General features: G+C 72.0%; 49 protein-coding genes (1 of these 49 running past the window's edge). 34 read left to right on the top strand and 15 right to left on the bottom strand.

Going from position 1 to position 57,095, the window contains the following annotated elements:
• From ACFT2C_RS17320 to rplI, 3 genes are all read left to right on the top strand, one after another.
• Positions 1-126, top strand: the end of a protein-coding gene (locus ACFT2C_RS17320; protein ID WP_377208307.1) for a single-stranded DNA-binding protein. The gene continues 426 nt to the left of window position 1, outside the view; the window shows 126 of its 552 coding nt (coding positions 427-552); the start codon falls outside the window, past its left edge; its stop codon occupies positions 124-126.
• Between the two features lie 79 nt (positions 127-205).
• Positions 206-442 carry a 30S ribosomal protein S18 gene (gene rpsR / locus ACFT2C_RS17315; RefSeq protein ID WP_108492916.1) on the top strand — a complete coding sequence of 79 codons (237 nt, stop codon included), beginning with the start codon at positions 206-208 and terminating at the stop codon, positions 440-442.
• 17 nt (positions 443-459) lie between these two features.
• Positions 460-909 carry a 50S ribosomal protein L9 gene (gene rplI, locus ACFT2C_RS17310; RefSeq protein WP_377208306.1) on the top strand — a complete coding sequence of 150 codons (450 nt, stop codon included), beginning with the start codon at positions 460-462 and terminating at the stop codon, positions 907-909.
• A gap of 231 nt (positions 910-1,140) precedes the next feature.
• Here rplI and ACFT2C_RS17305 read toward each other — a convergent pair whose 3' ends face one another.
• The gene (locus ACFT2C_RS17305; protein WP_377208305.1) at positions 1,141-2,424 is read right to left on the bottom strand and encodes a hypothetical protein; all 1,284 of its coding nucleotides are present in this window, start codon (positions 2,422-2,424) and stop codon (positions 1,141-1,143) included.
• Positions 2,425-2,483: 59 nt separating this feature from the next.
• Here ACFT2C_RS17305 and ACFT2C_RS17300 point away from each other — a divergent pair, with 59 nt between their 5' ends.
• The 5 genes from ACFT2C_RS17300 to ACFT2C_RS17280 all read left to right on the top strand — a co-directional run bounded on the left by ACFT2C_RS17300 (position 2,484) and on the right by ACFT2C_RS17280 (position 9,210).
• Positions 2,484-3,887, top strand: coding sequence for an ABC transporter substrate-binding protein (locus tag ACFT2C_RS17300; protein ID WP_377208304.1), 1,404 nt, complete (start codon positions 2,484-2,486; stop codon positions 3,885-3,887).
• A gap of 91 nt (positions 3,888-3,978) precedes the next feature.
• Entirely contained in the window at positions 3,979-4,872 is an 894-nt protein-coding gene (locus tag ACFT2C_RS17295; RefSeq protein ID WP_377208303.1) for a carbohydrate ABC transporter permease, read from the top strand.
• A complete protein-coding gene (locus tag ACFT2C_RS17290) occupies positions 4,872-5,738 on the top strand; it encodes a carbohydrate ABC transporter permease (protein ID WP_377208302.1) in 867 nt (288 codons plus the stop codon). The genes ACFT2C_RS17295 and ACFT2C_RS17290 overlap by 1 nt, the downstream gene beginning before the upstream one ends.
• A 27-nt stretch (positions 5,739-5,765) precedes the next feature.
• Positions 5,766-6,965, top strand: a complete 1,200-nt coding sequence (locus tag ACFT2C_RS17285) for an ROK family protein (protein ID WP_377208301.1) — start codon at positions 5,766-5,768, stop codon at positions 6,963-6,965.
• A 232-nt stretch (positions 6,966-7,197) separates the two neighbouring features.
• Positions 7,198-9,210 (top strand): hypothetical protein, encoded by a 2,013-nt coding sequence (locus ACFT2C_RS17280; protein ID WP_377208300.1) that lies wholly within the window; start codon positions 7,198-7,200, stop codon positions 9,208-9,210.
• A 67-nt stretch (positions 9,211-9,277) separates the two neighbouring features.
• Here ACFT2C_RS17280 and ACFT2C_RS17275 read toward each other — a convergent pair whose 3' ends face one another.
• Positions 9,278-9,988, bottom strand: a complete 711-nt coding sequence (locus ACFT2C_RS17275) for a DUF305 domain-containing protein (RefSeq protein ID WP_377208312.1) — start codon at positions 9,986-9,988, stop codon at positions 9,278-9,280.
• Positions 9,989-10,206: 218 nt separating this feature from the next.
• Between ACFT2C_RS17275 and ACFT2C_RS17270 the strand changes: the two genes are divergently transcribed.
• The 3 genes from ACFT2C_RS17270 to ACFT2C_RS17260 all read left to right on the top strand — a co-directional run bounded on the left by ACFT2C_RS17270 (position 10,207) and on the right by ACFT2C_RS17260 (position 13,323).
• Complete coding sequence (locus tag ACFT2C_RS17270; protein WP_377208299.1) at positions 10,207-11,613, top strand: LVIVD repeat-containing protein; 1,407 nt, start codon at positions 10,207-10,209, stop codon at positions 11,611-11,613.
• A gap of 191 nt (positions 11,614-11,804) precedes the next feature.
• Entirely contained in the window at positions 11,805-12,584 is a 780-nt protein-coding gene (locus ACFT2C_RS17265; protein ID WP_377208298.1) for a DUF305 domain-containing protein, read from the top strand.
• A gap of 280 nt (positions 12,585-12,864) precedes the next feature.
• Positions 12,865-13,323, top strand: a complete 459-nt coding sequence (locus tag ACFT2C_RS17260; protein ID WP_377208297.1) for a VapA/VapB family virulence-associated protein — start codon at positions 12,865-12,867, stop codon at positions 13,321-13,323.
• Between the two features lie 115 nt (positions 13,324-13,438).
• Here the strand turns inward: ACFT2C_RS17260 and ACFT2C_RS17255 are convergent, their stop codons facing one another.
• On the bottom strand, positions 13,439-14,257 hold the full coding sequence (locus tag ACFT2C_RS17255) for a type II CAAX prenyl endopeptidase Rce1 family protein (protein WP_377208296.1): 819 nt from the start codon (positions 14,255-14,257) through the stop codon (positions 13,439-13,441).
• A 192-nt stretch (positions 14,258-14,449) separates the two neighbouring features.
• Between ACFT2C_RS17255 and ACFT2C_RS17250 the strand changes: the two genes are divergently transcribed.
• Positions 14,450-16,711, top strand: coding sequence for a carbon starvation CstA family protein (locus tag ACFT2C_RS17250; protein ID WP_377208295.1), 2,262 nt, complete (start codon positions 14,450-14,452; stop codon positions 16,709-16,711).
• The gene (locus ACFT2C_RS17245; protein WP_377208294.1) at positions 16,708-16,953 is read left to right on the top strand and encodes a YbdD/YjiX family protein; all 246 of its coding nucleotides are present in this window, start codon (positions 16,708-16,710) and stop codon (positions 16,951-16,953) included. The genes ACFT2C_RS17250 and ACFT2C_RS17245 overlap by 4 nt, the downstream gene beginning before the upstream one ends.
• 73 nt (positions 16,954-17,026) lie before the next feature.
• Here the strand turns inward: ACFT2C_RS17245 and ACFT2C_RS17240 are convergent, their stop codons facing one another.
• Positions 17,027-17,842, bottom strand: a complete 816-nt coding sequence (locus ACFT2C_RS17240) for a hydrolase (RefSeq protein WP_377208293.1) — start codon at positions 17,840-17,842, stop codon at positions 17,027-17,029.
• 164 nt (positions 17,843-18,006) lie between these two features.
• Between ACFT2C_RS17240 and ACFT2C_RS17235 the strand changes: the two genes are divergently transcribed.
• Both ACFT2C_RS17235 and ACFT2C_RS17230 read left to right on the top strand, forming a co-directional pair.
• The gene (locus tag ACFT2C_RS17235) at positions 18,007-19,656 is read left to right on the top strand and encodes a sensor histidine kinase (RefSeq protein ID WP_377208292.1); all 1,650 of its coding nucleotides are present in this window, start codon (positions 18,007-18,009) and stop codon (positions 19,654-19,656) included.
• Positions 19,653-20,363, top strand: coding sequence for a response regulator (locus ACFT2C_RS17230; protein ID WP_377208291.1), 711 nt, complete (start codon positions 19,653-19,655; stop codon positions 20,361-20,363). The genes ACFT2C_RS17235 and ACFT2C_RS17230 overlap by 4 nt, the downstream gene beginning before the upstream one ends.
• Before the next feature lie 275 nt (positions 20,364-20,638).
• Here the strand turns inward: ACFT2C_RS17230 and ACFT2C_RS17225 are convergent, their stop codons facing one another.
• A complete protein-coding gene (locus ACFT2C_RS17225; protein WP_377208290.1) occupies positions 20,639-21,352 on the bottom strand; it encodes a hypothetical protein in 714 nt (237 codons plus the stop codon).
• Positions 21,353-21,728: 376 nt separating this feature from the next.
• On the opposite strand from ACFT2C_RS17225, the gene ACFT2C_RS17220 reads away from it, so the two are divergent.
• The 9 genes from ACFT2C_RS17220 to ACFT2C_RS17180 all read left to right on the top strand — a co-directional run bounded on the left by ACFT2C_RS17220 (position 21,729) and on the right by ACFT2C_RS17180 (position 34,321).
• Positions 21,729-22,628, top strand: a complete 900-nt coding sequence (locus tag ACFT2C_RS17220; RefSeq protein WP_377208289.1) for an ABC transporter ATP-binding protein — start codon at positions 21,729-21,731, stop codon at positions 22,626-22,628.
• A gap of 41 nt (positions 22,629-22,669) precedes the next feature.
• The gene (locus tag ACFT2C_RS17215; protein WP_377208288.1) at positions 22,670-23,911 is read left to right on the top strand and encodes an ABC transporter permease; all 1,242 of its coding nucleotides are present in this window, start codon (positions 22,670-22,672) and stop codon (positions 23,909-23,911) included.
• Positions 23,908-25,659 (top strand): PQQ-binding-like beta-propeller repeat protein, encoded by a 1,752-nt coding sequence (locus ACFT2C_RS17210; protein WP_377208287.1) that lies wholly within the window; start codon positions 23,908-23,910, stop codon positions 25,657-25,659. The genes ACFT2C_RS17215 and ACFT2C_RS17210 overlap by 4 nt, the downstream gene beginning before the upstream one ends.
• Positions 25,660-25,731: 72 nt before the next feature.
• A complete protein-coding gene (locus tag ACFT2C_RS17205) occupies positions 25,732-27,336 on the top strand; it encodes a PQQ-binding-like beta-propeller repeat protein (protein WP_377208286.1) in 1,605 nt (534 codons plus the stop codon).
• 65 nt (positions 27,337-27,401) lie between these two features.
• On the top strand, positions 27,402-29,045 hold the full coding sequence (locus tag ACFT2C_RS17200) for a PQQ-binding-like beta-propeller repeat protein (RefSeq protein WP_377208285.1): 1,644 nt from the start codon (positions 27,402-27,404) through the stop codon (positions 29,043-29,045).
• A gap of 52 nt (positions 29,046-29,097) precedes the next feature.
• Complete coding sequence (locus ACFT2C_RS17195) at positions 29,098-30,771, top strand: PQQ-binding-like beta-propeller repeat protein (RefSeq protein WP_377208284.1); 1,674 nt, start codon at positions 29,098-29,100, stop codon at positions 30,769-30,771.
• 66 nt (positions 30,772-30,837) lie between these two features.
• Complete coding sequence (locus tag ACFT2C_RS17190) at positions 30,838-32,514, top strand: hypothetical protein (RefSeq protein WP_377208283.1); 1,677 nt, start codon at positions 30,838-30,840, stop codon at positions 32,512-32,514.
• A gap of 51 nt (positions 32,515-32,565) precedes the next feature.
• Positions 32,566-33,351 carry a deoxyribonuclease IV gene (locus ACFT2C_RS17185; RefSeq protein ID WP_377208282.1) on the top strand — a complete coding sequence of 262 codons (786 nt, stop codon included), beginning with the start codon at positions 32,566-32,568 and terminating at the stop codon, positions 33,349-33,351.
• A 106-nt stretch (positions 33,352-33,457) separates the two neighbouring features.
• Positions 33,458-34,321, top strand: a complete 864-nt coding sequence (locus tag ACFT2C_RS17180) for an NAD-dependent epimerase/dehydratase family protein (RefSeq protein ID WP_377208281.1) — start codon at positions 33,458-33,460, stop codon at positions 34,319-34,321.
• A gap of 75 nt (positions 34,322-34,396) precedes the next feature.
• Here the strand turns inward: ACFT2C_RS17180 and ACFT2C_RS17175 are convergent, their stop codons facing one another.
• Entirely contained in the window at positions 34,397-34,975 is a 579-nt protein-coding gene (locus tag ACFT2C_RS17175) for a TetR/AcrR family transcriptional regulator (RefSeq protein ID WP_377208280.1), read from the bottom strand.
• Between the two features lie 150 nt (positions 34,976-35,125).
• Here ACFT2C_RS17175 and ACFT2C_RS17170 point away from each other — a divergent pair, with 150 nt between their 5' ends.
• On the top strand, positions 35,126-35,689 hold the full coding sequence (locus ACFT2C_RS17170) for a hypothetical protein (protein ID WP_377208279.1): 564 nt from the start codon (positions 35,126-35,128) through the stop codon (positions 35,687-35,689).
• A gap of 1 nt (position 35,690) precedes the next feature.
• Positions 35,691-37,136: a dihydrolipoyl dehydrogenase family protein gene (locus ACFT2C_RS17165; protein ID WP_377208278.1), complete on the top strand. Its 1,446-nt coding sequence runs from the start codon at positions 35,691-35,693 to the stop codon at positions 37,134-37,136.
• Between the two features lie 78 nt (positions 37,137-37,214).
• On the opposite strand, the gene ACFT2C_RS17160 is transcribed toward ACFT2C_RS17165, so the two are convergent.
• Positions 37,215-38,081: a DNA/RNA non-specific endonuclease gene (locus tag ACFT2C_RS17160; protein WP_377208277.1), complete on the bottom strand. Its 867-nt coding sequence runs from the start codon at positions 38,079-38,081 to the stop codon at positions 37,215-37,217.
• A 95-nt stretch (positions 38,082-38,176) separates the two neighbouring features.
• Between ACFT2C_RS17160 and ACFT2C_RS17155 the strand changes: the two genes are divergently transcribed.
• Both ACFT2C_RS17155 and ACFT2C_RS17150 read left to right on the top strand, forming a co-directional pair.
• A complete protein-coding gene (locus tag ACFT2C_RS17155; RefSeq protein ID WP_377208276.1) occupies positions 38,177-40,864 on the top strand; it encodes a phosphoenolpyruvate carboxylase in 2,688 nt (895 codons plus the stop codon).
• Between the two features lie 237 nt (positions 40,865-41,101).
• Positions 41,102-41,965: a sirohydrochlorin chelatase gene (locus ACFT2C_RS17150; RefSeq protein WP_377208275.1), complete on the top strand. Its 864-nt coding sequence runs from the start codon at positions 41,102-41,104 to the stop codon at positions 41,963-41,965.
• Positions 41,966-42,010: 45 nt separating this feature from the next.
• Here ACFT2C_RS17150 and ACFT2C_RS17145 read toward each other — a convergent pair whose 3' ends face one another.
• Entirely contained in the window at positions 42,011-42,943 is a 933-nt protein-coding gene (locus tag ACFT2C_RS17145) for a 5'-3' exonuclease H3TH domain-containing protein (RefSeq protein WP_377208274.1), read from the bottom strand.
• 161 nt (positions 42,944-43,104) lie between these two features.
• Here ACFT2C_RS17145 and ACFT2C_RS17140 point away from each other — a divergent pair, with 161 nt between their 5' ends.
• The gene (locus ACFT2C_RS17140; protein WP_377208273.1) at positions 43,105-43,482 is read left to right on the top strand and encodes a hypothetical protein; all 378 of its coding nucleotides are present in this window, start codon (positions 43,105-43,107) and stop codon (positions 43,480-43,482) included.
• Between the two features lie 57 nt (positions 43,483-43,539).
• Here the strand turns inward: ACFT2C_RS17140 and ACFT2C_RS17135 are convergent, their stop codons facing one another.
• The 7 genes from ACFT2C_RS17135 to ACFT2C_RS17105 all read right to left on the bottom strand — a co-directional run bounded on the left by ACFT2C_RS17135 (position 43,540) and on the right by ACFT2C_RS17105 (position 51,704).
• A complete protein-coding gene (locus tag ACFT2C_RS17135) occupies positions 43,540-43,947 on the bottom strand; it encodes a fluoride efflux transporter FluC (RefSeq protein WP_377208272.1) in 408 nt (135 codons plus the stop codon).
• A 5-nt stretch (positions 43,948-43,952) separates the two neighbouring features.
• Entirely contained in the window at positions 43,953-44,420 is a 468-nt protein-coding gene (locus ACFT2C_RS17130) for a fluoride efflux transporter FluC (protein ID WP_377208271.1), read from the bottom strand.
• Between the two features lie 50 nt (positions 44,421-44,470).
• Entirely contained in the window at positions 44,471-44,932 is a 462-nt protein-coding gene (locus ACFT2C_RS17125) for a universal stress protein (protein WP_377208270.1), read from the bottom strand.
• A 24-nt stretch (positions 44,933-44,956) separates the two neighbouring features.
• Entirely contained in the window at positions 44,957-45,979 is a 1,023-nt protein-coding gene (locus ACFT2C_RS17120) for a sigma-70 family RNA polymerase sigma factor (RefSeq protein WP_377208269.1), read from the bottom strand.
• A gap of 100 nt (positions 45,980-46,079) precedes the next feature.
• Positions 46,080-48,275 carry a SpoIIE family protein phosphatase gene (locus ACFT2C_RS17115; protein ID WP_377208268.1) on the bottom strand — a complete coding sequence of 732 codons (2,196 nt, stop codon included), beginning with the start codon at positions 48,273-48,275 and terminating at the stop codon, positions 46,080-46,082.
• 91 nt (positions 48,276-48,366) lie between these two features.
• A complete protein-coding gene (locus ACFT2C_RS17110) occupies positions 48,367-51,396 on the bottom strand; it encodes an AAA family ATPase (protein ID WP_377208267.1) in 3,030 nt (1,009 codons plus the stop codon).
• 65 nt (positions 51,397-51,461) lie between these two features.
• Entirely contained in the window at positions 51,462-51,704 is a 243-nt protein-coding gene (locus ACFT2C_RS17105; RefSeq protein WP_377208266.1) for a hypothetical protein, read from the bottom strand.
• 391 nt (positions 51,705-52,095) lie between these two features.
• Between ACFT2C_RS17105 and ACFT2C_RS17100 the strand changes: the two genes are divergently transcribed.
• The 5 genes from ACFT2C_RS17100 to ACFT2C_RS17080 all read left to right on the top strand — a co-directional run bounded on the left by ACFT2C_RS17100 (position 52,096) and on the right by ACFT2C_RS17080 (position 57,025).
• Positions 52,096-52,713 carry a hypothetical protein gene (locus ACFT2C_RS17100; protein WP_377208265.1) on the top strand — a complete coding sequence of 206 codons (618 nt, stop codon included), beginning with the start codon at positions 52,096-52,098 and terminating at the stop codon, positions 52,711-52,713.
• 151 nt (positions 52,714-52,864) lie between these two features.
• Entirely contained in the window at positions 52,865-53,236 is a 372-nt protein-coding gene (locus tag ACFT2C_RS17095; protein WP_377208264.1) for a YciI family protein, read from the top strand.
• Positions 53,224-54,480 (top strand): RNA polymerase sigma factor, encoded by a 1,257-nt coding sequence (locus tag ACFT2C_RS17090; RefSeq protein WP_377208263.1) that lies wholly within the window; start codon positions 53,224-53,226, stop codon positions 54,478-54,480. Before ACFT2C_RS17095 ends, ACFT2C_RS17090 begins: the two co-directional genes overlap by 13 nt.
• Before the next feature lie 134 nt (positions 54,481-54,614).
• Positions 54,615-54,800: a hypothetical protein gene (locus ACFT2C_RS17085; RefSeq protein ID WP_377208262.1), complete on the top strand. Its 186-nt coding sequence runs from the start codon at positions 54,615-54,617 to the stop codon at positions 54,798-54,800.
• A 314-nt stretch (positions 54,801-55,114) separates the two neighbouring features.
• Complete coding sequence (locus tag ACFT2C_RS17080; RefSeq protein WP_377208261.1) at positions 55,115-57,025, top strand: penicillin-binding transpeptidase domain-containing protein; 1,911 nt, start codon at positions 55,115-55,117, stop codon at positions 57,023-57,025.
• Positions 57,026-57,095: the final 70 nt, after the last annotated feature.

Genomic DNA, 57,095 nt, shown 5'->3' with positions numbered 1-57,095 from the left:
CAGCAGGGCGGCGGCTCCGGTGGAGGATTCAGTTCTTCCGGTGGCGGTCAGAGCAACGACGACCCGTGGGCCACGGCAGGCCCGGCGTCGTCCGGTGGTTCGTTCTCGGACGACCCGCCGTTCTGATCGGCACCCCCCAGTTCACCTTTTTTGCTCGCCCGGCCTGCCAGGCCGAGCGGGCAGCACCTGACGAAGGAGCAACACCATGGCGAAGCCTGTGGTGCGCAAGCCCAAGAAGAAGATCAACCCGCTGAAGTCGGCGAAGATCAACAACATCGACTACAAGGACACGGCGCTCCTGCGCAAGTTCATCTCCGACCGCGGAAAGATCCGCGCGCGGCGTGTCACCGGCGTCTCCGTGCAGGAGCAGCGTCAGATCGCGAAGGCCGTGAAGAACGCCCGCGAGATGGCCCTGCTGCCGTACACGTCGACGGCTCGCTGAGGAAGGGATCGAGAACAATGGCAAAGCTGATCCTGACCCACGAGGTGACCGGCCTGGGTGAGCCCGGCGACGTGGTTGAGGTGAAGGACGGGTACGCCCGTAACTTCCTCATCCCGCGTTCGCTGGCGACGCCCTGGACCAAGGGCGCCGAGTCCGACATCAACGCGATCCGCAAGGCTCGCAAGAGCCGCGAGATCGCATCGCTGGACGACGCGAAGGCCCTGGCCGACTCGCTGTCCGCGAAGCCGGTGACCGTCACGGCGAACGCCGGCCCCGGTGGCCGCCTGTTCGGTGCGGTGACCACGGCAGACATCGCCGGTGCGGTTGCCGCTGCCGGTGGCCCGTCCGTCGACAAGCGCAAGATCGAGATCGGTCAGTCCATCAAGACGACCGGCGAGTACACCGTGGCGATCCGCCTGCACCCTGAGGTGTCGGCCAAGATCGGCGTGAAGGTCATCGCCGGCTGAGCTCACGCTTGGTTGCTCGTTTGACTGCGTGCTCGTTTGACTGCGTGACCGCGTGATCGTCTGATCGCGAGAAGGCCCCGGTTCCCCTGTGGGGAGCCGGGGCCTTCTGCTGCGCGGAGGCGCAGCCGGGTGCGTGGTCAATGCCCGCTTCGAGCACACGGTTGCGCATGGATCCGGGTCGATCGGCAGGCATAGCCGTGTGATCGAAGCGGACTGTCGTTCGGGTCGACGCTATTGCTCCGGCAGCACGTCCGACTCGTCCGAGAGCAGTGCGTCCAGTGTCAGGGCGGCTGTCCAGGAGAACTGGCGCGTCCCCCGGCCGGCTCCGGTGCTGGGATCCACGTACTCGGGAAAATCCGGTGCGGCGATGTCGAAGTGCTCGAGCAGGCGCGCCGCGACGTCGACGTGGCCCAGCGCCCGGACGGCACGCACCAGCAGCCACGACGTGTTGAACCACGCGGGTCCCCGCCAGTACAGGGCGGGGTCGAACGCCGGATCGTCCCGGGCGGTGCTCGGTAGGTACGGCCCACCACCCAGAAATCCCGGGCCCGTGAGCGCCTCCAGCAGGCGTTCGGCGCGGCCTTTCCGCAGTCCGTCGGCCAGGAGCAACGGGACCAGGCCGTTCACCGTCGCGCTACGGACGCGCTCGCCGGTGGTGTCGTCCAGTGCCACGTACAGTCCGAGCTCGTCGTCCCAGAGATGCTCGTCGATCGTGGTGATCACGCGGGCGGCGGCCGCCTCGTGCGCGGCGCCCCCGCCGTCCGACAACGCGGCCGCCATCCTGGCCAGGGCGAGCTCCGAGACAGCCAGTACCGAGGTGAACAGGGGGCAGACCATGGCGAAGCCGATCGGGACGTCGTCGGCGCAGCCGGCGTCGCGGTAGGCCTCGGCGAGGTGGTAGTAACGCCGGTAGTCGCGGCTGCCGGGTCGCTCGCCAGTCCCGGCGTGCCGCAGGTCCGGCCGTCGGATGGCCGTGCGCGCTTCCGGGGGCACGCGTTCGAGCGCGGCGTCCCACAGCGGCGAGTTGTCCGTGCCGGTCTCCCACGGATGCTTCGTCACCGGCAGCCCGACGGCGCCCGCGCGCGGGCCGTGCAGGTAGTCGTGCCAGCGCGCGAGCAGGGGATACACCCGCGCGAGGAACCCTTCCCGCACCGAACCGGCAGGGTCCGCGCAGTGCACGAGCCACGCGGTCCAGGCGTGCACGGGCGGCTGCACCAGTCCTGAGGTGGCCGACCGCCAGAATTCCGCGCCCGGCGCGTAGTCGTCGTCGCGGCCGACGTCGTAGACGATCTGCGGCACCCGCCCGTCGGACCACTGGGCGTCGAGGAGCGTGACCAGCTCCGCCCGCGCGCGTCCCGGCGCGCGGTGCCGGTTGCCGATCGCGACGAACGCCGAGTCCCAGCTCCACTGGTGCGGGTACAGCCCCGTGGCCGGGACCGTGTAGCGGCCGGTCCAGTTGGTGTCGAGGACGCGCGCGGCGGCGTCGGCGGCATCTTCCTCAAAGTCCTTGTGCATCTTTCGACAATAGGTTAGACATAAGTGCAGATCCACTCGCTCGATGACGAGGAGATGTCATGTTCCGGCAGAACCGGGCGGCTGCGGCCCGCCTGACGATCGCAGCCTCCGCGGCCGCCGCCGCGGCCCTCACGCTCACCGCCTGTGGCAGCGGCGGCCCCGAGTCCGACGGGACGATCACCGTCTGGACCGTCGAGACCCAGCCCGAGCGGCTCGCGATCCAGCAGGCGGCGATGGACGCCTGGGCCGAGGACTCCGGTGTCGAGACCGAGCTGGTGCCGGTCGAGGAGGACCAGGTCTCCCAGCTCCTGTCCGCAGCGGCGCTCTCCGGCGACGACATGCCGGACGTCGTGAACGCGATCAGCCCCGGGCTGGTCCGGTCCTTCGACCGGGACGGCTACCTCGACCGTGACGCCGCGGCGGAGGTGGTCGACGCGCTCGGCGAGGACACGTTCACGCCGCTGGCCCTCGAGCTGACGAGCGACGGCGACGAGCTGCTCGCCGTGCCGTCGGACGCGTGGCCGATGATGGTCTTCTACCGCACCGACCTCTTCGAGGAGGCCGGCCTGGAGCCGCCCACCACCTACGACGACCTGCGCGCGGCCGCCGAGGAGCTCACCACCGGCGGCCGGTACGGGATCACCCTGGCCACGGACGCGGCCGACCCGTTCACGCAGCAGACGCTCGAGTTCCTGGCGCAGGGCAACGGCTGCGAGCTGGTGGACGACGCGGGCGAGGCGACCCTCGACAGCCCCGCGTGTACCGAGACGATCGAGCTCTACGCCGACCTGGCCAGCGAGTTCTCGCCCGAGGGCACGCAGGGCGTCGAGTCGACGCGGTCGTCCTACTTCGCGGGGCAGGCGGCGATGACCGTCTGGTCGTCGTTCCTGCTGGACGAGATGGCGGGCCTGCGCGAGGAGTTCACGCCGTCGTGCGACGAGTGCGCCGACGACCCGGGCTGGCTCGCCGAGAACACTGCCGTCGTCCCCGTGGTGGAAGGGCCGTCCTCGGGCGGGGACGCCGCCGGGTACGTCGAGTTCGTGTCCTGGGGGATCACCGACGGCGCGGACCCTGAGACCACGGACTTCGTGGAGTACATGATGTCCGACGCCTACGTGGACTGGCTGTCCATGGCGCCCGAGGGCAAGGTCCCCGTGCGCACCGGGACGGCGGAGAACCCGACCGAGTACACAGACGCGTGGTCCGACCTGGAGATCGGCGTCGACTCCAAGAAGACGTTCTCCGACGTGTGGCCCGCGGAGGTGACCGACACCCTCGCCGCGGCCCCCGAGTCGGCGGACCGCTGGGCGCTGCCGCAGGACCAGGGCGCGATCCTCGGCCCGATCACGAGCGAGCTGCCGCTCGCGAAGGCCGCCGCCGACCTCGGCTCCGGCAGCGTCGACGCCGCCCAGGCCCAGACGACCATGCAGGAGGCAGTGGCCGACATCGCCGGCCGCGACTGAACCCGCTGGTTGTGGGCGTGATCGTTGCGTCTACGCGCCCGTTGTGGGCGCAACGATCACGCCCACAACAAAGGAGGAAGGGAGGGTTGGCATGGCGTCGAAGTTGCGGGGGTCCGAGAGCCGCGACGGGATCACGCTCATCGCGCCGGTGACACTCGTGGTGGCCGCGATCATCGTGGTCCCCATCGTGTGGACCGTGGTGCTGTCGTTCCAGGACGCGCGGTACGTGGACGTGGCCCGGAACGGGCTGTTCAACGAGGTCACGCTCGAGAACTACGCCGACGTGCTCGCCGCGCCCGCGTTCTGGCAGTCGCTGCTCACCACCGTCGAGTACTCGGTGGCGACCACCGTCGGCTCGATCACGGTGGGCCTCGTGGCCGCGCTGGCGTTCCGGGACCGGTTCCGGTTCCGGGCGCCCCTGCGCGCGGTGATGCTGCTCCCGTACGTGGCGCCGGTCGTCGCCACGACGTTCGTGTGGCAGGTCGCGCTGAACCCGCAGTACGGCGTCGTGAACGCGTTCGGCACGCAGGTGCTCGGGTGGGAGCACCCGGTCAGCTTCCTCAGCTCCGCGCCCACGGCCCTCCTGACCGTCATCGTCTACGACATCTGGCGGTACTTCCCCTTCGCGTTCCTGTTCCTCGGGGCGGCCCTGACGGGCCTGAGCCGCGAGATCGAGGAGGCCGCCGTCGTCGACGGCGCCACGCCCCTGCAGAAGTTCTGGTTCGTGGTGCTGCCGCAGCTGCTGCCCACCGTGGCGCTGCTGGTGCTGTTCCGCATGGTGATGGCCTTCAACGAGTTCGAGGACGTCTACCTGCTTACCGGCGGCGCCGCCGGCACACAGGTGGCCTCCGTGCGGGTGTTCGAGCAGCTCACCGGGTCGAGCGACATCGGCGGCGCGAGCGCGACCGCCGCGGTGATGGCCGTGTTCCTGGGCGTCGCGCTGGCGCTCTACCTGCGCCTGACGGCCCGGCAGAGGGAGGCGTGATGAGTACGGTGACCGTCCAGAGCGGCGTGCTGCGAGTGCTGCGCGTCGTCGTGATCGTGGCGTTCGTCCTGGCCACCGTGCTGCCGTTCGCCTACATGCTGTCGCTGAGCTTCGTGCGCATCGACGACCTGCTCCGCGAGCCGTTGCGCGTGCTGCCCGCCCTCGACCGGATCACCACCGAGACCTACCGCGACGTGCTGGCCTCGGAGGCGGACGGCGGGTACGGGTTCGCGCGGTTCATGCGCAACTCGGCGATCGTCGCCGTCGCGGCGTCGGCGCTGACGATCGCCCTGGTGGTCCCGGCGTCGTACGCGCTGACGCGTCTGCGGTTCGCGGGGCGCTCGCAGGTCTCGTGGCTGTTCCTGGCCGTGTACCTGTTCCCGACGATCATCATCGCGGTGCCGGTGTTCGTCGGTTTCCAGGTGCTGGGGCTCGGGTCGTCCCTGGTGGGGCTCGTGATCGCGTACGTGGCGCTGACCGTGCCCGTCTCGGTGCACATGCTGCGCAACTACCTGGCGGGCATCCCGGAGTCGATCGACGAGGCGGCGGTGATCGACGGCGCGTCCCGCTTCCAGATCCTGACCCGCATCACCATGCCCCTCGCGATGCCGACCATCATGTCGACCGCGCTGTACTCGTTCATGATCGCGTGGAACGAGTTCCTGTTCGCGCTCCTGTTCCTCTCCGCCAAGCAGGACCTGTGGACCGTCTCGCTCGGGCTTACCCGCCTGGCCGACGGCCAGGAGGTGTCGAAGACGGTCCTCATGGCGGGCAGCGTGCTCCTCACCGTGCCGATCGTGATTCTGTACGGAGTGGCCGAGCGTGCCCTCACCGAGGGGCTGACGGCCGGCGCCGACAAGGGATAATGGGGCCGGGGAGAACTGAGGCAGAACGTGGCAGCAGGCGCGGGCGAGATCCTGCAGCTCATCAGGAGCGGGCGGGCGACCACGCGTACCCAGGTCCTTGAGCTGACGGGGCTGTCGCGCGTCACCGTGGCACAGCGGATGGACGCGCTCGTGGCGGCGGGCATCGTCCGCGCGGCGGGGGACGCGGGGGCGACGGGCGGACGGCGTTCCGAGCGGTTCGTCTTCGACCCGGCCGACTCGCTGGTGCTCGTGGCAGCGCTCGAGCTCGGGACCGTGCCCGACGGCGCGGCCTTGCAGGGCGCGCAGACCTCGGCCGCGGTGGCGCTCGCCGTCGTCGACCCGCACGGAGCCCTGCTGGCCCGGGCGCCCCTGGCCGTGGACCTCGCGGCCGGCCCGGGCGTCGTCGTACCGCAGGTGCTGGACGGGTTCGACACGCTCCTGGCCGACGCCGGGATCAAGCCGGCCGAGGTCGGCGGCGTCGCGCTGTCCGTGCCGGGGCCGGTCGACCCGGACAGCCACCGCCTGTCCGATCCGCCGGTCATGCCGGGCTGGGGCGCGTGGCCCGTCGTGGAGACCGTGCGCGAGCGGTTCGACGTGCCGGTCCACCTCGAGAACGACGCCGACGCGATGGCGTACGGCGAGTTCACCGAGCTCGGCGTGCGGCGCGAGGGCCGGCCGCAGCCGTTCGTGCTGGTCAAGGTGTCTGGATTCCTCGGGGCGGGGCTCGTCATCGACGGTCGCACGTACCGCGGGACCGACGGCGGCGCCGGCGACATCGGGCACATCGACGTGGGCGGCGACGCCGTCTGCCGGTGCGGCCGCCGAGGGTGCCTCGCCGCGGAGGCGGGCGGCGCGGCGCTGCTGCGCCGGCTCGGGGAGGCGGGGGCCGACGTCGGCTCGCTCGCCGAGCTGCGCGAGCTCGCCGAACGTGGCGACCCGCTGGTGACCGCGGAGCTGGACCGGGCCGCCGGGCTGATCGGGCGGGTGCTGGCCGTGGTGGTCGGGGTGCTCAACCCGGCCGACCTGGTGGTCGCCGGGGAGCTGGCGGTGCCGGCGATGATCGCCGGCATCCGGGCCGGCATCTACGCGGGGGCGCAGCCCCGGGCGACCGCGCGCCTGCGGATCCGGCCGGCCGTGCTCGGGCCGGACGCCGTCCTGATCGGGCTCGCGCGGGTCGCCGTCGACGACCGATTCTCGGCGGAGGCGGTCGACGCGCGGCTGGGCTGATGCCTCGATTGCCGGGTTGAACTGCGCGGACGTCGGTGCGGGTGATCTTCTGTCCTTTACTGAGATGTGATCAGTAGAAGCGTTCCGCGCGGCCGTCCTGGCCGGTACCTTCGGCGCAGACGCCCGAGATGACGGGCTTCGTGCCCGCCAACGGCGGCGGGCCCGGCGAACAGGGGCGCCGGTCGGACAACTTTTCGCGCGGCAGGGACGCCCGCGAACGAGAGGCGAACCGATGACGCAGTTGCATGCCACCCGATCACAACGACCCGGACCAGCACCCACGATCCTGATGGCGGTGGGCGTCGCCTTCCTGCTCATCGGCGCGATAGTGGCCACGGCCTTCATGCTCGTGTTCCAGGGCCAGGTCGCGGACGGCGCGGATCAGCTGGCCGACGGCGCAGGCGAGCTGAATGACGGCGTCCAGGCCGAGCTGGTCTCCGGCGTGGGCGACCTCGATGCCGGGGCGACCGACCTCAACATCGCTGTGCAGAACGACGTAGTGCCGGGCGTCGAGAAGCTTGCGGACGGCGCCGGGCAGCTCGACTCCGGAGCCGCTGAGCTGCGTGCGGGCGTGATCAAGCTGCACGACGGATCGAAGAAGATCGCGGACGGAACCGCCGAGACGGCGCAAGACGTCTCTGACCTGGCGGATGCGTCGCTGCGGCTGACCGACGGTTCGCGGAAGCTGAATGACGGGCTCGGCACGCTGGACACCAAGGCGCCCGAGCTTGCGGACGGCGCCGAGCAACTCGCCGACGGGTCTCTGAAGCTGCAGGACGGCGTAGAGAGAATCAACGACGAGGGCGTGACTCCGCTCGCGGACGGAACCAAGGACGTCGCGGGCGGGACGGCCCTGGTCTACGCAGGCAACTCGGCACTCAACGGTGGGCTGTCGCTCCTCGCGGCAAACAACGGAGCAATCCTGAACGGGACCAGCGATCTCCAGTCCGGCGCGGGGACCTTGGCCGCTGGCGCCTTTGCTCTGGACGCGGGCGTCGACCAGCTCAACGCCGGTATGCAGCAGCTCGACGCAGCTACGCCGACGCTCGTGCAGGGCGCGGCAGGCACAGCCGCAGGGGCGCAGCAGGTGGCGGAAGGCGCCGCACCGGTGGCGGACGGCGCTGCCGCGGCGAAGGCCGGCGCGGATGTGCTCGCCACGAAGCTCGGCGGCCTCGTCTCGGGTGCGCAGCAGGTCCAGGGTGGCAACCAGGCTCTCCAGGCGAAGCTGACCGAACTCGCTGGAACCACCGATGACCCTGCCCTGAAGCAGCAGCTCGAAGGGCTCGCGGCATCCGCCGGCGGCCTGGCTGCCGGGGCCGGACAGGTTGTGGCGGGAGCCGATCAGGCCAAGGAAGGTGCTGCCGGTCTCGGCGGTTCGCTCGGCAAGCTGTCGGCCGGAGCTTCTGCCGTTGCGAGCGGTTCGGCGGCCGTGGCCGGAGGCACTGTGCAGGTGTCTGGCGGTGTTCAGCAGGTTGCCGCAGGCGTCGGGACCCTGGCGGACGGCACGGACGCCGTCGCAGTCGGCTCGGAGAAGGTCAAGGCTGGTGGCGCCGCGTTGCAGGGTGGCATCGGGAGGCTCGCGCCAGGCATCCAGGAGTACGTCGCCGGCGTCGGCTCAGCGTATGAAGGTAGCTCGACTCTTGTCGCAGGGGCCAAGAAGGTGGCTGGCGGCAGTGCCTTGGTCGCAGGTGGGGCCGATGCGCTCAGGAAGAAGATGCCCGAGGTGCTCTCCGGCGCGACACGGGTGGCTGACGGCAACGCCACGCTGTTCTCCAAGACGCCGGCGCTCGTCTCCGGCGTTGCCGAGCTGCACACCGGCTCCGGCCAGCTCGTCGACGGCATCATCAAGGTGCGCGACCGCGTGGTCCCGAAGGTCGCGAAGTCGCAGCGGCTGGCCGACGGGTCGGTCAAGGTCCGCGACGGCCTCAGGGACGCACGGAAGGGCACCCGCACCCTCGTCGACGGCACAGGCGCACTCGACGCGGGCACTCAGGCGCTGGCAGCCGGCGCCGTCACCCTCGCCGACGGCACCAGCCAGCTCGCCGACGGTTCCAGCAGGCTCGCGTCCGGCACCACCGAGGTGGCTTCGGGGACGACGCAGCTGTCCGACGGCACGGGCATGCTCCGCACCAAGGTCGACGGCTCGGGGGCCGGCGCCGTCGGCATCAGCGTCATCCTCTTCGCGGCACTCGGCCTGCTGGCGGCGCTCGCGGGCCTGATCCTGCTGAACCGGCGTCGGGCCTGACCAACGAAGATCGCCGGGACAGAGCGAACAGCTCTGCCCCGGCGATCGTCATGTCACGGCCGGCGCGTCACAGCTCGGCGCGCATGTTCGCCAACCGGTCGATCTCCGCCATCTGGTCGGCGGCGATGTTGGTCGCGAGCTCGAGGACGCGCTCCTTGCTCCCGGATGCCGCGATCTCCTCGCACATCGTGAGTGCGCCCTCGTGGTGCTTGATCATGCCCTCGAGATACAGCCGGTCGAACTCCGTCCCGGACGCCTTCTCGAGCGCTGCCATCTCGGCGTCGGTCAGCATGCCGGGCATGTCGGCGGCGTCGTGCCCGTGCTCCGGAGCTCGCGGCCCGGAGCCGTCCCCGCCCTCGGCGGTCATGGGCACGGGGTACTCGTTGTCCTCCAGCAAGCCGGACATCAGGTCGATCTCGCTGCCCTGCACCACATCGATGCGGGCCGCGAACTTCTTTATCTGCTCAGATGCGCTGCGCTCCGGGACCAGGACCGACATCTCGATGGCCTGCCCGTGGTGCAGGATCATGTCGCTCAGGAAGCCGGCGTCGGCCTCCGTGAAGGGTGCCTGGGCGGGCGGTCCCTCGTAGTCCTCGGGTGCGATCGTCTCGTTCTTCTCGCCCGGCTTCCCCGGTTGCAGGACGACGGAGCCCGGCGTCGAGACGGCCGCCGGCTCCTCGTCCGGGCCGCAGGCGGACAGCACGAGGGCCGGCGCGAGCACGGCAACGCCGAGCGCGAGGGCTCGGATCCGCGCACGTCGTGCGGTACCTGTCAGCATCTCCACGGGTGATCCTCTCGCGTGCTCTGCCACGACTACGTCATCGGTCCGCCGGAATCTACCAAGGTGGTATGACCTGCGTGAGTCGCCCCCGGCTGCCCCCTCTGCGCCGTTACGGGGTGAATTGTCACCACCATGTAAAAAATCACCAATATTCCTGGTGCTGGGAGGTTCCTGTGCGTGACACTGCCTCAACCGACCTAGGAGGTGTGACGCCCGTGCGTCGTAAAACCTTTACTCGATCTCGTGCGCGGGGCGCCGCTGGTGTCGCCCTGACGGCGTTCTTCGCCGCCGCGGCCGTGGCGCTCGCGGGGCCCGTGGCCGCTGCTGTCGCGGATCCGGACGTACCGCCGGGTGAGACGGCGTCATCGAACATGACCCATCTGAGCAATCAGCCCAAGAACGGAGCGCTGCAGGGCACGGGCTCGGACATCGCGTTCCAGGGCAAGTATGCGTTCGCGGGAAACTACGACGGGTTCACCGTCTATGACCTGACGGACAAGGAGAATCCGGAGCAGGTAGTCCAGGTGTACTGCCCGGGCTCGCAGAACGACGTCTCGGTCTACAAGGACATCCTGGTGCTGTCCACGGACTCGTCGCGCAGCGACGACTCTTGCAGCTCGACCACGCTCCCGGCCACCGAGAAGGCGGCGTGGGAGGGCATCAAGATCTGGGACATCTCCAACCCGCTCGCTCCCGAATACATCAAGTCGGTCGAGACCGACTGCGGTTCGCACACGAACTCGCTGGCTCCGTCCAAGGACGGCCGGAACCTGTACGCCTACGTGTCGTCGTACTCGCCGAACACGACGTACCCGGACTGCCAGCCGCCGCACGACTTCGTCTCGATCGTGAAGATCCCGGTGCGGAGCCCGACGTCGGCCGCGCTGGTCGCGACGCCGAACCTGTTCCCGGACGGCGGCTACGAGGGTGACCCCGACCGCCGCGCCTCCACCACGAGCGGCTGCCACGACATCACCACCTACGCCAAGTACGACCTGGCCGCCGGTGCGTGCATGGGCGACGGCATCCTCATGGACATCTCGAACCGGGAAAGCCCGAAGGTGATCAGCCGAGTTCGGGACACGGAGAACTTCGCGTTCTGGCACTCGGCGACCTTCAACAACGACGCCACCAAGGTGGTCTTCACCGACGAGCTCGGCGGCGGCGGTCTCGCGACCTGCACCGGCGAGTACGCGCCGGAGCTGGGCGCCAACGGCATCTACGACATCGAGCGCGGCCGATACGGCAAGAAGCTCGAGCTGGCGTCCTACTACAAGATCCCGCGGATCAACACCGCCAACGAGAACTGCGTGGCGCACAACGGGTCGCTGATCCCGGTCGAGGGCAAGGACCTGATGGTCCAGTCCTGGTACCAGGGTGGCGTCTCGGTGTTCGACTTCACCGACTCGGCGAACCCGCGTGAGGTCGCGTGGTTCGACCGCGGCGAGGGTGTCAGCAGCGGCGGTACCTGGTCGACGTACTACTACAACGGGTACGCGTACTCGAACGACCTCGGCATCGGGTTCGACACGTTCGACATCGACAACTCGATCGACGGTCCGGCCGAGCGAGTCCGGCAGACCAGCCTGAACCCGCAGATGCAGACATCGTTCAGCCGCTGACCCCACCCCCGCCGAGTTAGAACTCTGGCGAGGTCATGCGGCGAGGTAGTCACTCAGCGCGACCTGGGTGACTACCTCGCCGCATGACTACCTCGCCAGCCGACTACTTCGCCCTACCTCGGCGGACGGACCGTTGGAGTGCTCGCGGGCGGCCTGGCGCGGGCGGGGGGTTATATGGGAGCCTCCCGGACATGACGCCCCAGGACTCGACGACCGAGGAGACCACCCCGCCGTCGGGCGATGTGCCTGATCAGGGGCCGACGGCGACGCCGTCGGCGTACGGGCTGGGGCGGCGGCTCCGGATCATGGGGGCCGTGCTCGCCGGAGGTCTCGCCGTCGTGCTTGCGCTGCTGCTGTGGCTGGGGGTGCTGGTCCCGGCCAAGCAGGAAGCCGCCGGGTACTCCGACGCGGACGCCGGCTATGTCGCCGTCGCGATCGAGCACAACGCGCAGGCCGTGCAGCTCGCGGCGCTCGCCCCCGGGCGGTCCACCGACGACGACGTGCTCGCCCTGGCGGTCGACGTCGGCGAGGCGTCGGCGGGCCGGGTCCGCGAGCTCGCCGACTGGCTGGAGGCACGTGACATCCCGGTTCCGGCGGCGGGCCAGGAGGCCCTCGCGCTCGCCGAGGACGGCTTCGACACCGAGCTGCCCGACGACGGCAGCGGGCCCCGGGTGGGTGCCACCGCGCACTCGCACGAGGGCGGGAACCACGGCATGCTCACCGACGCGCAGGTGAACGGGATCGCGTCGCTCCATGCGACGGATTTCGACATCGCGCTGCTGGCCGCGCTCGTCGAGCATCACTACGGCGGGCTGCAGCCGGCCGACCAGGAGATCGAGGGCGGCAAGGACGCCGAGGCGAAGGCGCTGGCGCAGTCCGATGCCGACGCGATCCGGATCGAGGTCGAGGACGTCCGCGACCTGCTGGCCGCCGTCGGCGGTCCGGGTTCCAACGACGGTTCCGACTCCTAGCGTCCTGACCTGGCCAGCCACAGCCGTCCACAGCCCAGCGGGTGAATTTAGTGCGGATCGTCGAACGGGGTGAGACAAACTCGTGCGATCCGCCGTAATTCACCCGGGAAAACCCCGTTGAGAAACCCATTTCTGAGGCGGCAACAAGCGCCCCCGGTGGACAGCAGGATGCTTCCTTCCTAGGTTCCGATTGTGGTTCTTCGCGCTCCGCGAAGTGCCTCAGAGGGCAAAGGCGCTCGAAGGCGGGTGCGTGAGCCCGACCTACTAGGGAGGCCAGCATATGGTCGAGCAAGTGACTGGTGAGGAAAGTCCGGCCGTGGACCGTCAGGCAGTTGCGGACGGGTTCGTGCGGCACGCGCACGGCAAGTTGGCGCAGGACAAGGTCGATGCCGCTGCCGCGGCGCTCCTTGAGGCAGATACCTCATATCCGGCCAACGGCAGCGTCGCGAGCTTCATGTTCTACCTGCAGTTCCAGGTGACCATCAAGAACGGCGGCAAGACGTTCAACGGCAAGGCCGGCGGCCTTACCACGCCAGGCGGCGGTGCCCTCTATGGTGATGTCTACACCGACGACCTCAACCGGCTCTATTCCGCTACGCAAAGCTTCGAGTTCCAGGCGACCTCGGTCTACACGAGCCTCCTGTTCTTCGACGGCAGCTCCAACCTCCTCGGCCACTTCCAGGCCGGGTCCGTCTCCACCGTCAACGGTTTCGGCGGCGGATCGGGTAGCTGGTCGTAACCGAGAAGACACCCCCAGCAAGCCGGCGGACCGCCGAGCGTCATGCTCGGCGGCCCGCCTTTGTCGTTGCCCGCGCCGCGCGGTCGGTCGACACCCCGGCCGTCTGACCCAGCGATCAGGGCGCGGTCACGAAGATGTCGAACAGCTCCGGGTGGTGCCCGTGCACCAGGACGGCGAACACCACGGCGTCGAACAGCAGGTGCACCGCCACGACGTAGCTCAGCGACTTGAACTTCGCGAAGATCCAGCCCTGGACCAGCGCGAACGGCACCGTCAGCAGCGGGCCCCACTCGCGGTAGCCGAGCTCCCACAGGAACGACACGAAGATCATCGACTGCAGCACGTTGGCCTGCCACATCGGGAAGTGCTGGCAGAGCAGGGCGAACACCACGCAGATGAAGAACAGCTCGTCCCAGATGCCGACGGCGTTCACGCCGACGAACAGCCGCCAGATGTCCTGGGTCCCGTTGAGGTCGGGCCAGTTCAGGTACGCGCCCGAGCCCAGGAAGTAGAAGGGCAGGAGCACGTACCCCAGCACCACCACGGCGGCGAGGTAGATCCACTGCCCGCGCCCCCAGCGGCGTCCGGTGAGCACGGGGAACTGGATGGTGTCCTGCTTCAGCACGAACCGGGACAGCGCCCACGGCACCAGCACCGACCCGCCGAGCGCGAGCGTGAAGCGCAGCATCCCGGCGTTCGACAGGTCGGCCTTGAGCGAGATCGTCGAGATGATCCCCATCCCGAGGCCGATCAGGGCGAGGTCGCGACCCAGCGCGCGGTCGGCCCACAGGCCCAGCGCGATGCCCAGCACCAGCGGGACATAGGCGATCGGCCGCACGTGGACGGCGAACAGCAGGATCGCTGACGCGCACACGAGAAACGCGGCGATCAGACGCGCTGAGCTGACGCGCGAGGTCAGCAGAGTGGAGGTCATGGGCACGAGGCTCCCACACCTGGACGTGTCAGACGTACAGATCACTCCCCTGACCTGTACATCTGACAGTTCCGTCAGTGGCTCCGGGCCTGGTTCTTCGCGTTCCGGGGCAACTAGAGTCTGTCGGCAGTAAGGATTTCATCCAGGTTCCGGCCCCCTCGCTGGGCCGGCCACCCCGGCAAGGAGGCCGCCGTGCGCTCACCCGAGCACGTTGAGCTGGTCCGGACCAATCCGGACCTCCCCCCGGTCGCGATCATCGACCGCAGACCCATGACCACCGGCAAGAAGCTGATCTTCGCGGCGATCGCAGTCGTCGCGGCGGTCGCCTGGGCCCTCGTCGCGTTCGTGCGCGGCGAGGCCGTCAACGGCGCGTACTTCGTGGTCGCCGCCGTCGGCACGTATGTCATCGCGTATCGCTTCTATGCCCGGCTGATCGAGTACAAGGTGGTGCGGCCGCGGGACGACCGCGCCACGCCCGGCGAGGAGCACGAGAACGGCCGGGACTTCGCGCCCACGGACCGCCGCGTGCTGTTCGGGCACCACTTCGCCGCCATCGCGGGCGCGGGCCCGCTGGTCGGCCCGGTCCTCGCCGCCCAGATGGGCTACCTGCCCGGCACCCTGTGGATCATCATCGGCGCCGTCCTGGCCGGCTGCGTCCAGGACTACCTGGTCCTGTGGCTGTCCACCCGGCGCCGGGGCCGGTCGCTCGGCCAGATGATCCGCGACGAGATGGGCTCCATCGGCGGCGCCGCCGGCCTGATCGGCGTCTTCGTCATCATGATCATCATCCTGGCCGTGCTCGCGCTCGTGGTGGTCAACGCCCTGGCGGAGTCGCCATGGGGCGTGTTCTCCGTGGGCATGACGATCCCGATCGCGCTGTTCATGGGCGTCTACCTGCGGTACCTCCGCCCGGGCCGGGTCTCCGAGGTGTCGGTGATCGGCGTCGTGCTGCTGGTCCTGGCGATCGTCGCGGGCGGCTGGGTCGCCGACACCCCGTGGGGCGCCGAGACGTTCACCCTCGAGCCGGTGACCGTCGCCTGGCTCATCGTGGGCTACGGGTTCCTCGCGTCCGTGCTGCCGGTGTGGCTGCTGCTCGCCCCGCGCGACTACCTGTCCACGTTCATGAAGGTGGGCACCATCGTGCTGCTCGCCGTCGGCGTGCTCATCGCGCAGCCCGCGGTGCAGGCCCCCGCCGTCTCCAGCTTCGCGATCGAGGGCAACGGCCCCGCCTTCGCGGGCACGCTGTTCCCGTTCCTGTTCATCACCATCGCGTGCGGGGCGCTGTCCGGGTTCCACTCCCTGATCTCGTCGGGGACGAGCCCCAAGCTGGTGGAGAAGGAGAGCCAGCTCCGGCTCATCGGCTACGGCGGCATGCTCACCGAGTCCTTCGTGGCGATCATGGCGCTGGTCACCGCCATCTCGATCGACCAGCACCTGTACTTCACGATGAACGCCCCCGCCACGCTCACCGGCGGCGAGCCGGGCGCCGCCGCGGACTACGTGAACAGCCTCGGCCTGGCGGGTCCGCCCGCCACCGGGGCGGAGATCCAGGGCGCCGCCGACTCGGTGGGCGAGGAATCGATCATCTCCCGGACGGGCGGCGCCCCGACCCTCGCGTTCGGCATGTCGCAGATCCTCGGCTCGTTCCTGGGCGGGTCCGCGATGACGGCGTTCTGGTACCACTTCGCGATCATGTTCGAGGCCCTGTTCATCCTCACCACGGTCGACGCCGGCACGCGCGTCGCCCGCTTCATGCTGTCCGACACGCTCGGCAACCTCGGCGGTCCGCTGCGCAAGTTCCGCGACCCCTCCTGGCGGGTGGGCGCGTGGATCTGCTCGATAGTGGTGTGCGGCCTGTGGGGCGCGATCCTGCTCATGGGCGTGACCGACCCGTTGGGCGGCATCAACACGCTGTTCCCGCTGTTCGGCATCGCGAACCAGCTCCTGGCCGCGATGGCGCTCGCGCTGGTCACGGTCGTCGTGGTGAAGAAGGGCTACCTCAAGTGGGCGTGGATCCCCGCCGTCCCGCTCGTGTGGGACCTCGCGGTGACCATGACGGCGTCGTTCCAGAAGATCTTCTCGCCCGAGCCGACCCTCGGGTACTGGGCGCAGCACAACGCGTTCCGCGAGGCGCGGGCGGCGGGCGAGACGTCGTTCGGGACGGCTGCGGACACGACGGCGATGGACGCCGTCATCCGCAACACGTCCCTGCAGGGCACGCTGTCCATAGTGTTCGCGCTGCTGGTGCTGATCGTCGCCCTGGTGGCGCTGTGGGTGTGCGTCAAGGCGATCCGGGCCGGCGGCCTGCCGACCACCGAGGAGCCGGACGCGAAGTCGGCGCTGTTCGCGCCGTCCGGCCTCGTGTCCACCGACGCCGAACGGGAGGTGGCCGCCCAGTGGACCGCCTACTACGACGAGAACCCGGACAAGCTCCGGGCGGGGACGCACGCGTGAGCTCGCTCCCCGTTCCGGTTCCGGCCCCGATGGCGGACGGCGGCGGCGCGCTCGCCGTCGTCCGCCGGGGCTGGCGCGCTCTCGCCTGGTACGTCGCCGGCGTGCTGGGCGAGAGCGACTACGCGCGGTACGTGGCGCACCTGCGCCGCGTCCACCCGGACGCCGAGGTGCCGACCGTCCGGGACTACTGGCGGGAGCGCCACGCGGCCGAGGACGCGACCCCAGGAGCCCGCTGCTGCTGAGTCGGGGTTGTGGGCGGGATCGTTGCGGCTAAAAGGGACGCGTAGTCGCAACGATCCCGCCCACAACTGGGTCTTACGTGAGGTGGTCGTAGGCGCCGCTCGTCCAGGCCGCGTGGCGCTCCGCGGAGCGCAGCACGACCTCCCGCGCGTCGGTCGGGATGATGCCCCGGAAGTTGTTGTAGAGCCGGTCGAACTCGAACCTCGCGACGTGGCGCGCGACCCGCTGGACCACGGCCCCTGACAGCGGGATCCGGTTGGGGTAGCTGCGCATGAAGGACACCGACGTGCGGTCCGGGTTCGCGAAGATCGTGTCGCCGCTCAGCAGCACGCCCTTCCCCGCCGCGCCGGACGCCCAGTACGCCACCGAGGAGCCCGGGAAGTGCCCGCCGGGCTGGCTCAGCGTCACGCCGGGCAGGACCTCGCGGTCGCCCTTCCACAGCTCGACGGCGTCGTCGGACCGGGCCAGCCAGCCGGCGTCCGGCTCGCTGACCAGGATCGGGACGCCGCCCAGCCGGCGGCTCCACTCGACCTGCACCCCGTACATGTGCGGGTGGCTCGCCACGATGAACGCGAGCCCGCCGAGGTCCCGGACGGCGGCGACGGCGTCGTCGTCGACGTACCCTAGGACGTCGAACATGAGGTTCCCCTGCACCGTCCGGACGATCTTCGCGGTAGGCCCGATGCCGACGTCGGGCACGGTGTCGAGGGCGAACAGGTCGGGCTCCAGCTCCTCGACCGAGATGCGCTCCCCCTCGGCGGCGAGCTCCTCCAGCGTGGTCCAGTGCTGCCCGTCGTCGGGCACCCACTGACGCTCGTCGGCGCAGATGGCGCAGACGTCGGGCCGGGACTCGTGCTCCACGCCGCACGTGCGGCAGATCCAGAACGTCATGCGACAGCTTCCCTTCGTCGGGCTGGTGCTTTCGTCACCATGCGACAGCGGGCCGGTGGTGTCCAGCAATCTCCGCGGCCCGCGAAAAGTTTCCGGCGATCCGGAGTGGCAGTCTCCATCTTCAGGCGGAAGCGGTCTCGGCCGCGGGTTCCTAGGGTGGGGGCATGGTCGATGCTCCATCCCCGCCCGACGTCCGGCAGCCCGAGGTCCGGCAGCCCGAGGTCCGGCAGCCCGACGTCGGGCAGCCCGACGTCGGGCAGCCCGACGTCGGGCAGTCCGACGTCGGGCAGTCCGACGTCCGGCAGCCCGACGGCGCGCCGGCCGCGGCGCCCCGGTCCGCCGAGGGCGTCGTCGGCCGCGTGCTCGACTGGTTCGGCGTCGACTCCGACTGGGAACGGGTGCCCGCGGGCCGTGACGCCTACCGCAGGGATCTGCTGCTGGGTGCGTGCTTCGCGGTGTTCGCCGCGGTCTCGGTCGAGCTCGGCCGCAGCATGGGCTTCTTCGAGGGCACGGACGAGCCCCTGTGGCTGATCATCCTGCTCGCCGTGGTGAGCACCGTCCCGCTGGCATGGCGCCGTCGCTACCCGCTGGTGTCCCTCGCGCTCGTGTACGGGATCTGGCTCGGCCTCGGCCTCACGATCGGCGGGATCACCGCGCTCATGCCGATGCAGGTCATGTACTTCGTCGCGCTGTTCACTGCCGTGGCCTGGGCGCGGGACCGGCGGGCGATGCTCGTGGTGGTCGGCGCCTGCGTGCTGGTGATGTTCGCGTGGCTCATCTGGATGTTCGCGGTGCGGAAGGGCATGGAGACGCTCTTCGAGGAGTTCCCGACCCCCGCGGACTGGCCCGGCACTGTCGAGCCGTACCTCGCGAGCGCCGTCTACCAGTTCGTCGTGAACATCGCGTTCTTCGGCGGCGCGGTCGTGGCGGGCCAGATGCAGTGGAACGCGGCCCGCCGCCGGGAGCAGCTCGCCGATCAGGCGGTCACCATCGAGAGGCAGGCGGCGGCACTCACGGACCAGGCCATCGTGGCCGAGCGGGTGCGCATCGCGCGCGAGCTGCACGACGTCGTCGCGCACCACGTGTCGGTGATCGGGATCCAGGCGGCCGCCGCGCGCCGGGTCCTGAACCGCGACCCGGCCCTGGCTGCGGAGGCGCTCGCGACCATCGAGCGCGAGTCGCGCGAGGGCGTCGCGCAGATGCGCAACCTGGTCGGCACGCTCCGCTCGGTGCCCGACGGCGGTGCCCCGGGCCCGCTGACCGGATCCGACGGCGCCTCCCGGGCGCCCGAGCCAGGGCTCGCCGACCTGCCGGCCCTCACCGCCGCCGACCACGACGGCCTCGACACCACGTTCCGCCAGGTCGAGGAGCCGCTGGGCGCCGCGGCCGACGTCCCCGACCCGATGGGTCTCAGCCTCTACCGCACCGCCCAGGAGGCCATGGCGAACGTGCGCAAGCACTCGACCGCCCGCTCGGCGACGGTCACGCTCCGCGTCGTGCGCGGCCCGGCGACGTCGGAGGGGCGCCAGTTCGCGCACGGCTTCGCCGAGGTGGAGGTGCTCGACGACGGGCGCCCGCGCCGCGGGACGTCGGGCTCCGGGCTCGGGCTGCTCGGGATCCGGGAACGCGCGGCGACCCATCAGGGCGTGGTCGAGATCGGGCCGCGTGCCACCGGCGGGTTCCGGGTCAGGATGCGGCTGCCGCTGCCCGCGCCGGATCCGGTCTCCTTGTCTCAGCCGGACCATGCGGCGGTGGGCCGTCCGGCTGACCCGGCCCGGACGAGGCCCGCCCCCCGCTCGGAGGTGTCCGGATGACGCGCGTGCTGCTGGTAGACGACCAGGCGCTGGTGCGTTCCGGCTTCTCTCTCATCCTCTCGGTGGAGGACGACCTCGACGTGGTCGGCGAGGCCGGCGACGGCGCCGCCGCGATCGAGCTGACGCGCGAGCTGCGGCCCGACGTCGTGCTCATGGACGTCCAGATGCCTGTCATGGACGGCATCGAGGCCACGCGCCGGATCGTCGCGGAGGATCTGGCGAAGGTGCTGGTGCTGACGACGTTCGACCACGACGAGTACGTGTTCGACGGGCTCGCGGCCGGGGCGTCCGGGTTTCTGCTGAAGAACTCGGACGCGGAACACCTCGTCGAGGCGGTGCGGACGGTGGCGGCCGGGCACGCGCTGCTCGCTCCGCAGATCACGCGACGGGTGATCGAGCAGATGGTGGCGGGGGAACGGCACTCGTCGGCCGAGCGGCACTCGCTGGTCGAGCAGCACTCGCTGGTCGAGCCTGTCGAGACCCGGTCCGCTCAGGTGCCTGCCCCGGACGGCCTCGCCCTCCTCACGCCACGCGAGCGTGAGGTCTTCGAGCTGGTGGGCACCGGGCTGTCGAACGCGGAGATCGCCGCGACCCTGTACCTCGGCGAGGCGACGGTGAAGACCCACGTCTCGAACGTGCTGTCCAAGCTGCACCTGCGCGACCGGGTCCAGGCGGTGGTGCTCGCGCACCGGCTGGGCCTCGTCTGAGCAGGTGATGTCACCGATCGTCGACATCTCGCCCGGGTGTCACCGATCGTTGACATGCCGACTGTCGTACGACTTCGGTCGTTTGATTCGAGATCGGTCCAACGAAGGACCTCGAAGCAGTCGACCGATCTCGAAACCGGATCCCCGAGGCGCGGCACATTGCGTGGGGTGAATTTATGAGGTCAGCCAGAGAATGAAGAAGAAGCGGGGCTCGAATGCGTGCCCCGCTTCTCTTGTGTCCGCGTAGGAGTACCGGCCTGAATCGGAGAACCCGACTATTCGGCGGTTTCCGTCGAATTGCTCGGCGAAGGCTCGGGCGACGGCTCCGTTGAGGGTTCCTCGGACGGTTCCGTGGACGGTTCCTCGGTCGGCTCCGGCGTCGGCTCCGTGGTCGGCTCCTCCGACGGCGGAGCCGTGGGTTCCTCCGTCGGCGGGTCGGTGGGCTCGTCCGACGGCGGGTCGCTCGGCTCCGGCGTGGGCGTCGGGGTGGGAGTCGGAGTCGGAGTCGGCGTGGGCGTCGGGTCCGGAGACGGCGTCGTCGGAGTGGGCCGGGGCGTCTGCGCGGGCGGCTGGGTGGGCCGCGGCGTCGGCTTGGCCGACGGCGTCGTCGGGCTGCCGGGCCCAGTCCCCTGGCCGAAATCGATGCCCGGCAGGGGAGCCACGGTGAACTCGGCGGCCGGCTCGCCGGCGTCGGCCATGTGCCTGGGGACGTAGTCGGACCTGGGCGCCGGCGTGTACGTGAAGGGGTTCTTCCTCGGCTCGGGCTTCGAGTGCACGTCGACCGTGCCGTTCTCACCTGGCCCGGGCGTGGCCTCGCGCTTCAGCATCATGGGCGGCAGGCCCTGCAGCGAGCCGGGCGTGGCCGACCCGGCCGACGTCTCCCGGTCCTGCTCATGCTGTCCCGGCGGCTGTACCGCTACGGCACCCACGATGCCGGCCGTCAGCACGAAGGCCGCGGCTGTTCCAGTGACGATCAAACGGTTGCGCACGCTTAGCTCCCCCTGCGGGTTCAGATACTGCCTTGTGCCCTCTGTCGCGACGTTTCGGTCTCCGTGCACCGAACCGCGAGAGATCCTCCGGAGGGCAGTGCTCATTTCTCCGTGGACGGGCTGTCAGACCATTCAGCGCCGCTTTGGTTCTTGCGACGTTCCGGACGGGACAATACGTGGCAGAACGCCATCGGCAACCGGAACCTGTAATACCAGGTCACGTCACCTTGGTCGGCAGAATGTCAGGAGATCGGCAACTCGAAATGCCGACCTTGTGACATTCCGCCGACCACCCGGCCGGCGCCCGTCGGGAGGCGGAGCCGGTTCAGCCTCGCGGCGGATCCCTGGGCGCCGTCGGGCACCTAGCGTGACTGCCATGAGCGATCTGGAGGTGCGGGACCTGACCCGCGTGTTCGTGTCGGGTGGCACACCCCTGCGGGCGGTGGACGGCGTGAGCTTCACAGCGTCGTCGGGCCTGCTCACGGGGTTCGTGGGGGGCAACGGCGCGGGGAAGACGACAACCATGCGGATGGTCATGGGGGTCCTGGCGATCACGAGCGGCGAGGTGCGGTTCGCCGGGGAGCCGGTCACCCGGCACGACCGCCGCGAGTTCGGGTACATGCCCGAGGAGCGCGGCCTCTACCCGAAGCAGCCGGTGCTGGACCAGCTCGTCTACCTGGCGCGGCTGCGAGGCATCGCCGCGTCGGTGGCGCGCCGCGAGGTGCTGGAGCACCTCGACCGGCTGGGGCTCGCCGACCGGGCGAAGGAGCACGTGGAGAAGCTGTCGCTCGGCAACCAGCAGCGCGTACAGATCGTCGCGGCGGTCATGGGACAGCCCAAGGCGCTCGTCCTGGACGAGCCGTTCAGCGGCCTCGACCCGGCCGCCGTCGACGCCATGGCCGACCTGCTGCGCGAGCACACGCGGCGCGGGGTGCCCGTGCTGTTCAGCTCGCACCAGCTCGATCTCGTCCAGCGCCTGTGCGAGCGGCTGGTCATCCTCGGCACGGGCAAGGTCCTCGCGAACGGCACCCCCGACGAGCTGCGCGCCCAGGGCGTGACGCGGCACCGGCTGGTCCTGGCGGGCGACGCGGGCTTCGTCCGCGGCGTGCCGGGCGTCCTGGCCGTGGACGTGGACGGCCCGTCCGCGCTGGTCGAGGTGCACGACGACGCCGCGGCCACCCGCCTCCTGTCCGCCGCCCTGGAGCGGGGCACGGTCCACGAGTTCTCCCCCGTACGGCCGACGCTGGCCCAGATCTACCGCGAGGTGACCGCGTGAGCCGGAGCGGAGCCGCAGGCTCACGGGGACCAGGACACGGCATGAGCGAGAAAGGAGACGGCGTGCGCAACGCCTGGATGGTCGTGGCGACCCGCGAGATCGTGGTGCGGGCGCTCAACAAGGGATTCCTGATCGGCCTCGCGGTGACCATCGCGATGATCGGCGGGCTGGTCGGCTTCACGTCCTACATGGACAGCCGCACCCAGTCGTTCGACGTGGCGGTGGTCGCTGGGGACGAGTCGGCGGCGACCGCGCTGGAGTCCGCGGCCGACGGGCGGGACGCCGCGGCGTCCGACGACCGGGTCGAGCTGACCGTGGTGCGCGTGGACGACGCGGCGGCGGCCCGGGCCGCCCTCGAGGACGAGACCGCCGACGCGTGGCTCAGCTCGGGCGCCGACGCGACCAGCGCGACCGGCACCGACGGCTGGACCCTGTCCGGCTGGCGCGAGCCCGACACGGACCTCGCCGCGCTGATCGAGACCACGGTGCGCGACCAGGTCCTGGCCGGCCGGGCGGCCGACGCCGGGACCAGCATGAATGACCTGACCGCGGGCAGCGAGGTCGAGACCGGACGGCTCGACGGCAACCCGGTGGACCCGCAAGTCGTGTTCGTGGCCGGGTTCGTGCTCGCGTTCCTGTTCTTCATGGGCGCCGTCGGGTCGGGCGCGATGATCGCGGGCAGCGTGATCGAGGAGAAGCAGTCCCGGCTCGTCGAGATCATCGCGACCGCCGTGCCGCTGCGGCAGCTCCTGGCGGGCAAGATCATCGGCAGCTCGGCGATCGCGCTGGGGCAGAACCTGCTGCTCGCCGCCGTCGGGCTCATCGGGGTCTCGTTCACCGGCCTCTCGGCGATCCTGCCCGCGATGACGGCCACCATGCTGTGGTTCGTCGTCTTCTTCACCGTCGGGTTCGTCGCGGTGGCGGCCCTCTACGCCGTCGCGGGCTCGCTGGCGTCGCGCACCGAGGACCTCCAGTACACGACCAGCCCCCTGATGATGCTGCTCATGGCCGTGTACATCGTGACGTTCTCGGCCGACGGCGTCCTGGAGCGCGTGCTGTCCTACATCCCGCCGGCATCGATCGTGTCGATGCCGGTACGGGTGCTGAACGGGGACGCCCTCTGGTGGGAGCCGCTCGTGTCGCTCCTCGTCCTGGTGGCGGCGACGTTCGGGGCCGTGCTCCTCAGCGAGCGCGCGTATCGCGGGGCGCTCATGCAGACCGGCGGCCGGGTCACGTGGAGGACGGCCATGGCCGGGGAGCGGGGCACTACCCTCGGGGCGTGACCGAACGCACCCAGCACGACGAAACCGGGCCCGGGACACCCGATCCCGAGAAGGTGCACACCTTCGACCTCATCGACGAGGTGCCCGGTGTGTCGGACGCCGGGACGGGCCCGGACGGCGACGGCACCGACGCGCCCGGCCCCGAGGCCGGCCCGGCCGAGGAGCCCGCGCCCCGCGCGCCCGGCCGGGTCGCGGTGGCGCTCGCGGGCGCCCGCTCCGGCGTCGTGCGGACGGCGCGGCGCGGGGTGGCGGCCGTCCGACGGCGGCTGCCCGCGACGCGTCGCGGCAAGGCGCTGCTGGCCGGCGGGGTGGCGGCCGTCGTCGTGCTCGCCGTGGCGGCCGGGGTGCTGGTGGACGCGCAGCTCCGGCAGCAGGCGCTCCTCGCCACCCCGGGCGGCGTGCGGAGCTTGGAGGAGAAGCCCGCCGAGCAGTGGTCGATCGACCTCGACGACCCGATCTCGGCGACCCTGGTCCCGATGCCGGGTGTGCTCGCGGTCGCCGGCGACGGGAAGGTCCGCGGCATCGACCCCGAGTCGGGCGAGGTGCGGTGGACGGTCGACGTCGGGGACGACCCGGACTGCGGTCCGGTGGCGGGCCTCGGCATCTACGGCCCGGGGGCCGTGGAGCCGGCGGACCCGTTGATCTGCGTCAGCACGTCCGGGGCGGGCACGCAGGACGTCACGGTGATCGACCCGGACGGCGCCGCGAAGACCCGCGAGGCCGACCCGGACACCGTGGTCGTCCCGGCCTCCGCGGGCGGCCTGGTCAGCTTCGAGCTGACGGGCGGCGACCAGGAGCGGCGGCCCGTCGTGGTCGACAAGCTGGGCGTGCCCCACCTCCCGAAGGGCTTCGTCGGGCCGGACCTCGTGGTCCGCGTCGAGGACGCCAGGACCGGTGCGGAGCGCTGGAGCGAGACGGTCCCGTTCGCCGCCCCGCGTCCCGAGAGCTGCGTCAGCTATGACCAGAACGAGCCGACGCTCGACGTCCGCGGGCTCGACTGGGACGTGCGCGACGCCGTCGTCGAGGTGCAGGGCTGCGGCGTCTCGGCGGCGTTCCTGCGCGACGGCACCCGGCTCGACGACCCGAAGGACCCCGACGACCCGCCGGCCAACGGCATGGACATGGCGTCGTTCGCCCCGCTGCCCGACGGCGGCTGGGTCGCGCCGGGCACCGAGTCGACAGAGTCCGGCGTCCCCAACGACGTGGTGCACCTGCCGGACGGCGGGACCGTCACGCTCGGCGGCCAGGTCCTCGTCCCGTGGGCCTCGGACGGCCGTGACCCGGGGCTGGTGCTGGAGCGGGTCGGCGCGCAGACGGAGGCCAGGTCCACCGACGGCGACGACGCCGGCGCGCGGCTCTGGACCGCCCCCCGGCTCGCGACGACGGCGCTGCTGGCCCAGGTCTCCGGCACCGCCGTCGTCGTGGACGAGGAGGGCGCGGTACGCGCCATCGACGTCGGCACGGGCGCCGACCGCTGGACGCTCGACCCGAAGGTCCTCTCGCTCGGCGGCATGGCCTGGGTCGCGCAGTCGATGGTCTTCGGTGCCTACACCGACGGCGACACCCTGCTCCTGCCCGTGTCAGCCGGCCCCGACGGCGAGGCGTCCGGACTGCGGCTGCTCGCCGTGGACCTGAGCGACGGCTCGGTGCGCTGGGAGATCGAGCAGGAGACCCCGTACACCCAGCTCGTCGCCGTCGACGGGTACCTCGCGCAGATCACGCAGCAGGGGGTCGTGGGCCTCGGCTGAGCCTGGCTCGTCGGCGGGCGCCGACGGCAGGGCGTCCCCCGAGCCCGCAGGTCACGCGGGTAGGCTCCCGCCATGCCGCGGCCGGACAATGAGGAATCCGTAGTCTTCGACCTGGTCGAGGACAACGGGCCGGGTGATGCGCCCGACGCCGGTTTCGACACCGACCCCGACGCCGCCGGACCGCGCCCCGCGCTCCTGTCCCGGCTGCCGAGGCCGTCGCGGCGCACCTGGATGATCGCGGCCGCGGTGGTCGCCGCGGTGGCGGTGACGGGGGTCTCGGTCGACCTGGTGCGGGACCATCGCCGGGCGGAGCTGATGCGCACCTCGTCGATCGGGGTCGCGTCGCTCGCCGGTCCGCCCGAGGAGACCTGGACGGTGCCGTTCGACGTGCCCGCCGGACAGGACTCGGGCATGAGCCGGGACCCGGAGATGGTGGTCATGGACGGGCTGCTGGTGCTGCCGCCGGCGAGCACGCAGGACTACCCGGTCGACTCCCCGGGCGCGATGTTCGCGGCTCTGCCCGGGTTCACGGGCATCGTGGCGATCGACCCGGGCTCGGGCGAGGTGGCGTGGCGGGTCCCCGTGGAGGAGAACCCGGTGTGCGGCCCGGCGGGTTATGACGCGTCGGTGTCGGCCGAGGTGCTGGTGTGCGTGCACGGCCCCGCGGACGCGCGGGAGGTGCTGGCGATCGCGCCGGACGGCACCACCCGGTCCCGGCCCGCCGACCTGGCTGAGGGCGAGCAGGTGTTTCCCGCGCCGGACGGCATGGTCGTGCGCACCGTGCGGACCGGAGACCCGATCGGGCACATCGCGTGCGACGAGTCGGGGAACTGCCCGCCCCGGAGCCTCGACGAGGGCCGCAGCCTGCTCGTCACCGCCGAGGACGCCGGGACGGGCGCCGAACGCTGGACCAGCACCGTCGAGTTCGACCCGACGTTCTCGGACAGCTGCCTGATGCTTCCCGAGGGTGTCGCCTCGTCGTCGGACGACCCGGTGACCGACCCGGACCTGACCACGGTCGACGTGGGAGCGGAGAGCGTCACGGTCGGCGGGTGCGGCGTCTCGGCCACGCTGTCGGCGGACGGGGTACGCCTGGACCTGGCCGCCGATGCGACGTCCCAGGCCTGGGTGACAGAGCTGGGCTCCGGCCGCTTCGCGGTGCAGGGCCTCGCCCGGGAGACCGTCGTCGTGGATGCCGCCGGGAACCCGCTGCAGACCCTGGACGGCTGGGCGCAGTCCGGCGTGACCTCGCCCGACGCTCCCGACGACCTGTGGTTCGTCACCCAGCCGTCGGGCAGCGGGGTCTCCGCCGTGCGCGAGGACGGGTCGGTGGCCTGGACGGAACAGCACGGGACGCGCGTGACGCTCGCGGGCCGGGACGTCGTCGTCGTGGACCGTGGGAAGCGGCTCGTGGGCCTGGACCGCGCCACCGGCGCCGAGCTCTGGACCTGGACCAACGACGACCCGCGCGGCCTGGCCAACTTCCGGACGCTCACCGACGGCGAGACGGCGGCGGTGCAGTACCTGCCGAATGACGGCACGGCAAAGGGCGTCCTGGTCGCGCTCGACCTGGCCACGGGCGAGGAGCTCTGGGACGTACCGACGGCGGGTACCGCCGTCGCCGTCGACGGGCACCTCGTCGAGTTCACCTCGACCGCCGTGCGGGGCCTGGGGTGACAGGGCCTCGGGTGACATAGCCGGGACGGGCTGAACCGCGCGGTTGCCGGCACTACGCTCGCCGCATGGCGCGCGACCCGGACGAGGGCGACGCGTTCGTCTTCGACCTGGTCGACGGCGACGCGCCCGCCGGCGACGCGCCGCCGGGCCCGGACGGACCGGGCAGCCCGGCCGTCCCCGGCCGCAGGCGGCGCCTCACGGCCCAGGTCGCGGCGGTCCTGGCGATAGTGCTCGGCACGGCCATCGGCGTCGACGGCGCGCTGGACCACGTGCGGATGGAGCGGATGCGCGACCTCCCTGGGGGCGTGGCCGACCTGTCGTCGCCGCTGGCGCAGACCTGGGCGTGGAGCGGCGCCGTCGGCCCGGGCGAGAGCACCACCGACGTGGCGGTGCTCGGCGACGTGCTGGCGGTGGAGTCCGACGACGGGCTGGTGGCGCTGGACCCGCACACGGGCGAGGTGGCATGGACCGTCCCGCTGCGCGACGACGCCGACTGCGGTCCGATGGTCCCCGCGACCTGGCCCGACCCGGCGACACCGTCGCTGGTGTGCCTCCAGGGAACCGGCGGCGACCGCGAGGTCGTCGCGGTGGGACCCGACGGCCCGACGTCGGCCCCGCGACTCCTCGACGCCGCGGACGCGCGCCGGTACGGGGTGGCCCACACGGGCCCCGACGGGACGGTGCTGCGCGCGAGACGGGTGGGGCCGCTGTCCGACGTCGACGTGGGCGACGCCGTGTGCACCAGCGCGGGCGAGTGCACCGGGACCGTCGCGGAGGGCCGGGACCTCGTGCTCCGGGCCGAGGACGCGGCGACCGGCGAGGAACGCTGGACCGTGACCGTCCCGTTCCGGGCGGTGGACGCCACGCAGTGCACCCGCACGTTCGGCGCGTCCTGGGGCAGCTCGGAGACCCGCCTGGTGATCAGCGGCCAGCTCGCCCCCGACGCGTTCGGCGCGCGGATCACCGCCGATCTCGTCGACCTGACCGGCTGCGGTATCCAGGCCGCCGTCACGCCGGACGGGACGGTGCTCGGCGCCGAGCTCGAACCGGGCAAGGGCAGGGTGAGGAGCCTCGGCGGGGGCGAGTATGCGGCCACGAGCTTCGAGGGCCTGCCCCGCGCCACCCTGTACGCGGCCGACGGCGGCGTCATCGGCGAGATCACCGGGTACCCGCTCGATGCCCGGGCCACCGACGAGTCCGAGCCGGAGACGGTGCTCGGGGTGGACGAGACCGGGCGGCGGCTGCGTGCCTACGCCGTGGACGGCACGCCGAGCTGGGACATCACGCTGCAGTCGGGCGGACAGGACTTCCTCGCGCAGGTGGGCGACACGGTGGTGGTCACGACAGGGGCCGGCGGCGTCCGCGGCCTGGACCGCGCCACGGGCGAGGAGCGGTGGGCCTGGGACGGCTCGGACCCGTCGGAGGACGACGACGTCGAGTATTTCGGGAGCGTCCACGTGGCCCAGGCCTTCACCGACGGGGAGGTCCTGCTGCTGCTGACGGAGGGCGGCGCCGGCGGCACGCAGGGCCTGGTGGCGCTCGACGCGAGCTCGGGCGCGGAGGTCTGGGTCCGCGCCGGCGGCGGGCCTGTCACCTCGTTCGACCCGACCGACCGGGGCCTGGTCGAGCAGGGGGTCGTCGGGGGCCTGGTGGCCGTGGACGGGAACCTGCTGGAAGTCACCCCACGCGGGGTCCGGGGCCTCGGATGAAACGGTGACCGGCCAGATGAAACGGTGACCGGCCAGGCATACGCTCGATCGTATGGCACGGGATCCGGACGAGGGTGGTCCGTTGGTCTTCGACCTCGTCGATAACGACGCGGCCGGTCTCGACGCGCCGCGCCCCCCGTCCGGTGTGGAGGGCGCCGGTGACCCCGGCGATCCGGGCGACGACGAGCCCGAGCCCGGCGAGGCGCCGTCCGGCGGCCGGAGTCGGACGCTGTGGTTGCTCGTTCCGGTCGCGGCGGTCCTGGCGATCGGGCTGGGCACGGGTTTCGCGGTCGACAGCGTGCGGGACGGCGCGCGGACGGAGCGGATGCGGGACGTCTACGGCGGCGTCGTCGACGTGACCGAGCCGCTCGACGAGATCTGGGCGTGGGCCGGCTCCGTGGGCACGTTCGGGGCCATGGAACAAGGGCGATGGAACGAGGTGGCCGTGCTGGGCGATCGGCTCGCGTTCCAGTCGGGCGGCGACCTGGTGGCGCTGGACCCCGCCACGGGCGACGAGGCGTGGCGGCTCGGGCTCGGCGAGGACCCGGACTGCGGGCCGCAGGGCTTGGCGGGCTGGAGCGAGGTCGTGACGGCGCGACTGGTCTGCCTGGCGGGCGACGCCGACCGCGTCGCCAGGGTGGTCGGGCCGGACGGCGCCGTCTCCGCGGAACGCACCCTCGAGGCTGCGGACCTGCGCCGGTACGGGGTTGCCCGCCCCGGTCCGGACGGGACGGTGCTGCGCGCCAAGCGGGTGGGGCCCGAGCCGCCGGCGGGCGCGAACCACGTCGGGTGCATCAACCCTGGCGAGTGCACCGGCACGGTAGAGGCCGGCCGGGGCCTGCGGCTCCGGGCCGAGGACGCGGCCACCGGCGAGGAGCGTTGGAGCCTGACCGTCCCGTTCCGGTCCACGCGCGCCGACCAGTGCACCAACTGGTACGCCACGTCCTGGGACCGGTCGAGCAACGTGGTGGGCATGGACTACATGATCGACGCCGAGGGCTTCGGCGCACGGATCACCGGCGACCTGGTGCAGCTCTACGGCTGCGGTATCGAGGCCGCCGTCACCCAGGGCGGGGTGCTGCTCGGCACGGAGATCGAGCCGGGCACGGGCGGCGTGGAGAGCCTCCGCACCGGCGGGTACGCCGGATACAACTTCGACGGTGGGATGGGGGCCACCCTCTACGCGGCCGACGGTGGCGTGGTCGGCGAGATCGACGGGTACGTCCTCCAGCCCACCGCGACGGACGGCGTGGGACAGGACACGCTCCTCGCCTCGGGGTTGTCGGGCGCGCGGCTGCGGGCCTACGCGCCGGACGGCACACCGCGCTGGGACGTCGCGGTGTCGGCGGACGCCCAGCTGTTCCTGGCGCAGACGGGCGGGTCGGCGATCGTCCAGACCGCGGCCGGAAAGGTGCGCGGGCTGGACCTCGCGACGGGCGCCGAGCGGTGGACCTGGGATCCGTCAGCGCCCGAGGACGGGTTCCCCAGCGACGTGTACGTCTCCCGCGCCTTCACCGACGGGCAGTCCGTGCTGCTGGTCATCGAGACCTCGTACGGCGGCAGGGGGCTGGTAGCGCTCGACGCGGTCTCCGGCGAGGTGGCCTGGGAGCGGCTCGTGCCCGACGGGAGCGCCGACCAAAGCCCTCCCCGGCGCAGCGCCGGGCTGGTCGCCGTGGACGGTCACCTGCTGGAGGTCGCGCCGGACGGCGTCCGCGGGCTGGGGTGAGCCCGGCGTCGGTGTCGGCGGCGGTTATGGAGGAAACGCGCACCGGCGCGGCATACCCTCAGCCGCATGGCGCGTGATTCGGGCGAGGGTGGTTCGTTCGTCTTCGACCTGGTCGACGACGGGGGCGGGGACGTGCCTTCCTCGCTGGGGCCTGATGCGGCGTCGGAGTACGACCCGGACGGCGCTGGGCCGGACGACGTCGGCCCGGATGCGGGTGGTCCCGCGCCGCGGGGCGTGCTGGGCCTGCGCACGCTCGCGCCGGTCGCCGCGGTGCTGGCGATCGCGCTGGGCACAGGCTTCGCCGTCGACGGCATGCGGGACGCCGCGCGGATCGAGCGGATCCGCGAGGCGCCCGGTGGCGTCGTGGACGTGTCCGCGCCGCTCGAGAAGCTCTGGACGTGGGAGGGGCCCGTCAGTTCCGAGGACTCCATGGGGTGGTTCGCGGTAGCCGAGCTCGAGGGTGTGCTGGCATTCCAGGCGGAGGATGAGCTGATCGGGCTGGACCCGGCGTCGGGCGAGCAAGTCTGGTCCATGCCGCTCGGCGAGGATGCGGAGTGCGGACCGCTCGGATACCCGGGTGGGAGGGGGCCGGCGACATCGGGCCTGGTCTGCCTCCAGGGTGCCGGGGCGGCGCGCGAGGCCATCACGGTGGGGCGGGGCGGCGCGGCGTCGGAGCCCCGGAGACTCGACGCGGCAGATGGCCGCCGCTACGGGACCGCGCATCCTGGCCCGGACGGGACGGTGCTGCGTGCCCGGCGGATCGGCCCCGAGTCGGCGATCGACGTGGGAGACGCCCGGTGCACCGAGGCGACGGGGGAATGCAGCGGGAGCGTCGAGGCCGGCCGGGACCTCCAGCTCCGCGCGGAGGATGCGACCACCGGCGAGGAGCGCTGGCGCGTGACGATCCCGTTCCGGGCGACGGCCGCCCAGGAGTGCACCCCCTGGTACGGCAACCCGTGGGACGGATGGGAGTACGTCTCCGCCGACGAGGCACTCGCTCCCGACGCCTTCGGTGCGCAGATCGGGACCGGGCTCATCGACCTGTGGGGCTGTGGCATCTGGGCCGCCATCACCCCCGACGGCACCCTGCTGAGGGCGGACGGCGTGCCAGGGCTGGCCAGGGTGGTCAGCCTCGGCGACGTCCGGGATGCCGGGCGCATGACGACCATCACCGCGATGGAGTCCGACGGCCCGCCGAACACCACGCTGTACAGGCCCGACGGCGGCGTCGTCGGCGAGATTCCCGGGTATGTGCGTGCTCCGCAGGCCACCGACGAGCCCGACGCGCTGACCCTGCTCGCGTCCGACGAGTCCGGATTTCGCCTGAGCTCCTATGCGGTGGACGGGACAGAGCGCTGGGACGTCGACGTCGCGGACGGCTCCCCGGAGTTCCTCGCGCAGGTGGCCGGGATCGCGGTGACTGCCACCTGGACCGGGAGCGTCCGCGGTTTCGATCTCGCTACCGGCGCGGAGCGGTGGTCATGGGACACCGGCGAGACTGGCGACCCCTCCTACGGGAACGCGTACGCGGGTCAAGCCTTTACCGACGGCCAGTTCGTGCTTCTCGTGCTGCAGAGCGAGTCCGGCACGCTATGGCTGGCGTCGCTCGACGCCACGTCGGGAGAGCTCGTCTGGGACGGAAGCATCGCGGACGCCATCAGCGTGGGGCAGGACGCGGCGCTGCTCTCGGTCGGCGGCCACCTGCTGGCTATGTCGCCCGCAGGTATCAGCGGGCTGGGCTGACGCCGTCGTCCGCCGTCGTGCGTGTCAGTGGGGCGTCCTAGGGTGGGGGCCATGGTGAAGATCGGCGCGCACGTGGACCTGACCGACGCGATCGGTGCGGCGAAGACGCTCGGCGCGGACACGGTGCAGGTGTTCCTCAGCGACCCGCAGGCATGGAAGGTCCCGGAGCTCCCGTACGAGGGTGGCGCGGAGGCGCTCCGGGCCGACGCCGGCGCGGCCGGCGTGGACCTGTACGTGCACGCGCCGTACGTGATCAACGTGGCGTCGACCAACAACCGCATCCGCATCCCGAGCCGCAAGCTGCTGCAGCAGATCATGGACGGCGCCGGAGCGATCGGGGCCAAGGGCGTGGTGGTGCACGGCGGGCACGTGACCGCCAACGACGAGCCGGCCAAGGGCTTCGACAACTGGCGCAAGGCCATCGACGCCCTGGAGACCGACGTCCCCGTGCTCATCGAGAACACGGCCGGCGGCGACTACTCCATGGCCCGCCGCCTGGAGCGGATCGAGGAGCTGTGGGCGGCCGTGACCACGGCGAACGGCGGCGACAACGTCGGGTTCACGCTCGACACGTGCCACGCCTGGGCGGGCGGGTTCGACCTCGCGACGGCCGTCGACGAGATCCGCGCGATCACTGGCCGCATCGACCTGGTGCACGCCAACGACTCGCGCGACGTCGCCGGGTCGGGCGCCGACCGGCACATCCACTTCGGCGAGGGCCAGATCCCCGAGGAACTGCTGGTGGGCGTGATCGCGGCGGCGGAGGCCCCGGTCATCTGCGAGACCAAGGGCGACATGGCGCCGGACATCGCCTGGCTGCGCGAGCGCTTGGGCTGACGTCCGGCGGCGCCGGTCAGGCGTTCACTGCGTGACCAAACGGGGATTCGACCTGCGACCGTTCGGGGATTCGAGCCCGTCGCGACCACCTGGCAAGATCGGACGCATGGCAACGACGCAGCGGGTAGTGGTCACCGGAGCGAGCGGGAAGCTCGGCCAGTTCGTGGTGGAGCACCTGGTGGACTCGGGCTACCACGTGGTCTCGACGGATCGGGTGGCGCCCCCGGCGGGCAGCCCGGGCAACTTCACGATCGCGGATCTGACCGACCTCGGCCAGGTGATCGAGCTGCTGTCGGGCGTGGACGAGGGACAGGCGGCCGACGCCGTCGTGCACCTGTCCGCGATCCCCGCACCCGGCCTGGCAACCAATGCCGCGACGTTCCGCAACAACGTGCCCAGCACGTACAACGTGCTGCGGGCAGCCCAGGTGGTCGGCATCCGGAACGTGGTGACGGCGTCGTCCGAGACGGTGCTGGGCCTGCCGTTCGACGTGCCGCCGCCGTACATCCCGGTGGACGAGGATTACGACGTGCTGCCGCAGTCGACCTACTCGCTCGGCAAGTCGCTCGAGGAGGAGATGGGCAAGCACTTCACGCGCTGGGACCCGGAGCTGAAGGTCGCGGCGCTGAGGTTCTCGAACGTGATGCGTCCGAGCGACTACGCCCAGTTCCCGTCCTGGCAGGACGACGCCACGGCTCGGCGCTGGAACCTCTGGGGTTACATCGACGGGCGCGACGGCGCGCAGGCGGTGCGCCGTGCGCTGGAGGCGGACTTCACGGGGTTCGAGGCGTTCGTGATCGCCAACGAGGACACCGTGATGCGGCGCGACTCTGCCGATCTCGCAGCCGAGGTGTTCCCCGGCGTCCCGCTCAAGCGTGCGCTCCAGGGCCGGGAGACGCTCCTGAGCATCGACAAGGCCCGCCGCATCCTCGGCTACGCCCCGGAACACCACTGGCAGGACAACCTCTGACCCGTTTGTTGTGGGCGTGATCGTTGCGCCTAGAACGGACGCGTAGCCGCAACGATCGCGCTCACAACCAACCAGCTACTGGCGGGCCGCGCTGCGGATGACGGCCTGGCAGCTGCGCAGGAACGACGCCGCGATCCTGACGGGGTCCCCGAGGTAGCCGGCGACCATGATCCCGTCGCGGAGCAGCATCAGGTCCTCGGCGACCGCGCCGGGATCGGCTAGCTCGAGCGGTGCGACGAGCCGCTCGAACGCGCTCGCCCACCAGGCGCGGTGCGCGTCGACGACCTTGCGGACGGTGCTGTCCGGGTCGGGGTACTCGGCGGCGGCGTTGATGAACGGGCACCCGCGGAAGCCGGGAGTGCACGCCGCCTTCCCGGTGTGGTCGGCCATCAGGCGCAACGAGACATCGACGTCGCCGTCACCGTGGGCGATGGCCGCGTCGACGCCGTTCCGCTCCTGCTCGGCGCGGAACTCGAGGTACGCGACGATCAGGTCGTCCTTGCTCTGGAAGTGGCGGTAGAACGTCACCTTCGTCGTGCCGGCGCGATCGATGACCTTGTCCACGCTCACGGCCCGCAGCCCCTGCGCGTAGAACAGCTCGTTCGCCGCCTCGATCAGGCGTTCTCGCATGGACCCTTGCACGGTCGCGATCATACGTGGCTCCTCTCAACGCTCCCCTTGCGCCTGACGGCCGTCGCTGTGTACTGTCGCGGCAGGTGGAGTTACTAGTCATTCTACCTAGACGTGCTGCCGCTGGGAAGGATGAACCGCCCCTCAGCCGCGGCCCGACCGAAAGGAACTCGCATGTCCACCACCACCGCGGAATCATCCGCAGTAGACACCGCAACCTCGCTCCGGAACCTGTACTTCGTCCGCTTCGGATTCGCCATCCTCTGGGCGGCCGGGATGTTCGTCGTCGGTAAGAGCCTGGGCCCGGTCACGATCGCGCTGCTGGTGCTGTACCCGCTGTTCGACGTCGCCGCGGCGATCGTCGACTTCCGGTCCTCGAAGACCGCGCGCCCCACCGTCGGCCTGTACTTCAACATGGCGCTGAGCCTGCTCACCGCCATCGGGCTGGCCGTGGCAATGACCTCGGGCATCCCCGCGGTGCTGCGCGTCTGGGGCGTCTGGGCGATCACCGCCGGCGCCGTGCAGCTCATCGTCGCCATCAGCCGCTACCGGCTCGGCGGCCAGTGGGCCATGATCCTCAGCGGCGGAATCTCTGTGCTCGCCGGCTCGAACTTCATCCTCACCGCCGGCACGCCCAAGGGGATGCTGGCCGCGGTCGCCGGGTACGCCGTGCTGGGCGGCATCTTCTTCCTCGTCTCCGCGCTGCGCCTGCACCGCGTCGCCAAGAAGGGCCGCTGACATGACCGAGAACACCTTCGACGTCGTAGTCATCGGCGCGGGCCCGGTCGGCGAGAACGTCGCCGACGGCGCCGTCAAGGGCGGCCTCACCGTGGCGATAGTGGAGAGCGAGCTGGTCGGCGGGGAGTGCTCCTACTGGGCCTGCATGCCGACCAAGGCCCTCCTGCGGGACGCCGCCGCGTTGCGCGCGGTCCGGAGCCTGCCCGGCGCGAACGCAGCCGTGACGGGAGAGCTGGACGCGTCCGCCGTCCTGCACCGCCGCGATGCCTTCGCCTCGCACTGGCACGACGACGGCCAGGTCTCCTGGCTGGAGAGCGCCGGCATCACCCTGCTGCGCGGCGTCGGACGGATCGGCGCCGCACGCACGGTCGAGGTGACGGACGCCGACGGGTACACGACGATGCTCAACGCGCGGCACGCCGTGGTCATCGCCACCGGCAGCAGCGCCCGGATCCCGCAGATCCCCGGGCTGGCCGACGCCGCACCGTGGACCAGCCGGGAGGCCGCGGCCGCCCAGACCGTCCCCGGACGGCTGGCGATCGTCGGCGGCGGCGTCGTCGGGACCGAGATGGCCACCGCGTACGCCGCCCTGGGCTCGCAGGTCACGATGATCGCCCGCGACGGGCTGCTGCCGGCCGTGGAGTCGTTCGCGAGCGACCAGGTGGCCGAGTCGCTGAAGGCGCAGGGCGTGGCGCTGCACCTGATCACCCAGCCGTCGCGCATCGAGCGTGACGAGGCAGGGACCGTGCACATCACCCTCGCCGACGGCACGCTGCTGGACGCCGACGAGGTGCTGGTCGCCACCGGCCGCACGCCGAACACGAGCACGGTCGGCCTGGACCACGTCGGGCTCACCCCCGGGGACTGGCTGAGCGTCGACGACTCCCTGCGGGTCCTGGGCGGCGACGGCGTCCCCGTCGGCGACGGCTGGCTCTACGCGGCGGGCGACGTCAACCGGCGCGCGCTCCTGACGCACCAGGGCAAGTACCAGGCCAGGGCGCTGGGCGAGACGATCGTCGCCCGCGCCACGGGTGCCTCCGTCGACACCGCCCCGTGGGGCCGGCACGCGGCGACCGCCGACGAACGTGCGGTGCCGCAGGTGATCTTCACCGACCCGGAGATCGCGACGGTCGGCCACACCACCGCCTCCGCCCAGGCGGCCGGGCTGCGAGTCCGGTCCGTCGAGTACGACCTCGGCGCCGTCGCCGGCGCCTCCCTGCACGCCGACGGGTACACGGGCCGGGCGAGCATGATCGTCGACGAGGACCGGAAGGTGCTGGTCGGCTTCACCGTCGTCGGCCCCGACGTTGCCGAGCTGCTCCACGCCGCGACGGTCGCCATCACCGCGGAGGTGCCGATCGACCGGCTGTGGCACGCCGTCCCCGCCTACCCCACCATCAGCGAGATCTGGCTCCGCCTCCTGGAGACCTACGGGCGGCCCGCCTGAAGCCCCTTGGTTGTGGGCGCGATCGTTGCGCCCAAACCGGGCGGGTAGTCGCAAACATCGCGCCCACAACCACGAGGGTCAGCGGGGGAGGGTTATCTGGTCGGGGGTTCGGATCTCGGACCAGGCCCGTGCCCGCGGGAGGCGGTGGATGGTGATGTCCGTGGGCCGGCTGCCCGACGGCGTCGGCGGCGGCTCCGCGAGCACGTCGGCCCCGGGCAGCGGCCCGAGGTCCAGGCCGGTCAGCGCGGCGATGTCCGCCACCGGCACCTGGTAGGTCCGGAACGGGCCCAGCGGCGGGATGTCGTCCCTGGCCAGGGCCTGGGCGGTGATCTCCTGAAGGCGCGCGTCGTCGAGCTGCGGGGTCTGGTCCAGCACGAACCCGGTCGCCCGCAGTACGTCGCCGGGCCCGACCCACGCGACGATCTTCCAGAACAGGCGCGGGATGCGGACACCGCGGTAGAGCGGGTCGTCGGCGGTGAAGACGGGGCCGGTCTGGACCGCCAGGCGGTGGTCGTGGGCGGCCGCATACGTGAGCACATGGTCCTCGAGCCCGTTCCACAGCTCCTTGGACTGGTTGAACCTGTTCACCTGCGGCGCGGCGTTCGTGTACGTGAACGTGTCGTGGTTGGCCCGGGCGGCCGTCTCGGCGTCGCCCCAGACGGGGTCGAGACGGCGCACCAGGTGGCCGCGGTCGAGCGGATTGCCCGAGTACAGCTCGCTGCCCGACTGCTCGCCGGTCGGGATGCGGCCGTCCAGCCGCCAGCGGCCGGTGCGGCGCAGGGCCAGGAGCGCGGCGCCGTCGACCATGCAGGCGGTGGCCGCGGCGAGCCGGCGGCTCGGGTCGAGCTGGACCGAGAAGTGGGTGTAGTCCAGAACACGCACCTCGAGGGGCGAGACCGGGAGCGGGACGGTGAAACCGAGAAACTCTGCGTCATAGCCGGTCACAGGCAGACAGCCAACCAGAGTCGGGCAGGTCATGACCAGACCAACAATCGGACGCCATGAACGGGCAATGGCAATCTGGTCCTAGGCTCTAGCCCGTGAGTGAATCAACTCAGACCGTTCGCGGCAACGCCCGGCACGAGGTACCCGACCCGCTGCGCGAGGACGTGCGCCTGCTCGGCGGACTTCTCGGCAGGATCCTCCGCGAGGACGGCGGCCAGGATCTCCTGGACGACGTCGAACGCCTCCGCGAGCTGACCATCCGCGCCTACGGCGACCCGTCGCCACACGCCCTGGACGAGGCCGCCTCCGTCGTGGCCTCCTTCTCCGTCGAGCGCGCCGAACAGGTGGCCCGCGCCTTCACCTGCTACTTCCACCTCGCGAACCTCGCCGAGGAGTACCACCGCGTGCGCGTGCTGCGCTCGCGCGAGGCCGAGACGACCACCGGCCCGGCGGTCCTCGAGGACACCATCCCGGCGGCGTTTGCCCAGCTCACCGAAGAGGTCGGGCGGGAAGAGGCGCTGCGCCGCCTCGGCGAGCTGGAGTTCCGGCCGGTCCTGACGGCGCACCCGACCGAGGCCCGCCGTCGGGCCATCAGCGGGACCATTCGCCGCATCTCGGACCTCATCGCCGAGCGGGACGCGCGCCGCCTCGGCGGCGTGACACTTGCCGAGAACGAGCGGCGCATCCTCGCCGAGATCGACACCATGTGGCGCACCGCGCCCGTGCGGAGCAGCAAGCCGTCGGTGCTCGACGAGGTCAAGACGGTCATGGGCGTGTTCGACGCCGTCCTCGTGGACGTCTTCGGCGACGTGTACCGGCGCCTCGACGACTGGCTCCTGGCCGACGACGCCGGCCGCGCCACCCCGGTCGCGAAGCCGTTCGTGAAGCTCGGGACCTGGATCGGCGGCGACCGCGACGGCAACCCGAACGTCACCGCCGAGGTCACGCGCCAGGCGGCGACCCTCGCGGCCGACCACGCGCTCGCGGCGCTGGAGCGCCTCGCGGTCGAGACCGGGCGCAAGCTGACGCTCGACGCCGAGGGCACCACGCCGTCGTCGGACCTCAATGCCCTGTGGCAGCGGATCCGCCAGAGGTCCGAGGAGGTGGCCCGGCGGGCCCAGGAGGCCTCGCCGAACGAGCCGCACCGGGCAGTCATGCTCGCGCTCGCGGAGCGGATCGCCGCCACCCGGACGCGCGACGCCGACCTCGCGTATGCGAACGCCGAGCAGCTCGAGGCTGACCTGCTCGTGGTGCAGGACTCGCTGGTGGCGACGGGCGCCGCCCGCGCCGCGTACGGGGACCTGCAGCGCCTGGTCTGGCAGGTGCAGACCTTCGGGTTCCACCTGGCGGAGCTCGAGGTGCGGCAGCACTCGCAGGTGCACGCCGCGGCCCTCGCGGAGATCCGCGAGCTCGGGGTCGACGGCGCGCTGAGCGACAAGACCCGCGAGGTGCTCGACACCTACCGGGCGCTGGGTGCGATCCAGCGTCGGTTCGGCGAGCGGGCCGCGCGGCGCTACATCGTCTCGTTCACGCAGGCGCCGGAGCACCTCGCCGCCGTCTACGAGCTGGCGGCGTACGCCTTCGCGGACGACCCGGACGGCGCGCCCGTGATCGACGCCATCCCCCTGTTCGAGACCTTCGCGGACCTGCAGAACTCGGTGCCGATCCTGGACTCGATGCTGACGCTGCCCGCGGTGCAGAAGCGCCTGGCCGAGAACGGCCGGCGCGTCGAGGTGATGCTCGGCTACTCGGACTCGTCCAAGGACGTCGGCCCCGTGGCCGCGACGCTCGCCCTGCACGACGCCCAGTCGCGCATCGCGGAGTGGGCCCGCGACAACGACCTGAAGCTCACCCTGTTCCACGGCCGCGGCGGCGCGCTCGGCCGCGGCGGCGGCCCCGCCAACCGGGCCGTGCTCGCCCAGCCGCCGCACTCCGTGGACGGCCGGTTCAAGCTGACCGAGCAGGGCGAAGTCATCCTTGCCCGGTACGGCGACCCCGTGATCGCGTCCCGGCACATCGAGCAGGTCGCCGCGGCGACGCTGCTCGCGTCCGCGCCGTCGGTCGAGGCCATCAACGAGAGCGCCACCGCGAAGTTCGCGCCGCTCGCGAAGGCCCTCGACGCGACGTCCCGCGCGCGATTCCACGAGCTCGTGAAGGCCGACGGGTTCCCGCAGTGGTTCGCGCAGGTCACGCCGCTGGAGGAGGTCGGCCTGCTGCCCATCGGGTCGCGCCCCGCCAAGCGCGGCCTCTCGGTGAACTCGCTCGACGACCTGCGCGCGATCCCCTGGGTCTTCTCCTGGTCACAGGCCCGCATCAACCTGGCCGGCTGGTACGGCCTGGGCACGGCGCTGGCCGCGCACGGCGACATCGAGCTCCTGCGCGCGGCGCGCAGCGAGTGGCCGCTGTTCGCGACCCTGCTCGACAACGTCGAGATGTCGCTCGCCAAGACCGACGAGCGGATCGCCGCCCAGTACCTCGCGCTGGGTTCGCGCGACGACCTCGCGGCGATGGTCCTCGACGAGCTGCGCCTCACCCGCGAGTGGGTGCTGAAGATCAGCGGCAACGAGTGGCCGCTGGCCTCCAAGCGGGTGCTCGGCCGCGCTGTCCAGCTGCGGTCGCCGTACGTCGACGCGCTCTCGTTGCTGCAGGTCCGCGCGCTGCGCGGCCTGCGTACCGGGTCCGACGGCGGCTCCGCGGTGGACGGCGAGTACGTCGGCCGGCTGCAGCACCTGCTGCTGCTGACGGTGAACGGCGTCTCGGCGGGTCTGCAGAACACGGGGTGAGCTGAGGTGTGGCGCGGGCACGGCGCCGGTTGAGTTCGGTCGGTTGTGCGGGCGTCAGCAGCGGGTTCGGTCGGTTGCTTCGAGATCGGTCCATTGATTGACCGATCTCGAAGCATCGGACCGATCTCGGTGATGCAGCGATGCAACTGACCGAACTCGCGGCGCCTCGCAGACGTCGGTAGGGCGTCGGGTACGGCGTCAGGCAGGGAAGGATCCGGTGGACCGATGGGAGAGACGATGAGCGCGGTTCTGGTCGGGACGTCCCACGGGACTGACGATCCTGCAGGTCAGGCCGCCGTGCGCGCGCTGCTCGACGGCGTCCGCGCGGCCCGGCCCGAGCTCGACGTGCGCGAGGCGTTCGTGGACGTGCAGCAGCCCGAGGTCGATGAGGTGCTGGCCGGGGCGGTGCGGGACGCGGGCTCCGGCGCTGCGCGCGGCGGCGGGTCCGGCGCGACATCCCCCGGCGGCGGGTCCACTGCGGCATCCCCCGGCGGCGGGTCCAGTGCGGCATCCCCTGACGGCGGGCCGACGGCGGTCGTGGTGCCGCTGCTCCTGTCGACGGGGTACCACGTGCGGCACGACATCGCGCAGGCCGTCGCCGCAGTGAACGCGACGGGCGAGGGCGTGGCCGTCGCCGCCGAGCCGCTCGGGCCGCACCCGCTGCTCGTCGACATCCTCGCCGACCGGTACGCCGCCGCGGAGGCGGCGCACGGTCCCTTCCGGTCCGACGACGTCGTGGTGCTCGCCGCCGCCGGCTCCTCGGTGGCGGCCGCCGCGACCGCCGTCGAGGAGGTCACCAGCGCGCTGGCCCAGCGATTGGGGCGGCCCGTGACGCCGTCGTACGGGGCGGGCGCCGAGCCCCGCGTCCCGGCCGCGGTGGCGGCGGCGCGGGCTGCCGGCGTCCGCGGGACCGCTGACGCCTCGGCGCGCGTGATCGTCGTGTCCTACCTCCTCGCGCCCGGATACTTCCTGGACCGCGTGCTGGAGGCGGGGGCCGACGTCGTGACCGACCCGGTCGCCGGCCCGGCCGGAGCCGAGAAGGCCGACCCGCGCCTGGTCCAGGTGGTCCTGGACCGCTACGACGCGGCCGTCAGCTCCTGACCCGTCAGACCTGCACGACCTGCGCGTCTGACACGTCCGGGCTGCTCAGGCCCAGCCGAACGCGGTGCGCACCCGCTCCACGCTGGACCTCAGGCCCCACTGGGCGGTCAGCGCCTCCAGCGACTCGGGGTCGGCGGGCGCCGTCGGCAGCGACAGTTCGAAGGCCGGCAGCGGAGCGTCGCGCGCGACCTGCACCACGACCGGCGCGACCCGCAGGTAGGCATCGGCTTCCTGCAGGCGCCGTCGCTGCGTCGGGGTCAGTCCCGGGTCGCCGGCGTCCCGGGCCGCGATGATCCCGGCCAGCGTGCCGTACTGGGCGAGCAGCTTGGCCGCCGTCTTCTCGCCGACGCCGGGCACCCCCGGCAGGCCGTCGCTCGGGTCGCCGCGGAGCGTCGCCATGTCGGCGTAGGCCTGGCCCGAGGCGACCCCGTACTTCTCGGCCAGCCGCTTCTCGTTCACGACGTCGGGGTCGCGGATGCCGCGCGCGGGGTACAGCACGCGGACGCCGGCGGCGTCGTCGACCAGCTGGAACAGGTCGCGGTCGCCCGTGACGATGTCCACCGGACCGGCGCCCTGAGCGACGGCGCGGGTGGTCAGGGTGCCGATGACGTCGTCCGCCTCGTAGCCGGGCACGCCCACGCGCGCGATGCCGAGCGCCGCGAGCAGGTCCACGATGACCGGGACCTGCGCGAGCAGCGCCTCCGGAACCTCCTCGATGCCGGTGGTTCCCGGCACCTCCTGCGCGACGCGGTGCGCCTTGTAGCTGGGGATGGCCTCGACGCGGAAGGCGGGGCGCCAGTCGTCGTCCCAGCACGCGACCATGCGGTCGGGACCGTGCGTCGTGACGAGCCACGCGATGGTGTCCAGCAGGCCGCGGACGGCGTTGACCGGCATGCCGCTGGGCGCCCGCAGCGAGTCGGGGACGCCGAAGAACGCGCGGAAGTACAGCGAGGCGGTGTCGAGGAGCATGAGGCTCATGCAGGGAAGCCTGCCACGACCCACTGACACGCGTGCGTTCAGGGCAGTGGAGCCCGCCGCGGGGCGCAATGCGGGACTCGCTCGGGGAGAAATGCCGCCCAAAGCCCTGTTCCGGGCGGGTGTGCCCGTAGTGTCCGAACATGGCGAGCAAAGCACAGCAGGTGACCGAGGTCATCGAGGGCCTCGGCCTTGGCCTGGCAGCAATCGGTGAAACGCGAGTCACCTCGACGAAGGCGGATCTCGAGCGTGCGCTGAGCCACGCGTGGTCGAGCTGGGAACACACCACTGACTACCCGTTGATCGAGCGAGTGCAGAAGCCGGAGAACGAGCTCTGGGCCGGGATCAACGGATCGAGCCGGCGGACGAACGCGGCAGTCGTCTGGCGGGAGCGCGACGGCCGGTTCGTCGTCGACATCGCGCTGGTGAACCGGACGCCGGAGGAAGCGGCGCGCTTTGTCGGCGATCGGCCGCTCAAGGAGTGGACGTCGCTGGCCGAGCTCTTCCTCGGTGTGTTTGGCCCCGGCGAGGGGCCGGTGTGAGGAACAGCGCCGAGGGCGCATCGATGACGGCGATCTGAGGCGGCGCTACGGGCCGGGTCAGCCGAACAGTCCGCCCACCGTCAGGCCCAGCCCGATGCCCAGCCCGGCCGCCGTGACCGTGACCATCAGCGTGCCCAGAGAGTTCGCCAGAGCGAGCCGCATCCGGCCGGACTGGGCCAGGCGCACGGATTCCACAGTGCTTGTGGAAAACGTGGTGTATCCGCCGCACAGGCCGGTCGTGAGGGCGCCCTGCAGCAGCCAGGCCGTGCTGTGCGGCACACCGAGGTGGACGAGCGTGAAGAACAGCGTCGAGAACAGGCCGATGAAGAACGAGCCGGACACGTTCACCACGAACGTGCCCCACGGGAACCCGCCGTTGTGGCGGGCGCGGATCTCGCCGTCGACCATGAAGCGGGCAGCGGCGCCCACGCCACCGCCGACGGCCACCACGAGCAGCTCGATCATAGATGTCACCTGCGCTTTCGCCGTCGGTCGGCACGGGCCGCGATCCCGATCCCGCCGAGGCAGGCAGCGGTTCCGCCCGCGATGGTGAGCACCACGTAGAGCAGGGCGAGCCAGCCGAGCCGGTCGGCGAGCAGCCGCTGCGTCTCCAGGGCCAACGCCGAGTAGGTGGTGAACCCGCCGAGCACGCCGGTGCCGATGCCGATGCGGATCTTGCGGCGTCGTACGGTCTCACGGCCGCGGCGGGCGAGGGCCTCCAGGAGGTATCCCAGGGCGAGCGCGCCGACCACGTTGACCACGAGCGTCCCGATCGGGAACCGGAGCACCGTCTCGGCCGCGCTCGGGAAAAGGACGGTCAGCGGCGTCAGGAGCACCCCCGCCCAGCCGCCCAGCAGGTACCGGGCAACCGAGCCTGCGGCTCCGCCGAGCGCGACCAGCCCGACGTACCGCCAGTCGCGGTGCGGTGCTCGTGTCACGCGGCGTGCCCCCTCGTGAGTGCTCGACAGGTTGTGGACGAACCTATCGCTCACGGCTCCGACGTCGTCTCGGGGAGGACCACCACGGGCCGCGACTGGTTGTGGATGAGCCGGCCGGCGACGGTCCCGCTCACGAGGTTCGTGGTCCAGCCGCGCAGGCCGGAGCGCCGGGCACCGACGACGATCATCGCGGCCTCCACCTCGTCGGCCACGCGGCCCAGCTCGGCCGCGGGATCACCGGCGCCACGCAGGGCGCTCCACGGCAGCCCGACGTCGGCCATGGCCCGGTTCAGCCCGGCCAGGACGTCGGCGCCGTACGCGTCGGAGGACACGGCAATGTCCGGGTCCACCGACACGGTGAATCCTCGTGAGTCCGAGACGGCGGTCTCGTCGACCCACACACATACGAGCTCGATCAGGCTTCCACCCAGCGACTGGACGAGCGACGCTGCCCGCCGAGCCAGTTCCGGGTGCTTGTGGTCCACGCCGACCACCACGGATCGCACAGTCACCCTTGTGAGGGTATGGCCAAACGCCTAGTCGAGGTGGCCCGGCAGGCCGAATCGGGGGAACCACTTCTCCGTATCGAGGAAGGTCGTGATGCCGGTGATGTGCGTGCCGTCGTTCTCCAGCACCACGACGCCCCAGGGGTAGTGACCGCCCTTCGGGTCCTGCTTGTACTGCGCGAACCCCGGCGTGCCGTTGACGTGGATCGGCACGCACCGCGAGCCCTCGCACGCGCTGCCGGGCCCGACCAGCCACGCCTGGATGTTCTCGATGCCCTCCAGCCACATCGCGTACGGCGGCATGTTCATCACCGCGTCCTCGCGGAGCAGGTTGGCCAGCGCCGCCATGTCGTAGCGCTCGAACGCCTCGACGTACCGCTCCAGCAGCTTCGACTCGTCCGCCGACGCCGGCGCCGGCGAACCCGAGGCACCGGACCGGTCCGGCGCCTTGTCGGCCAGGGTGGCCCGTGCCCGCTGGAGCGCGCTGTTCACCGAGGCCACCGAGGTGTCGAGCAGCGTGGCGACCTCCGTCGCGGGCCACCGCAGCACCTCGCGCAGGATGAGCACCGCGCGCTGCTTGGCCGGCAGGTGCTGCAGGGCCGCGACGAACGCGAGCCGCACCGACTCCCGCGCGACGGCAGTGTCCGCGGGGTCGCTCGCGCCGGGCAGCACGTGCTCGGTCGGGACCGGCTCCACCCATGCGTACTCGGGCAGCACCGTCGCGAGGCTCTCCTCGACCGGGTCGACGGAGGCGCCGAGGCCCATGGGCCGCTCGCGCTTGGCCCGGCTGGAACCCAGCTGGTCGAAGCACACGTTGGTGGCGATCCGGTACAGCCAGGTGCGCAGCGAGGAGCGGCCCTCGAACCGCCCGTACGACCGCCACGCGCGCAGGAGGGTCTCCTGCACCGCGTCGTCGGCGTCGAACGCGCCGCCCAGCAGCCGGTAGCAGTATCCGGTGAGCTCGCGGCGGTAGACCTCGAGCTGTGCCGAGAGTTCGTCCGCGGCCAGGTCCTCACCAGTGCTTTGCCTAGGATGTGACGCTGTCTGTGCCATGCATCACACCGTACGCGGGACCACTGACAACGCTCGTCGGGATTCGACCCTGACCGAAGGAGCTTGTCGAAGTTCACCCCGCGCGGTGATGACAGCCGAGTCACGTCAGGTCGAGCTCGAACCAGACGGTCTTGCCGGTCCGCCGGTTCACCCGGGGGCCCCCGGGGCGCTGCGCCGCCGGAGGCTCGCCGTGCCGGTCCACGCCCCAGCGGGACGCGAGCCGCTCGAGGAACTGCACGCCGCGCCCGCCGAACTCGGTGACCGTGGGGTCGCGCAGCTCGGGCTGCACGGTCGACGAGTCGCGCACGCCGACCCGCAGCCGGTTCGTGTCCACCTCGACGGTGGCGGTGAACGGTGCCTGCCCGTGGTCGACGGCGTTCGTCAGCACCTCCGAGGTCAGCAGCATCACCGTGCGGCGCAGCGGCATCGGCACGCCGCAGCTCTCCAGCACGTCGTCGACCCAGATGCGGGCAGGCCCGACGTCGCACAGCGACGGGGCGAGCTTGCGTTCCGCCGTCGCGGGACGCCCGAGCGACGGCGGGCCCGACGGCGCCGCCGCCCGCACCCGGACGGCGAGCACGGCCACGTCGTCCCGCTGGTCGTCCGAGGCGAGGCGGCGCACCAGAGTGACCGGCAGCGCCGCGGTGGCGGTGTCGCCGAGCGCGCCGAGCGTCTTCTGCAGGCGGTTCAGCCACTGGTCCGGCGTGGTGCCGCGCTGCTCGGCGAGCCCGTCCGTGTAGAGCAGGAGGGTGTCGCCGGGGAACAGCGTGGTGACGTGGTCGGTGCGCTTCGACGTCGGGCGCACGCCCAGCATCATGTCCGGCAGCACCGCGAGGCGCTCCACGTTCCCGTCCTCCCGGAGCACCAGGGGCGGCGGATGACCAGCGGTGGACCAGGTCAGCTGGTAGGCACCGGGGATCCGCTCCAGCCGGGCCACGACGGCGGTCCCGCTGGCGAGCAGCCCCAGGCCCGAGTTGGCCTTGTCCAGCAGCGACAGCAGCGCCGACGGCGACTCGTCGTGGCTCCACGCGAACGCGCGCAGGAGCGACCGGAGCTGGCCCATCTTCGCCGCGGCGCGCATGTCGTGGCCGGTCACGTCGCCGATCATGAACATGGTCACGTCGTCGTCGACCGCCACGGCGTCGTACCAGTCGCCGCCGATCTGGTCGGAGCGCGTGGCCGGCGAGTAGGTGGCCGCCATGTCGAGGTGCGGTACCTCGGGCAGGCGGCTGAGCATCGCCCGCTGCAGCGTCTTCGCGGACTCGCGGCGCTCCTCCAGGAGACGCGCGCGTTCGAGGGCGTGTCCCGTGTAGTGCGCGAGGCCGGTCTGGAGCGCGTACGAGTCCTTGTCCGGTCCCCGGCCGTGGTCCCACGACAGCGCGATGACCGCGACGACGGCACCGGCCGTCACGACGGGGAGGAACGCCCGGGCGCCGACCTCTGGGGCGCACAGGTCCTTGACCTCGGGGTACTCCGAGAACATCTCGTCGCCCGTCCGGAAGAACAGGGGCCGGCCGGTCCGCGCGGCCTCGGCCAGCGGCCGCTGCTCGTCCAGCTTGGCCTGCCGGAGCCGCTGGGGGAACTGCGGCTCCGCGTGGACGAGGGACCGGTAGGTGATGCCCCGGCCGTCGGCGTCGGCCACGGCGAACGCGCAGTATCGCGCGCCGATGCCCGCGGTGCCGACCTCGATGATGACCTCTTCGACCTGGTCCAACGTGTTCGCGTTGGCGAACGCCTCGCTCAGGGACAGCAGGAACCGGCTTCGGCGGTTGGCCCGGACCGCGGTCTCCTGGATACGCCGCGCGCGCTCGCGCTCGGCGCGCAGCCGCAGCTCCGCGGTACAGGCGGCGGCGAGGTCAGCCAGGGCGTCCAGGTCGTCCTCGGACCACTCGCGCGGCTCGTCCACCACCGCGCAGAGCGCGCCGACGGCGCGCCCGCGGAGGTCGAACACGGGATAGCCGGCGAGCGCGACCAGGCCCATCTCGCGCACGAGATAGCTGTCCCGCAGCACGGGGTCCTCGCGGGCGTCCGACGTCACGACCGGCTCGCCGCGAGCGGTGATGAGGTTCGTGAGCGTGCCGGGATGCTGCAGCAGCCGGTTGGACTGCATGGGCTCCGGCATCCCCGACGCGCCGGCGAGCACCTGCCCTTCGCGGACCACGAAGTAGACGACGGCGGCGGGCACCCGCAGGTGCCGCCGAACCAGGCGAGCGAACCGGTCAAAGGCCTCGTCCGCAGTGGGTGAACCGAGACCGACGTGCTCGAGGTCTCGCAACGCCTGGAGGTCCGTCGGCATCTTCTCAGTATTGCCAGAGAAGGGCGTGTGCGCGACAGATGTACCGGATGTGTCCCTTTTGCGCGGTGCAGGTAGTCTCTGGCACTCGCCGTCACACCTCGAGCAGGCCGCGCTGGTGCGCGAGGCTCACCGCCTCGGCGCGTCCCGACGCGCCGAGCTTGGCCAGCAGGTTGGAGACGTGCACGCTCACCGTCTTGGTGGAGATGAACAGGCGCTCGCCGATCTGCCGGTTCGACAGCCCCTGCGCCACCAGGCCGAGCACCTCCTCCTCGCGTTCGGTGAGGGTCGACGCCGTCGCGCGGCGTACTCCGGGCAGGTCGAGCCGGGCCCGGCGTGCCAGGGCACGGACGGCGTCGGTCAGGGGCTTCGCGCCCATGCCCTCCGCCTCCGAGAGCGCCTCGGACGCCTCGACCTCCGCCGCCTCGCGCTCGCCGGCGCCGAGCAGGGCCTCGGCCCAGCGATAGCGCGAGCGCGCCACCTCGTAGCGGTACCCGAAGTCGAAGGCGTTCACCGTGTCCTGCCAGGCGGTGGCGGCCTCCCGCCAGAGCGCACCCGACGTCGGCTCGCCGCCCTCGGTGCCCGCCGGTCCCGGGGTGTTCCCCACGACGGCGTGCAGGCGGGCGTTCTCCGCGGCGGCCCGCTGCAGCCAGGCCCGTCCTTCCGGCCCGAGCTTGCCCCCGCGCGGGCGTCCCCGCTGGGCGGTCTCCCGGGCCGTTGCCAGGAGTGAGTCGCCGCGGTCCAGCCGCTCGGCCGCGCGGACCTCGACAGCGGTGGCGGCGGCCGAGCCGGGGGCGCCGACGCGTCCGGCGGACCGGTCCGCCTCGGCGGCGTCGGCCAGCGCCGCGATCGCCAGCGCGGACAGCCAGATCCGGGCGAGGAACAGCTCGGACCACACCTCGCCGAGGTGGTTGGTGATCCGCTCCGCCAGTGCCGCCGCGTCGTCGTACCTCCCGGCCCAGGTGAGGGCGTCGACGAGGCAGCCGCCGCCGAGGAGCGCGATCATCGCGTCGCTCTTCCAGTGGTCGAACAGGGCCTCGCCGCGGGCGATCACGTCGTCGTCGCCGCGGGCGACCGCCGCGTACATCCGGGTCGCGTCCATGACCTGCTTGGACGTCGCGGGGACGCCTGCGGTCGGCCGGGGCGTCAGGTCGCCGCGGAAGTAGAGCATGATCTCCTGCAGGATCCGCAGGTTGACGGTGTGCGCGCTCCATGAGAGGCCCAGCTCCTCGGCCCGGGCGAGCGCGAGCCCCACCCGCTCCTCGGCGGTGGCGAGGTCGCCCGCGTAGAAGCGGTTGGAGGTGGCGTTGTAGAGCGCGCGCATCTCGGTGAGCACGTCACCGGCGTCCGCGGCGGCGGTGCGCGCCTCGTCGAGGAGCGCCGCGGCCCGGTCGGCGTCGGCGACGTCGAGCACGGCGAGGGTGGACAGGGCGTCGGCGAGGGCGCCCGACTGCCCGGTCTCCCGCGCCTCCTCGATGGCGCAGGCGGCGTGCTCGCGGGCGTCGTCGTCCTGGTCGATGATCATCGTGACCCGGGCCAGCAGCGCGTTCGTCCAGATCCGGTCCGGGCTGCGCTCCGGCAGCACCTCGAGCGCGGCGCGCAGGTCCGCCACGGCGGCCTCGATCCGGCCGGGCACCTCGTCCCAGTCCGGCAGGTCGAGGTACCGGTGCACGAGCACGTGCTGCAGGCCGGCTCGCCGCACGGGGTCCGCCACGCCGTCGACCGCGCGCCGGGTCAGCTTGACCGCGCGCATCGGATCGCCCGCCCGCGCAGCCGCCTCACCCGCCAGGAGCGCGACGTCGACCCGGTCGCGGCCGGTCCGCTCCGCGGCGTCCGGCACGGACTCCCAGAGGGCCAGCACCTGCTCCCAGTGCCGCAGCTCCTCCTCGGGGGCGAGGAGCTGGCGGGCCCGCAGGGCGGCGTCGCGTGAGGCGCTCAGCGCCGCGGGCAGGTCGTGGCCCTCGAAGGCGTGGTGGGCGCGCTCGGCAGCGCTGCCGATCGGCAGGCCGTCGGGCCCCTCCTGCTCGATCACCGCGAGGTAGGCGCGGTGGACCGCGGACCGTTCGCCCGGCAGGAGGTCGGCGTACAGGGCCTCGGCGAGCAGCGCGTGCCGGAACTCCAGGTGCGTGCCCGACACGACGAGGACCTGCGCGGTCACGGCCTCGCGCAGCGCGGCGTCGACGTCCAGGGCGCCCGACCGCGCGGCCGCGGCGCGGAGCAGCTCCTCACGGACCCGGCGTCCGGCGACCGACGCGATGCGCAGCACCTGCTGCACCTCGGGGTCCAGCCGTTCGAGCCGGGTGCGGAGCACCTCGGTGAGCGTCCAGGGCAGGCTGACCGAGTCGGGCCCGGCGTCCACGAGCTCCTCGGCGAAGAATGCGTTGCCCTCGGACCGGTCGAGCACCTCGGCGAAACCCGCGGGCGCGAGCGGCCGGCCGGCCAGGGCAGTGGTGAACTCGCGCAGCTCGTCCTCGTCGAAGGGCTGCAGGTCCATTCGTTCGACGTGCTCGAGCCGAGACAGCTCGGCGAGCAGCGGGCGCAGCGGATGGCGCCGGTCGACGTCGTCCGATCGGTAGGTCACCACGACCAGGACGTTCTCGGAGCGGGCGCGGGCCGCGAGAAACCGCAGCACGTCGCGCGTCGACGCGTCGGCCCAGTGCGCGTCCTCGATCACGAGCACGAGCGGCCGCTCGGGCACGCCGGAGAGCGCGAGGCTGCGTCCGATCCCCTCGAAGAGCTGGAGCCGCTCGTCGTGTTCGGCATCGCCCGCCCCGCCGGGCTCCAGGAGCCGCCACAGCGCCGGCCGGTCCGCCACCAGCTCGGTGACCCGCGCGGCGGCCTCCGGCCCCGCGGCACCGGCCTGGAGCTGGGTCAGCGCCTCGGTGAACGGCAGGTACGGGATGCCCACCTGCCCCAGGTCCACACAGTGCACGACGACGGCGCTCGCCCCCGCCTGCTCCGCCGCCTGGGCGACGTGGCTGATCAGACGCGTCTTGCCCACGCCGGCGTCGCCACCCACGAGCACGAAGCCTGGACGGCCCGCCGAGGCGCGCCCCACTGCAAGCAGGAGAGAAGCTACCTGCTCCTGCCGGGAGACCAGGGGGATTGCCGTTGACCGTCGCACCTCCACATCGTGCCACCGCTCACTGACAATCCCCCCGGCCTTTACCGCCCCGGCACCCATCGGGGTCACGCGAACAGGCCGTGGCGAGGGCTGCTCGCCGGGCGCATGCCCGCGATGCCCTTCCCGATCTGCTCCGTGCGGCTCGGCCGCCCGGCGTGCTTCTCGTGCGGCTTCTCCCGGGACTTCTCGTGACGAGCGGTGCGGTCCGTACGGTCCGACCGGCTCGTCCGCTTGCCACCCCAGGCCTTCCTGGCCTCGGACTGGCGGTACTCGATCTCCGCGTCGAGCGCGGGTCCCCACAGCGACATGATTCCTCCGGATGTCCCCGGCGGGCCGTGTGCCCGTCCGGCTGATGAGGAAGACACTCGTCCTGAGGTCCGGGCCCCCGGATCGGGCGATCGGGCAGTCCTGGCGGCCCGGGTACCTCAGACCCGCGTCTGAGGTACCCGGGAGCCGGCCTGAGGTGGTCTGAGGTGCCCGCTACGCCCCTCGGACGGTCCGGAGAACCGCCGGACGGGCGAGATTCAGGCAGTTCACAGCGTCACTATTGCGATCTACGTCACACCAGACGCACACTGGACCTAGTAGCGGACCCAATTCGGGGGTGGAATCGTGACCGGAACCGAAGCTGGAACGTACGACATCTTGCCCATGCTCGGTCGTGGGAAGCACCGCAATCCGAAGAAGGGCGCGTGCTTCATGGAGCTCGCATCCTTCCTCGCAGGCGAGAAGTGGAGCGACCACCCCGTCTGTACGCACCCGCTGGTCGCGATGCTGGCCCGTGCGGTGAACGACCTCACGGCGGACCACGCCCGCCCGCAGCTCGCGCCACTCATCCCGTCGGTCATCGGCCTGACCAGCACCGACCCGCGCTGGGACGTGCGGATCGCGCTGCGCGCCGCGCAGACGGCGCTGCCGATCTCGCCCGCCGACCGGCAGCAGACGCTGGCCGTCGCGATCCTCGGCTCCGAGCGCATGCTCGACGTCCTGGAGGACCGCCCGGCAGGGACCCTCGCGCCGGAGAGCAAGGACGCGCTCGCGGCAGTGCCGAAGACGGCGGCCTGGGCCGAGCGGTTCTGCGCCGGCACCAGCGTGCGGCCCAAGCGGTTCGTGCGTGACGCCGCACCGAGCGTGGTCTCGACGGCGGTGCAGGGCATCTCCGAAGCCTTCGTGCCCGACGTCGACGCCCGCCTCCGCAACCTGCTCGAAGCGACCATCGCCGACGCACGCCAGTGGGCCGGGAATGCGGACGACGATGCCCGCACGCTCGACCCGCTGGCGTGGGGCCCGGTGGTGAAGGCGGCGCCGACCGCCTGACACACCGACCGGACAAAGGGGGACGAGCCGGGGCGCACCAGGGGGTCGCCCCGGCCCGAGCCATGCCCGGCGAGATCCGCGGACCTGTCGATCGGGCGCCGCTGAGATCGTCACCCCGGTGTCAGACAGACACCGACCGGAGGACAGAACCATGCGATACACCATCCTGCTGCACTACCCGGAGATGACGCCGGAGGACCTCCCCACAGGCGGCTGGGAGGAGGGCCAGCGCGAGTTCTACGCCTACGCCACGGCGCTCGACCAGGCCGGGGTGCTCATCTCGGCGGAGGTGCTGCAGCCGTCGACGGCCAGCACCACGGTCGCCGTGCGCGACGGCGAGCTGCGCGTCCAGGACGGACCGTTCGCCGACACGAAGGAGCAGCTGGGCGGCACGTTCGTGCTCGACGTTCCGGACCTCGACGCCGCGCTCGCCTGGGCGCAGAAGGCGCCGTCGGTCCAGTGGGGCACCGTGGAGGTGCGCCCGTCGGCCACCCACTTCGAGAACGGCGCGTGGACGCGCTGACCGACCGCGCGGACGTGCGGGCCGCCGCCGAAGCGGCGGCCCGCACGTCGTACGGCCGCCTGCTGGCGCTGCTCGCGGCGCGCGACGGCGACATCCAGCGCGCCGAGGACGCCCTCGCCGAGGCCTTCGAGCGTGCCCTGCGGCACTGGCCCGACGACGGGGTGCCGCACAACCCCGACGGCTGGCTCCTCACCGTCGCCCGCAACCGGCTGCGCGACCTGTACCGCTCCACCGCCTACCGCACCACGGCGCCGCCCGACGCCGGCCCGGAACCCGCCGTCCTGCCCGAGGAGCCCGACCCCGACGCCATCGGGGACCGCCGGCTGGAGCTCATGTTCGTCTGCGCCCACCCCGCGATCGAGGCCGGCATCCGCACGCCGCTCATGCTGCAGACCGTGCTCGGCGTCGAGGCCCGCGACATCGCCGCGGCGTTCGCCGTGCCCGCGCCCACGATGGCGCAGCGCCTGGTCCGGGCCAAGCGCCGCATCCGCGACGCGCGCATCCCGTTCCGGATCCCGGGCCGCGACGAGGCGCCCGACCGGCTGCCACCCGTGCTGGAGGCGGTGTACGGCGCGTACGCGATCGACTGGCGGGGCGCCGCGCCGGAGATCCGCGGATCGCTCACCGGCGACGCGCTCACCCTCGCCCTGCTGCTGGCACACCTGCTGCCGGAGCCCGAGGTGCTCGGGCTCGCCGCCCTGCTCTGCTTCTCCGTCGCGCGTGCGGACGCGCGCGAGGTCGACGGCGCCTTCGTCCCCCTCGACGAGCAGGACGTCGCCCGCTGGGACACAGCGCTGATCGAGCGCGGCGAGGTGCTGCTCCGACGCGCGCTCGCCGGGCCCGACGGCCGGCCCGCCGAGCCGCCCGGCAGGTTCCGCCTCGAGGCCGCAGTCCAGTCCGTGCACTGCGCGCGGGCTCGGACCGGGCGCACCGACTGGCCCGCGCTGCTCACGCTGCACCGGGCGCTGCTACGCGTCGCCCCGACGCTCGGCGGGCGGGTCGCGCTCGCCGCGGTGCTCGCCCGGGCCGAGGGCACGGAGGCCGGGCTCGCCGAGCTGGACGAGGTGGCGGCGTCGGACCCGGCGTCGGGCCGGTTCCAGCCGCTGTGGGCCACCCGGGCGCACCTCCTGGCCGAGGCCGGCGCGGCCGATGCCGCCCGCGCCGCCTACGACAAGGCTCGGTCGCTCACCACGGACCCGGCCCTGCGGGCATTCCTGGCCGAACGGGCCGCAGCGACCGGCTGACCCGCGACCGGGTGCAGATTGTCGCCGCGGTCACGAATCCTGGTTCCGCGCCTCCCTCCCAACGAAACATCCTCCCGGCACGTCCTCCTCTGCGGAGGGCGTCCGCCAGAGGAGCCAGGGAACGAGGACCGGCCATGACGACCAGCACAGCAGCGATCACCGGCAGCGATGTCGCCGCGATCGAGCGTGACCTGCGGCGCATGGAGCTGCTCAACCGGCGCGAGCACCAGATGCGTGCCGCCGGCCGGGCGGCGCCGACCATCTCGTACCTCGAGCTCGCCACGCGTCCTCGGGACCGCTGGCGGTATCCCGACGCATGACGTCGGACGGGCGGGGCCGCAGATCCAGGGGGTTCGGCGGCCCCGCCCCATTTCGTCCAGACCCGCCCTATTTCACCCAGGAGAAAACACGTGCCGATCATGACCCGACCCCTAGGCTCCTGGGCATGAGCGGATACTCCTCACCTCACCCGCCAGCGGATGGTCATGCACCGGTTCCGCCTCCGCCAGGTGGGTATGCGACGGCTCCGCCCACGGGGGCAGGCGGGTATGCGGCGCTACCGCCGGCGGGTGGGCCGCCGCCCGTCGGTCCGGCGCCCCGGCGCAAGGGCCGCCTGGCGCTGATCATCATCGCCGTGGTGGTCCTGCTGGCGGCGGCCGGCGCCGGGCTGTGGTTCCTGCTCCGCCCGCCGCCGATTCCCGCCGCCGAGCCTGCCGCCGAGGAGCTCGCGGCAGCGCTCCAGGCGGGGACGCCGGAGGACTTCCCGCTCGTCCTGGACACGTCGGCGTCGCCGGACGAGCAGTACGCCCAGGTGTTCGAGCAGCTCGTGGCCGCCGTCGGCGAGGATGCCGGGACCGTCGAGGTCAAGAGCGTCACGCCGGTCAAGGAGGGCGACGACGGCACCGCGACCGCCACCGCGACGTTGGCCTGGACCTGGCCCGTCGAGAAGAAGATCGCCTGGGAGTACGAGACCGTCGCACAGCTCACCTACCCGGGCGCGTCGGACGGCGAGGCCGGCGACTGGCAGGCCACCTGGAACACCGGCGTGCTGGTGCCGGGCCTGGAGCCGGGCGAGCGGCTCGCCGTCGAGCGCACCGAGCCGGCGCGCGGCGAGATCGTCACGACGAGCGGCGAGACGATAGTGGGCATGACGCCCGTGCACCGCGTGGGTATCGACAAGACCCGCCCGGGCTGGGACACCGCCACGCCCAAGCTCGGGAGGGTGCTGGGCTTCGACAAGGCGACCACCGACGACATCGCCGCACAGGTCCAGGCCGCGGGCGACAAGGCGTTCATCGACGTCATCACGATCCGCGAGAACGACCCGGAGTACGACTTCGACGCTGCGATGGCGATCGACGGCGTCGTCGGGATCCCGGACGAGCTGCCGCTGGCACCGAGCCGCGACTTCGCGAAGGGTGTGCTCGGCTCGGTCGGCGAGGCCACGGCGGAGATCGTCGAGGAGTCGAAGGGCAAGATCAAGCCCGGCGACATGGTGGGCGTCTCCGGTCTGCAGGCCGCCTACGACGAGCAGCTGCGCGGCGTGCCCGGGCTGGCGGTGACCATCGAGCCGGTCAAGGGCGGCGAGGGGCGCGAGGCGTTCACCATCGACAAGAAGGACGGCAAGCCGCTGGAGATCACGCTGGACCCGGCGACGCAGCTCCGCGCCGAGGCCGCGCTGGCCGACATCACCGACCTGGCGAGCGCCATCGTCGCGATCAAGCCGTCGACCGGCGAGGTGCTCGCGGCGGCGTCCGGACCGGGATCCGAGGGGTACAGCACGGCAACTCTGGGCCAGTACCCGCCGGGATCCACGTTCAAGATCGCGACGTCCCTCGCGATGCTCCGCGCCGGTACCACCCCGGACTCGACGCTGCCCTGCACGCCGACCATCAACGTCGAGGGCCGGGAGTTCCAGAACGTGCCCGGGTATCCGGCGTCCGCGCTGGGCGACGCCGTGCCGTTCCGGACCGTGTTCGCGAACTCGTGCAACACCGCGTTCATCGCGCAGCACACGGCGATCACGCAGCAGCAGCTGCACGACGCCGCGGCGTCGCTCGGCCTGGGCGTCGAGCTCACGTCCTTCGGCGCGGCGGGCACGATGGGCGACGTGCCCGCGGACTCGTCGGGCACGGAGCACGCCGCGTCGATGATCGGGCAGGGTCAGGTGCTGGCCACGCCGCTGGCGATGGCCACCGTCGGGGCCAGCGTCTCGGCGGGCCACACCGTGTCCCCGTGGCTGGTGAAGCCGTCCGAGACGGACGCGGCCGAGACGCCGCAGGGCGACCTGACCGCTGACGAGGCGGCCACGCTGCGCGACCTGATGGGCGGCGTGGTGCAGGAGGGTTCGGCCCAGGTGCTGCAGGACGTGCCGGGGATCGTCGGCGCGAAGACCGGCACCGCCCAGTTCGGCGACGGGACCAAGGCGCACGTCTGGATGGTCGCCATCGCGGACGACCTGGCGGCGGTCGTGTTCATCGAGGAGGGCGAGCTCGGCTCGACGACGGCCGGCCCGGTGATGCACGACTTCCTCAAGGGGAACTGACCGCCTGGAGCCGCGAAGTAGAGCGCCTGTCCGGCTCTCCCTGATGCCACCAGGGCTGTCTCTTATACAC

It is taken from the genome of Promicromonospora sp. NPDC057138, from assembly GCF_042670845.1.
Taxonomy (GTDB): Bacteria; Actinomycetota; Actinomycetes; order Actinomycetales; family Cellulomonadaceae; genus Promicromonospora.
The sequence above is the reverse complement of the archived record's forward strand: the minus strand, read 5'-3'. Positions and strand labels throughout refer to the sequence as shown.

Bases quoted from the DNA above. Each gene is read 5' to 3' on its own strand.
- ACFT2C_RS17300 (WP_377208304.1), top strand. From the start codon at position 2,484: ATGTTCCGGCAGAACCGGGCGGCTGCGGCCCGCCTGACGATCGCAGCC.
- ACFT2C_RS17265 (WP_377208298.1), top strand. From the start codon at position 11,805: ATGACGCCCCAGGACTCGACGACCGAGGAGACCACCCCGCCGTCGGGC.
- ACFT2C_RS17275 (WP_377208312.1), bottom strand. From the start codon at position 9,988: ATGCTGACAGGTACCGCACGACGTGCGCGGATCCGAGCCCTCGCGCTC.
- ACFT2C_RS17150 (WP_377208275.1), top strand. From the start codon at position 41,102: ATGAGCGCGGTTCTGGTCGGGACGTCCCACGGGACTGACGATCCTGCA.
- ACFT2C_RS17185 (WP_377208282.1), top strand. From the start codon at position 32,566: ATGGTGAAGATCGGCGCGCACGTGGACCTGACCGACGCGATCGGTGCG.
- ACFT2C_RS17220 (WP_377208289.1), top strand. From the start codon at position 21,729: ATGAGCGATCTGGAGGTGCGGGACCTGACCCGCGTGTTCGTGTCGGGT.
- ACFT2C_RS17095 (WP_377208264.1), top strand. From the start codon at position 52,865: ATGCGATACACCATCCTGCTGCACTACCCGGAGATGACGCCGGAGGAC.
- ACFT2C_RS17290 (WP_377208302.1), top strand. From the start codon at position 4,872: ATGAGTACGGTGACCGTCCAGAGCGGCGTGCTGCGAGTGCTGCGCGTC.
- ACFT2C_RS17240 (WP_377208293.1), bottom strand. From the start codon at position 17,842: ATGACGTTCTGGATCTGCCGCACGTGCGGCGTGGAGCACGAGTCCCGG.
- ACFT2C_RS17175 (WP_377208280.1), bottom strand. From the start codon at position 34,975: ATGATCGCGACCGTGCAAGGGTCCATGCGAGAACGCCTGATCGAGGCG.
- ACFT2C_RS17200 (WP_377208285.1), top strand. From the start codon at position 27,402: ATGGCGCGCGACCCGGACGAGGGCGACGCGTTCGTCTTCGACCTGGTC.
- ACFT2C_RS17190 (WP_377208283.1), top strand. From the start codon at position 30,838: ATGGCGCGTGATTCGGGCGAGGGTGGTTCGTTCGTCTTCGACCTGGTC.
- ACFT2C_RS17235 (WP_377208292.1), top strand. From the start codon at position 18,007: ATGGTCGATGCTCCATCCCCGCCCGACGTCCGGCAGCCCGAGGTCCGG.
- ACFT2C_RS17215 (WP_377208288.1), top strand. From the start codon at position 22,670: ATGAGCGAGAAAGGAGACGGCGTGCGCAACGCCTGGATGGTCGTGGCG.
- rpsR (WP_108492916.1), top strand. From the start codon at position 206: ATGGCGAAGCCTGTGGTGCGCAAGCCCAAGAAGAAGATCAACCCGCTG.
- ACFT2C_RS17255 (WP_377208296.1), bottom strand. From the start codon at position 14,257: ATGACCTCCACTCTGCTGACCTCGCGCGTCAGCTCAGCGCGTCTGATC.
- ACFT2C_RS17205 (WP_377208286.1), top strand. From the start codon at position 25,732: ATGCCGCGGCCGGACAATGAGGAATCCGTAGTCTTCGACCTGGTCGAG.
- rplI (WP_377208306.1), top strand. From the start codon at position 460: ATGGCAAAGCTGATCCTGACCCACGAGGTGACCGGCCTGGGTGAGCCC.
- ACFT2C_RS17120 (WP_377208269.1), bottom strand. From the start codon at position 45,979: ATGGCACAGACAGCGTCACATCCTAGGCAAAGCACTGGTGAGGACCTG.
- ACFT2C_RS17135 (WP_377208272.1), bottom strand. From the start codon at position 43,947: ATGATCGAGCTGCTCGTGGTGGCCGTCGGCGGTGGCGTGGGCGCCGCT.
- ACFT2C_RS17260 (WP_377208297.1), top strand. From the start codon at position 12,865: ATGGTCGAGCAAGTGACTGGTGAGGAAAGTCCGGCCGTGGACCGTCAG.
- ACFT2C_RS17295 (WP_377208303.1), top strand. From the start codon at position 3,979: ATGGCGTCGAAGTTGCGGGGGTCCGAGAGCCGCGACGGGATCACGCTC.
- ACFT2C_RS17195 (WP_377208284.1), top strand. From the start codon at position 29,098: ATGGCACGGGATCCGGACGAGGGTGGTCCGTTGGTCTTCGACCTCGTC.
- ACFT2C_RS17230 (WP_377208291.1), top strand. From the start codon at position 19,653: ATGACGCGCGTGCTGCTGGTAGACGACCAGGCGCTGGTGCGTTCCGGC.
- ACFT2C_RS17170 (WP_377208279.1), top strand. From the start codon at position 35,126: ATGTCCACCACCACCGCGGAATCATCCGCAGTAGACACCGCAACCTCG.
- ACFT2C_RS17280 (WP_377208300.1), top strand. From the start codon at position 7,198: ATGACGCAGTTGCATGCCACCCGATCACAACGACCCGGACCAGCACCC.
- ACFT2C_RS17145 (WP_377208274.1), bottom strand. From the start codon at position 42,943: ATGAGCCTCATGCTCCTCGACACCGCCTCGCTGTACTTCCGCGCGTTC.
- ACFT2C_RS17105 (WP_377208266.1), bottom strand. From the start codon at position 51,704: ATGTCGCTGTGGGGACCCGCGCTCGACGCGGAGATCGAGTACCGCCAG.
- ACFT2C_RS17100 (WP_377208265.1), top strand. From the start codon at position 52,096: ATGGAGCTCGCATCCTTCCTCGCAGGCGAGAAGTGGAGCGACCACCCC.
- ACFT2C_RS17115 (WP_377208268.1), bottom strand. From the start codon at position 48,275: ATGCCGACGGACCTCCAGGCGTTGCGAGACCTCGAGCACGTCGGTCTC.
- ACFT2C_RS17165 (WP_377208278.1), top strand. From the start codon at position 35,691: ATGACCGAGAACACCTTCGACGTCGTAGTCATCGGCGCGGGCCCGGTC.
- ACFT2C_RS17305 (WP_377208305.1), bottom strand. From the start codon at position 2,424: ATGCACAAGGACTTTGAGGAAGATGCCGCCGACGCCGCCGCGCGCGTC.
- ACFT2C_RS17085 (WP_377208262.1), top strand. From the start codon at position 54,615: ATGACGACCAGCACAGCAGCGATCACCGGCAGCGATGTCGCCGCGATC.
- ACFT2C_RS17180 (WP_377208281.1), top strand. From the start codon at position 33,458: ATGGCAACGACGCAGCGGGTAGTGGTCACCGGAGCGAGCGGGAAGCTC.